45 protein-coding genes (1 of these 45 running past the window's edge) are annotated in these 57,671 nt (G+C 35.9%); 23 read left to right on the plus strand and 22 right to left on the minus strand.

The features are described 5' to 3' along the window. The first annotated feature begins 251 nt into the window (after positions 1–251). From PMI10_RS13125 to PMI10_RS13150, 6 genes are all read left to right on the plus strand, one after another. Complete coding sequence (locus PMI10_RS13125) at positions 252–1,823, plus strand: glycoside hydrolase family 43 protein (protein WP_007808666.1); 1,572 nt, start codon at positions 252–254, stop codon at positions 1,821–1,823. Between the two features lie 46 nt (positions 1,824–1,869). Next, a complete protein-coding gene (locus PMI10_RS13130) occupies positions 1,870–4,269 on the plus strand; it encodes a T9SS type A sorting domain-containing protein (RefSeq protein ID WP_007808668.1) in 2,400 nt (799 codons plus the stop codon). A gap of 140 nt (positions 4,270–4,409) precedes the next feature. Continuing rightward, on the plus strand, positions 4,410–6,782 hold the full coding sequence (locus PMI10_RS13135) for a PDZ domain-containing protein (protein ID WP_007808669.1): 2,373 nt from the start codon (positions 4,410–4,412) through the stop codon (positions 6,780–6,782). A 426-nt stretch (positions 6,783–7,208) separates the two neighbouring features. Further along, positions 7,209–8,336, plus strand: a complete 1,128-nt coding sequence (locus PMI10_RS13140) for a glycoside hydrolase family 5 protein (protein WP_007808671.1) — start codon at positions 7,209–7,211, stop codon at positions 8,334–8,336. 60 nt (positions 8,337–8,396) lie between these two features. Then, complete coding sequence (locus PMI10_RS13145; protein ID WP_007808673.1) at positions 8,397–9,917, plus strand: family 43 glycosylhydrolase; 1,521 nt, start codon at positions 8,397–8,399, stop codon at positions 9,915–9,917. Between the two features lie 18 nt (positions 9,918–9,935). After that, complete coding sequence (locus tag PMI10_RS13150; protein ID WP_007808675.1) at positions 9,936–11,624, plus strand: sodium:solute symporter family transporter; 1,689 nt, start codon at positions 9,936–9,938, stop codon at positions 11,622–11,624. A 193-nt stretch (positions 11,625–11,817) separates the two neighbouring features. On the opposite strand, the gene PMI10_RS13155 is transcribed toward PMI10_RS13150, so the two are convergent. From PMI10_RS13155 to PMI10_RS22090, 3 genes are all read right to left on the minus strand, one after another. After that, positions 11,818–15,831, minus strand: coding sequence for a hybrid sensor histidine kinase/response regulator transcription factor (locus tag PMI10_RS13155; RefSeq protein ID WP_007808677.1), 4,014 nt, complete (start codon positions 15,829–15,831; stop codon positions 11,818–11,820). A 125-nt stretch (positions 15,832–15,956) separates the two neighbouring features. Continuing rightward, a complete protein-coding gene (locus PMI10_RS13160) occupies positions 15,957–18,050 on the minus strand; it encodes a beta-galactosidase (RefSeq protein WP_007808679.1) in 2,094 nt (697 codons plus the stop codon). Positions 18,051–18,318: 268 nt separating this feature from the next. After that, positions 18,319–18,495 carry a hypothetical protein gene (locus tag PMI10_RS22090; RefSeq protein ID WP_007808681.1) on the minus strand — a complete coding sequence of 59 codons (177 nt, stop codon included), beginning with the start codon at positions 18,493–18,495 and terminating at the stop codon, positions 18,319–18,321. A gap of 1,471 nt (positions 18,496–19,966) precedes the next feature. On the opposite strand from PMI10_RS22090, the gene PMI10_RS13170 reads away from it, so the two are divergent. From PMI10_RS13170 to PMI10_RS13195, 6 genes are all read left to right on the plus strand, one after another. Continuing rightward, the gene (locus PMI10_RS13170; protein WP_157489825.1) at positions 19,967–20,734 is read left to right on the plus strand and encodes a hypothetical protein; all 768 of its coding nucleotides are present in this window, start codon (positions 19,967–19,969) and stop codon (positions 20,732–20,734) included. A gap of 11 nt (positions 20,735–20,745) precedes the next feature. After that, positions 20,746–21,543, plus strand: coding sequence for an esterase/lipase family protein (locus tag PMI10_RS13175; RefSeq protein WP_007808685.1), 798 nt, complete (start codon positions 20,746–20,748; stop codon positions 21,541–21,543). 4 nt (positions 21,544–21,547) lie between these two features. Beyond that, a complete protein-coding gene (locus PMI10_RS13180) occupies positions 21,548–22,543 on the plus strand; it encodes a hypothetical protein (protein ID WP_007808686.1) in 996 nt (331 codons plus the stop codon). Positions 22,544–22,674: 131 nt separating this feature from the next. Beyond that, positions 22,675–23,757, plus strand: coding sequence for an aminotransferase class I/II-fold pyridoxal phosphate-dependent enzyme (locus PMI10_RS13185; protein WP_007808688.1), 1,083 nt, complete (start codon positions 22,675–22,677; stop codon positions 23,755–23,757). 201 nt (positions 23,758–23,958) lie between these two features. After that, a complete protein-coding gene (locus PMI10_RS13190; protein WP_007808690.1) occupies positions 23,959–24,774 on the plus strand; it encodes a hypothetical protein in 816 nt (271 codons plus the stop codon). Between the two features lie 172 nt (positions 24,775–24,946). Continuing rightward, positions 24,947–25,555 carry a hypothetical protein gene (locus tag PMI10_RS13195; RefSeq protein WP_007808692.1) on the plus strand — a complete coding sequence of 203 codons (609 nt, stop codon included), beginning with the start codon at positions 24,947–24,949 and terminating at the stop codon, positions 25,553–25,555. 749 nt (positions 25,556–26,304) lie between these two features. Here the strand turns inward: PMI10_RS13195 and PMI10_RS13205 are convergent. Both PMI10_RS13205 and PMI10_RS13210 read right to left on the minus strand, forming a co-directional pair. Next, positions 26,305–27,426 carry a DUF4238 domain-containing protein gene (locus PMI10_RS13205; protein WP_007808693.1) on the minus strand — a complete coding sequence of 374 codons (1,122 nt, stop codon included), beginning with the start codon at positions 27,424–27,426 and terminating at the stop codon, positions 26,305–26,307. A 36-nt stretch (positions 27,427–27,462) separates the two neighbouring features. Beyond that, positions 27,463–28,359 (minus strand): helix-turn-helix domain-containing protein, encoded by an 897-nt coding sequence (locus PMI10_RS13210; protein ID WP_007808697.1) that lies wholly within the window; start codon positions 28,357–28,359, stop codon positions 27,463–27,465. A 151-nt stretch (positions 28,360–28,510) separates the two neighbouring features. Between PMI10_RS13210 and PMI10_RS13215 the strand changes: the two genes are divergently transcribed. Together PMI10_RS13215 and PMI10_RS13220 are read left to right on the plus strand one after the other, a co-directional pair. Then, entirely contained in the window at positions 28,511–29,356 is an 846-nt protein-coding gene (locus tag PMI10_RS13215; protein WP_007808699.1) for an aldo/keto reductase, read from the plus strand. 23 nt (positions 29,357–29,379) lie between these two features. Further along, on the plus strand, positions 29,380–30,528 hold the full coding sequence (locus PMI10_RS13220) for an aldo/keto reductase (protein ID WP_007808702.1): 1,149 nt from the start codon (positions 29,380–29,382) through the stop codon (positions 30,526–30,528). A gap of 10 nt (positions 30,529–30,538) precedes the next feature. Here PMI10_RS13220 and PMI10_RS13225 read toward each other — a convergent pair whose 3' ends face one another. The 4 genes from PMI10_RS13225 to PMI10_RS13240 form a co-directional block, all read right to left on the minus strand. Then, on the minus strand, positions 30,539–31,027 hold the full coding sequence (locus tag PMI10_RS13225; protein ID WP_007808704.1) for a cupin domain-containing protein: 489 nt from the start codon (positions 31,025–31,027) through the stop codon (positions 30,539–30,541). A gap of 2 nt (positions 31,028–31,029) precedes the next feature. Continuing rightward, positions 31,030–31,764: a pirin family protein gene (locus tag PMI10_RS13230; RefSeq protein WP_007808706.1), complete on the minus strand. Its 735-nt coding sequence runs from the start codon at positions 31,762–31,764 to the stop codon at positions 31,030–31,032. A 62-nt stretch (positions 31,765–31,826) separates the two neighbouring features. Further along, on the minus strand, positions 31,827–32,429 hold the full coding sequence (locus PMI10_RS13235; protein ID WP_007808708.1) for an isochorismatase family protein: 603 nt from the start codon (positions 32,427–32,429) through the stop codon (positions 31,827–31,829). A 144-nt stretch (positions 32,430–32,573) separates the two neighbouring features. Continuing rightward, positions 32,574–33,155, minus strand: a complete 582-nt coding sequence (locus tag PMI10_RS13240) for a Crp/Fnr family transcriptional regulator (RefSeq protein WP_007808710.1) — start codon at positions 33,153–33,155, stop codon at positions 32,574–32,576. 416 nt (positions 33,156–33,571) lie between these two features. Here PMI10_RS13240 and PMI10_RS13245 point away from each other — a divergent pair, with 416 nt between their 5' ends. The 3 genes from PMI10_RS13245 (at position 33,572) to PMI10_RS22225 (ending at position 35,653) form a co-directional block, all read left to right on the plus strand. Continuing rightward, positions 33,572–34,003 carry a hypothetical protein gene (locus tag PMI10_RS13245; RefSeq protein WP_007808712.1) on the plus strand — a complete coding sequence of 144 codons (432 nt, stop codon included), beginning with the start codon at positions 33,572–33,574 and terminating at the stop codon, positions 34,001–34,003. Positions 34,004–34,353: 350 nt separating this feature from the next. After that, complete coding sequence (locus tag PMI10_RS13250) at positions 34,354–35,367, plus strand: hypothetical protein (RefSeq protein ID WP_007808714.1); 1,014 nt, start codon at positions 34,354–34,356, stop codon at positions 35,365–35,367. 124 nt (positions 35,368–35,491) lie between these two features. Beyond that, the gene (locus PMI10_RS22225; RefSeq protein ID WP_193361701.1) at positions 35,492–35,653 is read left to right on the plus strand and encodes a nuclear transport factor 2 family protein; all 162 of its coding nucleotides are present in this window, start codon (positions 35,492–35,494) and stop codon (positions 35,651–35,653) included. Positions 35,654–35,787: 134 nt separating this feature from the next. Here the strand turns inward: PMI10_RS22225 and PMI10_RS13255 are convergent, their stop codons facing one another. From PMI10_RS13255 to PMI10_RS13315, 13 genes are all read right to left on the minus strand, one after another. Then, on the minus strand, positions 35,788–36,849 hold the full coding sequence (locus PMI10_RS13255; RefSeq protein ID WP_007808719.1) for a glycosyltransferase family 9 protein: 1,062 nt from the start codon (positions 36,847–36,849) through the stop codon (positions 35,788–35,790). A gap of 375 nt (positions 36,850–37,224) precedes the next feature. After that, positions 37,225–38,376 carry a hypothetical protein gene (locus PMI10_RS13260; RefSeq protein ID WP_007808720.1) on the minus strand — a complete coding sequence of 384 codons (1,152 nt, stop codon included), beginning with the start codon at positions 38,374–38,376 and terminating at the stop codon, positions 37,225–37,227. Between the two features lie 22 nt (positions 38,377–38,398). Beyond that, the gene (locus PMI10_RS13265) at positions 38,399–39,139 is read right to left on the minus strand and encodes an ABC transporter ATP-binding protein (RefSeq protein WP_007808722.1); all 741 of its coding nucleotides are present in this window, start codon (positions 39,137–39,139) and stop codon (positions 38,399–38,401) included. A 4-nt stretch (positions 39,140–39,143) separates the two neighbouring features. Beyond that, complete coding sequence (locus PMI10_RS13270) at positions 39,144–40,370, minus strand: ABC transporter permease (RefSeq protein ID WP_007808725.1); 1,227 nt, start codon at positions 40,368–40,370, stop codon at positions 39,144–39,146. Positions 40,371–40,377: 7 nt separating this feature from the next. After that, the gene (locus tag PMI10_RS13275) at positions 40,378–41,514 is read right to left on the minus strand and encodes an efflux RND transporter periplasmic adaptor subunit (protein WP_007808727.1); all 1,137 of its coding nucleotides are present in this window, start codon (positions 41,512–41,514) and stop codon (positions 40,378–40,380) included. Between the two features lies 1 nt (position 41,515). Continuing rightward, positions 41,516–42,808 carry a TolC family protein gene (locus PMI10_RS13280; protein WP_007808729.1) on the minus strand — a complete coding sequence of 431 codons (1,293 nt, stop codon included), beginning with the start codon at positions 42,806–42,808 and terminating at the stop codon, positions 41,516–41,518. A gap of 2 nt (positions 42,809–42,810) precedes the next feature. Beyond that, positions 42,811–43,188 carry a hypothetical protein gene (locus tag PMI10_RS13285; RefSeq protein ID WP_007808732.1) on the minus strand — a complete coding sequence of 126 codons (378 nt, stop codon included), beginning with the start codon at positions 43,186–43,188 and terminating at the stop codon, positions 42,811–42,813. 154 nt (positions 43,189–43,342) lie between these two features. Then, positions 43,343–44,191, minus strand: a complete 849-nt coding sequence (locus PMI10_RS13290; protein ID WP_007808734.1) for a phospholipase A — start codon at positions 44,189–44,191, stop codon at positions 43,343–43,345. Positions 44,192–44,294: 103 nt separating this feature from the next. After that, complete coding sequence (locus PMI10_RS13295) at positions 44,295–44,774, minus strand: hypothetical protein (RefSeq protein ID WP_157489827.1); 480 nt, start codon at positions 44,772–44,774, stop codon at positions 44,295–44,297. Between the two features lie 6 nt (positions 44,775–44,780). After that, entirely contained in the window at positions 44,781–45,578 is a 798-nt protein-coding gene (locus tag PMI10_RS13300) for a DUF4249 domain-containing protein (RefSeq protein ID WP_007808738.1), read from the minus strand. 2 nt (positions 45,579–45,580) lie between these two features. Beyond that, positions 45,581–47,905, minus strand: a complete 2,325-nt coding sequence (locus PMI10_RS13305) for a TonB-dependent receptor (protein WP_007808740.1) — start codon at positions 47,903–47,905, stop codon at positions 45,581–45,583. 108 nt (positions 47,906–48,013) lie between these two features. Continuing rightward, positions 48,014–48,757 (minus strand): LytR/AlgR family response regulator transcription factor, encoded by a 744-nt coding sequence (locus PMI10_RS13310; RefSeq protein ID WP_007808742.1) that lies wholly within the window; start codon positions 48,755–48,757, stop codon positions 48,014–48,016. Then, positions 48,758–49,738 carry a sensor histidine kinase gene (locus PMI10_RS13315; protein ID WP_007808744.1) on the minus strand — a complete coding sequence of 327 codons (981 nt, stop codon included), beginning with the start codon at positions 49,736–49,738 and terminating at the stop codon, positions 48,758–48,760. A 279-nt stretch (positions 49,739–50,017) separates the two neighbouring features. On the opposite strand from PMI10_RS13315, the gene PMI10_RS13320 reads away from it, so the two are divergent. From PMI10_RS13320 to PMI10_RS13345, 6 genes are all read left to right on the plus strand, one after another. Further along, entirely contained in the window at positions 50,018–50,629 is a 612-nt protein-coding gene (locus PMI10_RS13320) for a TetR/AcrR family transcriptional regulator (RefSeq protein WP_007808746.1), read from the plus strand. Between the two features lie 171 nt (positions 50,630–50,800). Beyond that, a complete protein-coding gene (locus tag PMI10_RS13325; RefSeq protein WP_007808748.1) occupies positions 50,801–52,138 on the plus strand; it encodes a TolC family protein in 1,338 nt (445 codons plus the stop codon). Positions 52,139–52,191: 53 nt separating this feature from the next. After that, on the plus strand, positions 52,192–53,247 hold the full coding sequence (locus PMI10_RS13330) for an efflux RND transporter periplasmic adaptor subunit (RefSeq protein WP_007808750.1): 1,056 nt from the start codon (positions 52,192–52,194) through the stop codon (positions 53,245–53,247). A 58-nt stretch (positions 53,248–53,305) separates the two neighbouring features. Further along, complete coding sequence (locus tag PMI10_RS13335; RefSeq protein ID WP_007808751.1) at positions 53,306–56,407, plus strand: efflux RND transporter permease subunit; 3,102 nt, start codon at positions 53,306–53,308, stop codon at positions 56,405–56,407. 175 nt (positions 56,408–56,582) lie between these two features. Continuing rightward, a complete protein-coding gene (locus PMI10_RS13340) occupies positions 56,583–57,170 on the plus strand; it encodes a hypothetical protein (RefSeq protein ID WP_007808752.1) in 588 nt (195 codons plus the stop codon). Positions 57,171–57,324: 154 nt separating this feature from the next. Continuing rightward, on the plus strand, positions 57,325–57,671 hold the 5' portion of the coding sequence (locus tag PMI10_RS13345) for a TetR/AcrR family transcriptional regulator (protein ID WP_007808753.1). The gene runs 247 nt beyond the window's last position; only the first 347 of its 594 coding nucleotides appear in the window; the start codon lies at positions 57,325–57,327; the stop codon falls past the right edge of the window.

Genomic DNA, 57,671 nt, shown 5'->3' on the forward strand with positions numbered 1-57,671 from the left:
AGTGCAGAGTGGTTTAGTAAACTCAAGATAACCGTGTAAGACGAAAAGCAAGCATAATGAAGCTATAGTTTTGTTTTGTTTTGTTTCTCCTGCAATATGCCTCGAATATCAACAAAGGATATGAAAACGGTACTAAATCGGATACATTAGGGGCCATGTTTTTATAATAGTAATAAGTAGTTTTACGATCTTATTTTTTTTGATTTCAAAAAAAATAGGCCATTGTAATTGATTTTAAATAAATTTTAAATATGAAAAAAATAATTGTTTTTATAATTTGCATTTTTGGTTTCTATCACTATTCTAATGCTCAGGGATATAAAAACCCTGTCATTTCAGGCTTTCATCCGGATCCGAGTGTGTGTAGGGTTGGTGATGATTATTATTTAGTAACCAGCAGTTTCGAATATTTTCCGGGGGTTCCGGTCTTTCATAGCAAAGACTTAATTAACTGGACAAAAATCGGACATTGTCTGACCCGTCCTTCCCAACTCAAATTAGACAAATGCCTGCCTTCTGCCGGGATCTATGCACCGACAATCCGTTATCATGAAGGTCTTTTTTATATGGTGACCACAAATGTATCCAGTGGAAATTTTTATGTGTATACAGATAACCCTGCCGGCGAATGGTCTGAACCTGTTTATGTAGATCAGGGAGGTATTGATCCTACGTTGTATTTTGAAGACGGCAAATGTTACTTTGTGTCAAACGGCAAAGGCATCACCATTTCTGAAATAGATATTAAAACAGGAAAAAAACTTACTGAAAGCAGAATCGTATGGAATGGTACAGGAGGACGTTATCCTGAATCGCCACATATTTATAAAAAAGATGGATTGTATTATTTATTGATTTCTGAAGGTGGTACCGAGTATGGACATAAAATGACGATTGCACGCAGCAAATCTCTTTATGGACCTTATGAGTCTAACCCTTCTAATCCGATTTTTACGCACATAAATGAAATTTCTCAAAACAACCTAATTCAGGGTACCGGGCATGGAGATTTTGTTCAGGCACATGATGGTTCCTGGTGGATAGTATTCCTGGGCTTTCGTCCACAAAGCTTATTGCATCACGTATTGGGACGCGAAACATTTTTAGCTCCGGTAAGATGGGATGCAAATGCCTGGCCAGTGATAAATGGCAACGGTACGGTTAACATAGATATGAATGTGCCTACTTTACCTTTAAAGCTTGTGAAGCAGCAAGCCCTCGCTACCGATTTTGATGAAGTGAAGTTAGGTGTTGATTGGAACTATCTCCGAAACCCATTCATGAAAAATTATTCTCTGATGGAAAAGAAAGGTTCATTGAGGTTGAAAGCAAGCCCGCTTTCTTTGGATGCTGCTGATTCCCCTACTTTTGTGGGACGCAGACAGGAACATATTGATTTTTCGGCTACCACTGTGCTATCTTTAAATGATGCAATGCAAGATGACGAAGCGGGAATGACAATTTATTACTCACCTCAGGCCCATTATGACATCTTTTTAAAAAAATCGGAAAAAGGCAAGCGTAAACTGCTAGTGCGTTATCATATGGGTGTGCTGAATCACACCGCATACGAGATGGAAATTCCCGGTGATAAAATTTATTTGAAGGTTAAAGGAGATAAGGACTTTTACTCGTTTTATTATTCGACGGACGGGGAGAAATTTAATTTTTTAAACAAGATAAACATATGGTATCTAAGTTCTGAAACCAATGGGGGGTTCACCGGAGTTTATATTGGATTATATGCCGCATCCCAAAATAAAAATACTAAAGGGTATGCCGATTTTGATAAATTCATATATAAACCGGGCAATTCAGATTAAACATGATTTAAATTTTTTAACCTACAAAAACATAAAAAACTCAATTATGAATAAAAAAATAATTTTTATAATATTCCTGCTGGTCAGTACTATTTCTTCATTTGCTCAGTTTGCATTCAAAAATATACCAATCGGAGGAGGAGGTTTTGTAACTGGTATTATTAGCCATAAAACAACCGGTGATATTTACTGCCGTACTGATGTTGGCGGTGCCTACCGTTGGGATGCGCCAAGCAATAAATGGGTTCAGTTGCTTAACTGGATTTCCGATGCACAAGGTGGTTATATGGGTGTGGAAGCTTTGGCTATTGATGAGCAAAACCCCAATAATATTTATATGCTGTGTGGTACTTCTTATTTCAATAATGGGGCGACTGCAATTCTGAAATCTACAGATAAAGGAAATTCTTTCTCAGTTGTCGATGTTACTTCAAAGTTCAAAGCACATGGAAATGGATATGGACGAGGAAATGGAGAACGACTTGTGGTAGATCCGAACAATAGTAATGTCCTGTTTTGTGGTACAAGAGCCAATGGTTTGTGGAAAAGTATTGACGGTGGTGTTACATGGAATCTTGCGTGGAACGGTGTAACCACTACTACGAATGAAAACGGAATTTGTTTTGTCCTTTTTGACCCATCAACAGCATCAGGTGGAACTACAAAGACAATGTATATCGGAGTTTCACGCACGGGTAGCGATAACATTTATAAAAGTACCGACGGCGGAGCAACATTCACTCCAATTTCAGCCACAACTACCTATTTTCCTCATAGGGCTGTACTTCAGGGTACGACTATGTATGTTACCTACGCTGATGATCAAGGACCGGGTACTAATAATGTAGGCAGGGTATTTAAGCTGAACACTTCTACCGGTGTCTGGACGAATGTTACACCATTAACATGGGGCAATACTTCTCTTTCTTATGGCGGTGTCGATATCGACCCTGCAAATGTCAATAGGGTGGTGATTTCAACAACAGGAGTTTATAATAATAATCAATATGGTACTGCCTGGGGAGATTTTATTTATTTCTCAACCGATGGAGGTTCGACCTGGACTATAAAGAATGGTTCTAATAGTACATTTGATAATAATGGTATAGGATATACTGCGGGTCAGGTAAACTGGGCCGAATGTGCAGTTTTTGATCCTTTTGACAGCAATAAAGTGCGTGTTGTAGGAGGAGGGGGAATCTTTACCTGTCCTGATATTATAGCTGCAAATCCTGTCTGGAAATTAGATGTCATCGGTATTGAAGAAACTGCTTTTCTGGATGGTGTAAGTATCCCGGGAGGTCCGTTTGTATGTGCAATGGGCGATATGGACGGCTTTTTACTCAATGATATAACTACATTTCCGCAACAGCTTCTTCAGCCCAGTGTAGGTACAAACCGCAGCGTTGCTTTTGCGGCAGGCAATACAAATAAACTGGTACGATCAAGTGATGCTGGTGCCCAGGTTTTTTATTCTACCAATAAGGGAGTTACATGGACGGGATGTGCTACCAGTAAAGGGCCAGGAGGAAGGTTGGCATTAAGCGCTGACGGAGGAACTATTCTTAATTGTCCAAATGACGCTAATTTTTCTCAACAACAAAAAGTTTATTATAGTACTGATAATGGGACCAACTGGACAGAATCGACTGGTGTTGCCATATGGGGAGCGATACCCGTAGCAGATCCGGTAAACAGTAATTACTTCTACATTTATAATCCGTCCGACGGAAAAATGTATGTAAGTTCTAATAAAGGTGTCAGTTTTTCAGCTTTAGGTAATCCCGGATATACCTCTGTGCCATGGTCAACAACGTTAATACGTACAGTACTTGGATATGAAGGGCATGTTTGGGTACCCCTTGCAAACAATGGTTTAAAATATTCTACCAATCACGGACAGACTTATACCACTATTCCTAATGTTACATACTGCCGTTCAATAGGTATTGGTAATGCAGCACCCAATGCAACCTACCCAACTCTTTTTATTTGGGGTACTGTTGGAGGTGTAAAAGGCCTTTTCAGATCAACAGATAAAGGTGCAAACTGGATTAGAATAAACGATGATGCACATCAATATGGAGGGATAGAAATGATTGTAGGTGATAATAATGTATTTGGAAGAGCTTATTTAGCTGTACAAGGAATAACATATACCGAAGATTTAAGTACTTTAGGTATAGAAAATAATACTGATTTGCCCAATAACCAGATGGTTTTGTACCCAAATCCATCTTCAAAAACTATAAATCTTAAAGTTGAAAACCCTAATGAAATAGTGCGTATTTCAGTTTTTGATATGTTGGGAAAATCGGTTGAAACTATTGAAAAGTCGGATATCAAAAGTGAAATGACTCTGGGTGCTGCATTAACTCCAAATATTTATATAGTAAAAGTATTTGGGACAAATTTTACAAGGTCTTTCAAAATAATTAAAAAGTAATAGAGTATAAATTTTTCATATTTATCAATCAGGACATCATGGATATGGATTTGGGATGGTGTACATCCAACAGTATTTGGTCATGAATTAATGGTTCGTGAGTGGATTAAGCAGTAGTCTTTTGGCTTTTTTAAAATCATATGGAAAATAAGATGAATAGAACTCAAAAAATAATTAGAACATTAATTTTTTTATGTTCGACAAGTTTGTTTGCCCAGACAAGTTTGTATGTTGCTCCTAATGGGAATGATGCTGGTCAGGGAACTAAAAGGAAGCCTTTTGCTTCTATAGGTAAAGCTCTGATCGAAGGGCGTAAAATTTCAGGAAATGTGGATGTATACCTGACAGGAGGAACTTATTATTTAGATCAGCCCGTTGTATTTACATCAGAGGATTCAAAAAAAGAAAGTGAAAAACTCACCATTAAAAATTTTGATAATCAGAAAGTGATAATCAGTGGAAGTAAAATTCTTAATTTAAAATGGAGAGCCTATAAAAATGGGATTTGGCAGGCAAAAGTATCACAGGATCTCATTTTTGACCAACTGTTTGTGAATGGGAAATTGCAACGAATGGCCAGATATCCAAATTATGACCCAACGGCTCAATATTATGGGGGATTTGCAGCAGATGCAGTATCAAAAGAAAGAGCCAGTCTGTGGAAATCGCCTGAAGGAGGCTATGTACACGCCCTGCATTCTTCACTGTGGGGAGACTATCATTACCTCATTACAGGGAAAGATAAAAATGGAGAACTAACTCTTGAAGGAGGCTGGCAAAACAACAGGCAAATGGGAATGCACAACAAATATCGTTTTGTTGAGAATGTTTTTGAAGAATTGGATACTGTCAACGAGTGGTTTTATGATAAGAAAACCAAAACGCTTTATTATTATCCGCCAAAGGGTTTAGATATCAAAAAGGCAAAGTTTGAAACACCGCAAATAGCCCATCTGTTTGAATTCAGGGGATCAGAAATCAAGCCAGTAAAAAACATAAGTATCGAAGGAGTAGCATTGACGCAAACTCTGCGCACCTTTATGGATAATAAAGAACCATTGTTGCGAAGCGACTGGACTATTTATAGAGGAGGTGCAGTATTTTATGATGGTGCAGTCAATTGTTCTCTTAAAAATTGTACCCTTACCAATTTTGGTGGTAATGCAGTCTTTTTTAATAATTATAATCGTAATTGTGAGGTTTCCGGATGCTTGATCTCAGAAATAGGTGCCAGTGCATTTTGTTTTGTGGGAGATCCCAATGCAGTACGTTCCCCAAGCTTTCAATATTATCAATATGTAACGTTGGATAAGATGGATCGTACTCCAGGTCCAAAGACCAACAATTACCCGGCAGAATGTAAGGTACATGATAACCTGATGTTTAATTTAGGAACAGTTGAAAAACAGTCGGCAGGGGTACAGCTGTCTATGTGCCAAAACATAACAGTGAGCCACAACACCATTTATGATATCCCAAGAGCTGGGGTAAATGTAAATGAAGGAACCTGGGGCGGTCATATCATAGAATACAACGATATTTTTAACACTGTAAAAGAAACTGGAGATCATGGTTCGTTCAATTCCTGGGGACGTGACAGATATTGGCATCCAGATAAAAAAGTGATGGATTCGATTGTTGAAAACAATTATGATTTGGCTTTGGCCGATGTGGTGAAACCAATTGTTATCCAAAATAACCGCATGCGTTGCGATCATGGCTGGGATATTGATTTGGACGATGGATCCAATAATTATATTATTCGCAATAACCTGTGCCTGAATGGAGGCATAAAACTTCGAGAAGGAGTTAATAGGATTGTTGAAAACAACATTATGGTAAATAATACTTTTCATCCGCATGTCTGGTTTAAAAACAGTAATGATGTGTTTAAATATAATATTATTTTCAAAGGATATGCACCAATTCACATTGATGTTTGGGGAAAAGAAACAGATTATAATGTTTTTCCAGATTTAGCTTCTCTGGAAGAAGCTCAGGCAAGAGGAACAGATCAACATTCTGTATATGGAGGTTTTGATTTTGTGAATCCTGAAGAAGGTGATTTTAGACTAAAAGAAGGTTCCATAGCTTTTTCAGTGGGGTTTAAAAATTTTGATATGAATAGTTTTGGCGTTGTTTCGCCGGGATTAAAAGTTTTGGCTAAAAAAGTTAACATTCCTGAAATCGATATTTTTAAAAAGAGTAATGATGATGTGGTAATAGATTTCCTGGGAGCGAAGGTTAAAAACTTAAATACTCTGGGAGAACGTTCTGCAACAGGAATGGACGATACTAGAGGGGTTCTTGTATTGGAAGTAGCAAAAACTTCTGAAGCAGCTAAGTTTTTACAGGTGAATGACGTAATTCTTACTTTTAATAATAAACAAGTAAATTCACTGAACGATTTATTAGAAGCATACAAGTCACATATTGATTTGAAAACCGAAGTGGTTATTTTTCGAAATCAGAAAGAAGAGAAGAAATGGGTTGAATTAAAGAATAAAAAATGAATCAATGCACGATTATGATACCAATTTAATCATGTTATTTGTAAAAATAACAAGCAAACTTGGTTAACGAATGAATATAAAAACATTTTATTTTCCAGCTTCTGTTGATCCACTTTAAGTAAATGAAACGAATTAAAAAACAGTAAAAATAGACCAGTTCACCATAAACTAGCGATTCCAAAGCTAAAAAAAAGGTAAATAACACATTTAAGCCTTATATGTAATACATTTTAAAGCCTTTTAAATATTTAAAAAAGTTAGTTTTACCTTCCCATAAAATGATTGTTTCAATGATAATAATAAGTTTATAAATCGATTTGAATTAAAGACAGAAACATATAGTCTAATGGGGTTTAATCAGATAAACAATCATCATCGCAAAAGGGAATATCATATTATAAAAACTAGTCAATTAAATATTTAAAAATGAGAAGATCAATCAAATCATTAATCATTGTTACCGGGCTTTTAATGTCTGCAAATGTGTGGTCTCAGTTACCAAAAGCCCAGGAAATAGCTAAAAAGATGCATGTTGGGTGGAACTTAGGAAATACACTCGAAGCAATTTGCGATGAAAATGCCTGGGGAGGAGGAAAGACATCACAAAAATTAATAGATTCTGTTAAGGCGGCTGGATTTAATACAGTACGAATTCCAGTATCCTGGTTTTGCCATTCTGATACAATTTCGAATAAAATAAATAAAAAGTGGATAGTACGCGTAAAAGAGGTAGTTGATTATTGTATTAAAGACGATCTCTATGTAATTGTTAATATGCACTGGGACAAGGGTTGGTTAGAAAACAGAATTAATGCAGCCAATCAGGAAGAGGTAAACAAAAGACAATATATTTATTGGAACCAAATAGCAAAATACTTTAAAAATTACGACGAACACCTGCTTTTTGCTGGGGCAAATGAACCTAATGCTGCTAATGCTGCACAACTCGATATCCTAATGTCTTATTATCAGACTTTTGTAGATGCTGTTCGTGCAACAGGAGGCAATAATGCTTCCAGAACAATCATTGTTCAGGGGCCGGAAACAAATATTGAGAAAACACTCGATTTAATGAACAGTTTACCTAAAGATAAAATTCAGGATCGTATGATGGTTGAAGTGCATTATTATACTCCTTTTCAATTTTGTCTGATGGAAAAAGAGGCAGCCTGGGGTAAGCAGTTTTACTATTGGGGTAAAGACAATCATTCTAAAACTGATGTGGAACACAATTCTACCTGGGGAGAAGAAGCAATGGTTGATAAACTTTTTGGCGACTTGAAAACAAAATATGCTGACAAAGGAATACCAGTAATATTAGGTGAATTTGGGGCTTATAAACGTAAACTTAGCGCTCCTTCAGACCAGGCACTTAATGAAAAATCTGTGGAATTCTTTGGTAAATATGTTGTAAAATCGGCTCTTGAAAACGGAATTATACCTTATTATTGGGATACTCCCAATAACTTATTTAATCGTGATTCAGGACAAGTATTGGATAGAGGGGTTTTAAAAGCGATGATGGAAGGAGCCAAAGAGGCAAAGAAAAAATAATATCCAGGTATGGAAAACTAATTATCTCCAACCGTATAGCACATTAATTTTAAATATATCATGTCTAAAAATAAAATAATATTAATCATATTGTTTTTTCAATTTGCTTTTTTTGCAAATGCCCAATATCAAACAACCTCTAACACAAAAGGAAAAGGATATTTTACCAATCCAATTTTTGGCGGGGATTATCCCGATCCAAGTATATTAAGAGATGGAGATGATTATTATGTAGTACATTCTTCATTTGAATATTACCCGGGATTATTGATTTGGCACTCAAAAGACTTAATAAACTGGAAGCCATTGACATATGCCCTGAATAAAAACATTGGTTCTGTTTGGGCTCCTGATTTAGTAAAATGTAATAACAAATATTACATCTATTTTCCTGCGAATTATAGCATCTATGTTGTAGTAGCCGATTCTATGGAGGGTCCGTGGAGTGATCCTGTAGATTTAAAAATAAGGAATATAGATCCGGGACATGTAGTCGATGAAAATGGAAAACGTTTTTTGTACTTCCCTAATGGAGGTTATGTACCGATGTCAGATGATGGGCTTTCTGTTGTTGGTGAAATGAAGTATGCTTATAGCGGGTGGCCAATTCCAAATGAATGGTCTATAGAGTGCTTTTGTCTGGAAGGACCCAAATTGATGAAAAGAGGAGAATATTATTATTTGACTGTTGTCGAAGGAGGGACTGCAGGACCAGCCACAGGACATATGATTATTTCGGCTCGTTCTAAATCGCCTTTAGGACCATGGGAAAATTCCCCTTTCAATCCTATTCTCAGAACAAAAGACAGCAACGAAAGATGGTTGTCTAAAGGACATGGAACACCTTTTGAAGATGCCAAAGGGAATTGGTGGATGATGTTCCATTCTTATGAGAAGGGATTTTATAATTTAGGACGTCAAATTTTGCTTCTGCCACTGGAATGGACAAAAGATGGGTGGTATAAAATACCAGAAGGAGTATCTGAAACCAAGCCTGTTAAGATGCCTGGTTTGAACAACATAACTAAAGAGAATGTTTTTGCAGATAACTTTGAAGGCAATAAACTAAATCTTCTATGGCGTTTTTATGACGAATTCGACACCGATAGATTTAAAGTAGCAGATAAAAGCGTGACGATAAAAGCTAAAGGAAACTCAATAGGGAGTTGTTCACCATTGCTTTACACACCAACTGATCATTCTTATACAGCAGAAGTAGAACTATTTATTGAAGGAAATGCAACAGGAGGGTTTACTCTTTTTTATAATAAATCAGCTTCTTCAGCTTTTCTTGCCGATCAAAATAATCTTATAGCCAACATCCATGGATGGCAGTTTCAAACCCAAAGCAATGTAATAAAAGGACATGTATTTTTGAAGATGAAAAATATAAATAATAATGTTGACCTGTATTATAGCCTAAATGGTAAGGACTGGCTCAAAATTGAAAACTCATTAGAAATATCAGGCTTTCATCACAATGCTTTTGGAGGTTTTCTAGGGGTTCGTATCGGACTTTGTTCTATGGGAGAAGGTTCAGTCAAATTTAAAAATTTCAAATACACACCAATAACTAACTAATAACTAACAACAAATAACATGAATTCATTACAATTATATGATTACCTGGTTTTTTTATTCTATTTTTTCCTTGTTGCTGGTTATGGATTTTATATCCATAATCGAAAGAAAAAAGCAAGTATTTCGGCTTCTCACGATTATTTTCTCGCAGAAGGTTCTTTAACATGGTGGGCAATTGGAACATCATTAATAGCTTCAAACATTTCTTCGGAACAGTTTATAGCTATGTCCGGAAACGGTTTCAAAATGGGATTAGCAATTGCCACATATGAATGGATGGCTGCATTGACATTAATTATCGTAGCCGTCTTTTTTATTCCTGTTTATTTAAAAAACAAGATTTATACTATGCCACAATTTTTAAGTGAGCGCTATAATGGAAATGTTGCCATGATTATGGCTGTATTTTGGTTATTGCTTTATGTAATCGTTAATTTGACTTCCATACTTTATTTAGGGGCATTGGCCATAAATGGAATTTCAGGAATCAATGTCGATTTATGTATGTATGCTTTAGCTATTTTTGCCATTATTATTGCCTTAGGAGGAATGAAAGTTATTGGATACACTGATGTTATTCAGGTTGTTTTCTTAATCTTTGGTGGTTTAGTAACTACTTATTTAGCTTTAGATAAGGTTGCTGACTTAAATGGACAACATGGGATAGTTCAGGGGTTTAACTATATGATGAATCAATCCGGGGATCATTTTCATATGATTTTCAAGAAGGATAATGCCAATTTTCCCAGTTTACCGGGATTAACGGTTTTATTGGGAGGAATGTGGATTGTAAACCTGAATTATTGGGGCTGTAACCAATACATTACTCAAAGAGCTTTGGGAGCCGATTTAAAAACAGCCCGAAGCGGAATCCTGTTTGCTGCTTTCTTAAAATTATTGATGCCAGTGATTGTGGTATTACCAGGAATTGCTGCTTTTGTTATTCACATGAAAGGTGGTTTGCAAACCGAAATGCTTGGAACTGACGGAGTGTTAAATCCAGATAGAGCTTATCCTGTATTATTGAACTTATTGCCAACGGGATTAAAAGGTTTGTCATTTGCAGCCTTAACAGCAGCTGTGGTTGCATCATTGGCAGGGAAAGTAAATAGTATCTCCACTATTTTTACACTTGATATTTTTAAGAAAAAAATTCAGCCTGAAGCCACCGAAAAGAAAATGGTGCAAGTGGGTAAAATGACAGTTGTAGTTTCTATGTTTATTGCCGTGATAATTGCCCCTTTCTTAGGTATTGACAAAAAAGGAGGTTTTGAATTTATTCAGGAATATACCGGATTTGTAAGTCCTGGAATTTTTGCCATGTTTATTTTAGGTTTCTTCTGGAAAAAAACAAGTTCTAATGCAGCCATGTTTGCTACAATTGGAGGTTTTATTTTATCAGTAATATTCAAATTCCTGCCAAATTTTATGAATTTGGAATTCCTGAGCAGTATAGGATTTGCCACATTGGTAGAACAAAAAGATATGACATTGGTTTATGAAATTCCTTTTTTAGACCGAATGGGATTTGTATTTGTAATATGTGTTTTGTTGATGATTGCAATTAGCTTATTTGATGCTAAGAGACAAGTCAATGTAAAGGGATTAGAGGTCGATACAAAAATGTTTAAAGTAAATAATGGCTTTTTAGCAGGCAGTCTTATTATAATAGGAGTGTTAGTCGCTTTGTATTCAATATTTTGGTAGAAAAATGATTTATAAGTCACTAAGAAAGCTGAAACATGATTTTAACTTTTTTAGATTTAAAGACAATACGCTTTAAAGGTTTAAAGTAATAGTCCAAAAAAGAGGGGGTGATTTTTGTATTTCAAATTAATTTTGAATAGTACAAAAAGCCCCCTTCTTCAATGGTAAATATCTATATTTTTTTAGGATTTAGTTAGAGTTTTTTATAAGCTTTTGAGTATTCAGATGGTGATAAGCCAAACTCTTCGCGAAAGTATTTTGAAAATCTTTTCGGAGAACTGAAACCTACTTCATGTGCTATTTGAGAAATCTGTAATTGACTTTTTTCAAGAAGCTGACGTCCTCGCTTTAATCGGATTGTACGAATAAATTCAGCCGGTCCTTTACCTGTAATTATTATTAATTTTTTATATAAATGTCCTCGGCTTAGACCTAAATCTTCTCCCAGGATTTCAACTGAAAATTTAAGGTCGCCTATATTATTTTCTACTATCTTTATTGCTTTTTCTATCAACTTTTCATCTAAAGATGTAATGGTAATTTCACTAGGATTAACATCGATTTTTTGACTAAATACCCTATGACTCTTTTTTGTCCATTCAATAAATTTCTGAATACGCAGCCTAAGAAGATTAAAGTGAAATGGTTTAGTAATGTAATCATCTGCACCTAATTCTAATCCTTCTATCTGATGTTCTTCTGCCGTACGTGCGGTTAATAAAATAACCGGGATATGAGACCAATGAATATTTGTTTTCACTTGTTTGCAAAGCTCAATTCCATCCATAACCGGCATCATAACATCGCTTACGATGATTGTTACATCATATTCGTTTAATTGTTCTATTGCTTCCTGTCCATTATTAGCTGTTATTACAGAATATTCATCCTCAAGGTTATCGGCCATGAAATCACAAAAATCTTTATTGTCATCTACAAATAGTAATATTGGCTTACTATGAATAATTTCTTTTCGTTCAATATTTTCTACATTATCGTAACTGGATTGTATATCTGTAAGAGTCTTCTCTGCTTTATCTGTTTCCCTAATCGGAATTTTAAAAGTAAATATGCATCCATTTGGTATATTGTCCTTTATTGTAATAGTCCCGCCATGCAGATTTACGTATTCATTTGCAATATGTAAGCCAATTCCGCTGCCGGTTTCATCTTGTCTTTGTGGAGCTTGATAAAATCGTTCAAAAACACGTGTTTTATCTTCATCATTTATCCCTGAACCTGTATCTGAAACACTTACACAAACATCACCTTCCTGTTTACTTATATGTATGTTAATATTTCCGCCATCAGGTGTAAATTTAAACGCATTAGAAAGCAGGTTGATAAGTGTTTTCTGTATTTTATCTTTATCAAACTGCATTAATAAGTTTTCTAATTCACTGCTTAAAGATAAGTTAATACTACGTTCATCTGCATAAACACTAAAAGAAGCATGAATATCTCTGATAAAATTTACAAAATTTCCTGATTTTAAATTTAATGTATCTATCCCAACATCCAATTTGCGAAAATCCAGCAACGAATTTATTAATGAAAGCAATTGATTGGCATTTTTATACATGATACTCAGCTTTTTTCTCATGTTTTCTTCCATTGTACCACTTAACAAAACCTGAAGCGGTGTAGTAATTAATGTTAATGGAGTACGCAAATCATGACTTATATTTGTAAAAAACTTCAGTTTCATCTCATTTATTTGCCATTCTTTCTCACGATCCATTTTTATTCGGTGCTCTTCTATTTTTAGCAGATTACGAACTTTTGATTTATGATTAAGATATAAGAGGATAACAAGACTTATTATTCCATAAATACTAAATGCCCAAACAGATAAATAAAAAGGAGGTGTTACACTTATAGACAGTGCTTGGGTATTATTTCTCCATATACCATCACTATTAGATGCTTTTATTAAAAGTTTGTAATCGCCGGGAGGGAGAGCAGATAATATTATTTTATTTTCCTGAATTGGAATCCATTCTGTATCAAATCCTTCAATTTTATAAATGTATTTCACCTTATCAGCATTAAGTAAATCGGCTGTTGTAAATTTTAAGGTGATGAGTTTATCATCATGTCTGAAGGTTAGCCCCGAAGTTAATTCCGTTGAATGTTCAAGTAATTTATGACCATTATAAATTGAATCGACTTCGATGTTTTGATTACCGACGCTTAATCCGGCAAAAACAATTTTTGCTATTGGTCGATTCTTTTCAACTAATTTATTAGGATTAAGAATTGTATATCCATCTATATTTCCCAGTAAAACATCTCCATTTCTTAACTTAATTATAGAATGTCTATTAAAATAATTATCCATAAAACCATCTTTAATAGAGTAATTTTTACTTGTTATGACAAGTTTGTCGTTTACATCACGTTTAACAGTTAATATGGAGAGTCCATTACTTGTTGTCACCCAAATGTTATTCCGATCATCTTCCAGAATGCCTTTGGTAGAATTATCACATAAGCCATTTGACTTGTTAAAGGAGTAAATAGTATCTTTCTTTTGATCCCATATGTCCAGGCCGTTATTATGAGCGAGCCATAAAATATCGTGTTTATCTTTATATACACTTGATATTTGAAGTTGCTTAAATTTTTGATTTCCCTTCTTATTTCCATAATACATTACATTTTTATTATTTGTAATATCAATTACAGAAAGTCCATAGCTCGTCCCGACAAAGATTTCGTCTCCTCCATCATAAAACATATCCAGTGCATATACATCTTCTTTAAAAGGGGATCGTAAAAAATCAAAATTTGTTGCTTCAGCAGGTAATAATTGAATTTTCCCCCCCAACGTTCCAATCCATATATTCCCATACCGGTCATCTACTAAGCTCCAAATATTGTTATTGCTTAATTTACTATTTTCTTTTGTATATTGAATCATTTTGCCTTTTTGATAACAGAACAAACCTTTCTTAAAGGTTCCTATCCAAATACGGCCCTTACGGTCTTCTATTACAGACATTATTGAAGTATTTGAAATTGGAAGTTTTACGATGTTTTCTGATTGCTTTTCTTTCAAAAACAATCCTTTTCCATCAGTTCCAAGCCAAAGATTTTCCCTGTTATCTTCCATTATTGCACTAATATCTGAGCATTCGGGATATTTAAAATTCATGAAATTCCTAAAACTTTCATTGTAAAATGAAAGCCCTTTTTTACTGTGGCCAATCCAAATAGTTTCATTCTTATCACGATATAAACAATTTATGTTGTCAGAAAATAACGAATTATCTTTCCATGAATCATAAACGATATTTGTCATTAAATTTCTGGTTTTGTCATAAATAAACAGTCCGTTATGGTCTGTGCCAATCCAAATCTCTCCGGGACTATTTTCAACAATACTTGTAATAGAATTACTCTCAATATTTACCTGAGATTTTAACGCCAGTGTTTTCCATTCCTGAGTTTGTTTATTCTTATACGAAATCTGATTTGAATAACCTGAGTATACCCATAATTCGTTGTCACTATCAAGAAAAATTTCGCCTGGATAATTAGCCGTATTTTTATTAATTGAATCGGGTAATTTTATTAAAGTAAAGTTACCTGTCTTACTGTTTAATTGCCAGCATTTACCAGAACGTTGAATATAATACAAAGATTCTCCATCATCGGTTATATTAATTAAAGTGGGGTCTTTTATGGGATCCTTTAGATTGAAAATGGATGTGTGTTGTTTCTTAACATTGTAGAGAAATATTTTTTTATTGTTTATAACCCATAAATTTCGCTTTTTGTCAACATAAATCTTATAATTTTGGTCAGTCTGTATGTGTAATTTTTTTAAAAATAATTTTATGTCTGAAATAAAACAATCCTTATCTCTCCAATATACCATATAAGTATATCCGAGGTCTACCCAAATATTTCCCAGACCATCTTCCTGTAATCCATAAATATCGTTTGATACCAATGTATTAGGCTTTCCTGGATTCGTTGTGTAAACTTTGAATCCATATCCGTCGTATCTGTTTAAACCCCCTTCAGTTCCAATCCAAAGAAATCCGTAATTGTCTCTTAATATTGCCCTTACATTGGTGCTCGGAAGCCCTTCATTCGTATTCAAATGATGAAATATATAATTTGATTGCGCAATAATATTTTGGAATGAAGTAATCCAAATAAATCCAAGAATATATAACTGTATTTTATATTTTTTCATCTTATAATAAGTTTATAATATGTATGAAAGAGACATTTTAGCTTCGCAACGTTCCTAATTTATATTAAAAATAATCTTTCGTTATTCAACTTTTATTTTAACCACAAAAAAACTTTTTTATCATTCTAATCCAATTCTTGCCACACTGTTACTCCTCCGGGTTGTACTGTTTTACTACCTATTAATATCTTTGCTTTAGCAGATATGTTTTTTAGTTCGTAATTATCAGAAGAATAGTTTACTGCTACCCAAAAACCATCATGCCATTTTACATACACGCCTTCAGGATAATTTTCGGTTGTTATATTCGCCTGATCATATACTTTTCTTAAGACATCTTTCTCAAGTTGGGTATCGTCTGTATCAACACCAATATAAGTGACCGTTCCTTTTTCTATTTTATTAGTAACAACTGCAGCTTTCCCCGCATAAAATTGATTGGTATAGGTTGCTAATACATTTTCGGACTTGTTAGCAGTAATCAAATCTGCCCAATTGTTCCAATTATAATCTTTATTAAAACCCTTTATAGTTCCTTTAGCGTAAGGCAATAAATGATCAAAGTCATCAATACTGGCATCAATTAAAGGATAAATAGATTGTCCCCAGCCTCCAACAAATAAATGGCCATTTCGATCTTTAACCCCTGTGCGCACAGTTAATATCAAATTTCCACCTTTTTTTACATAATTAGCCCATTTCGTAATAAGTTTGTTGTCAACCAATTCAAAAGCAGGGGCAATGACAACAGCATATTGGTCTAAGTCATCATTCTCATAAGCTATATTTACAGGAGCCCCAAAGGATTTTACTATTTCTAAATATTTTTGAAAAAATTGCAAGGTATTCCACTGACTTGTTTGTCCCTGACGCCCCATACTCCATAAATTATCATAATTCCATAATAAAGCAGTTTTACGCGCTTTGATTTCTTTTGGAACTTTTGCATTAGGTTTGTAAGCATCGCGCAATAATTTCATTTCGCTAATAGTTTGTTTATAATCCTTTCCCCCTTGAGATAAGGTAACTCCATCTAATTTGGTAATGCCACTGTGGTATTGTTCTGCACCATAATTAATTTGTCTGTACCGATACGAGCAGGCAAATGACATATCTTCTGCAAAACAATGAAATAGCCACATACGTACCGCTCCAGGCTGCAATAATGGATTTACATTTCCCCAATTTACAAATCCTGGCTGAAGTTCCATAATTCCGGAAATTTTAGTATCAGGTTTGAAAAAATTCAAAGCAAATGAAAGTTCTTTAGGATCTCCCAGTCGAAATCCTTTATCCCCTATATTTGCATTTCCTTTATTTAAGTAACTGGTAAAAGAATCAAAATCTAATTCTTTCGTTCTTCTGGGATCGGCAAAAGGTGTTGTGGCGGTATAGTTAGTAGTAATAAATTGATTATTAGAAATTAAAGGCCTAAGAATATTAGCCTGATAATCTAAAAATTCTGCCTGTGTATCGGCAGTATACCTTTTAAAATCCAATAAAGCATGCGGATTTGTTCCCCACCATCCTACATGATTTGCATTGTGAATTTTAATTTGACTGAAATTGCTATAAGTTTGACTCCAAAATTGGGCTCCCCAAGCATTATTAAGAGCACTTATGGTTTTGTATTTATTTTCTAACCATTTTTTAAAGGCTTCTTGAGAAGAAGGGCTATAATCTTCCTTTGCTTCGGGTTCATTGTCTAATTGCCACCCTATTACGTTAGGGTTTTTACCATAACGCTCGCCTAATTTTGTAATTATTTTTTTAGAAAAACTTCTCCAAACCGGATTACTTAATGATTGTTGTGCTCTGGTTCCATGTTCTGCACGAAGGTAATCAGACCCCATTGCATAAATTTCCGGATATTTAATTCCCATCCACACAGGTGAAATAGCCGTGGGAGTACCTAAAATAACTTTCAATTTATACTTAGCTGCCAGGGTAATTACCTCATCCAGCCATTCGAATTTATAAACGCCTTCCTGAGGTTCCATATCTATCCACGCGAATTCAGCGATGTGGATAAATTCAAAACCAATCTTTGAAATATTGCTGATATCCCGTTCCCAGTCGTTTTTATTCCAATGCTCCGGATAATAATAAATCCCCATAGACATTAGGTTTTCCTTCGGAAAGAAACGATGAGAATCCTGGGCTTTAACAACTATTGTCAATAAGACAAACAAAAGTGATATATAAATTTTATTTTTCATATGTTTTTTTACTGAAACCATTCTGAAAAGTTAATACTTCAGGATGATTAATTTTTAATCATGGATGCTTACTTTATTTTATACAAAAAGACTCTTCCTTGTTTTTTAAACGATCAGGAATCTATTATTTTCGTAATAACTCTTTTTAATTTAAAAGGTTCTGATCATTGAATTAATACCATATTTACTTGGTGTTTTTTACATTTATTAAGGCATCTAACCGATTATTTTGCTTTATGGTTTTGCGGTTATTTTAATGTAATTGTAGCTACCTATCATAATTCACAACTTGCCCCTGAGCATCATATACAAAAGCTTTACGGTTTTCTTTACTTACAGCTATAATAACAAACTTACGGTTTTTTAACATTCCTTTATATTCTCCTTTATGCTCGCCAATATAGCACAAGATGCGAACACCAATCCAGTAATTAAGTTTAAACATATTTTATTTCTTTTCATAGGTGATATTTTTTTTATTGGGTCATATGTAATTCGCATAGCTGCTATTGGTATTGCGACTAATTTTCTTTTACGATCCTTTCATATAATTTATTTCAAAACTCTAAGTATCATTTAGCTTGTTTTATATCAATATTGATTATGGCAAAAAACAGGACTAATAATTTTTTTCTTAATTTAAGAATATGTGGAAACAGTAAAAAGAAGGGCATAATTCCTAAATATAAATGCTTTCATTTTTTTTTACTAAAATATTATAAGTTTAAAAATGAGTTCTTTATTGATTAACAGCATTATTCCTTTTTGCCATAATCTGTTTCAATAAGAAATAGAATACTGCGGTGTAAAAGTATCAATTAAGAAAAAATTAAAGTGGCTGGAAATGTATTCAATATTGGACTTGAATGTGTTATTTTTAAATATATATCTAAAATAGTGCTCAAATATTATAAATCTAGCCATTGAACAAGAGTAGTAACGGCCCTTTCAGGACTCAATAAATTATTAAATTTTTGAACTAGTATTTCATTCTGGATTTTTTTGTATGCTGAATTCAGTTGAGATTTATCAAAAAGTATCTTTCTCAATTATCTCAATTTTTGAATCAGATTTTCTTGGCAGGATCTGAAATAGATACATTGTGGATAAACAATAAAATTGTTGCTTACCTATAAATTGGGTGACTTTTAATGATAGTAAGCAGATTTAAGAGGATTCAAGTGTCGTTTTTTATCCTAAAATGACCTCAAATCTAATTTTTTAGATTTGAGGTACAATTATGATATAAAGGTTTGGTTTTAAGTAATATATATAGGATTTTTCACTTTTAATTCAACGTAAAAATAATTAAATATGTTAATTATTTACCGATACAGAAATTAACATGCCAGGTTTTACTGGGTTTAAGGATGGCGAGGTACAAATAAAGTACCTAATAAAACCAAATAACAACAAATAAATTTTATCCATCATTTCAATTGAAATACGATATAAATTTAAATTGTAATGCAATTTTTAAAAGAACACATTAACCCAGTGGTTGAAACAAATGTATAAAATATTATTTGATATAAAAATTTGATTTACTATGTTTTAGGGACCTCTATGATAATATAAAAGCTTTAGATTTCCCTTAAGGTTTTAAGTTATTATACTAAAAATATATTTTGTTTTTTCTGGAAGTATCATTTTGCAGTCATAACTAAAGACAAATTGCAGTATACTCTTGTTTTTGCCTGATCTAATTGAAAAACAGGTATTTGTACTGTGCCAGTTGTTTGTTTTATTTTATAAATTCACAACATCATTTTACGTCATATGTTATGATAGTCGTAAAAAGTTGCCAATATAATTTAAAGCAAGAAACTATGAGAATTACAGCTTTACTTATTTGTTTTTTTATGCACCTTGCGTGCTTATCCCAGACATCCTCTGAATTATTTGATAAAACCAAAATGGAATATAGAGGATCAAAAGCTGACCAGGCAAAATTGTTGTTGCGGACAGTTAAGATATGGGGAAAAATAGAAAAGAAAGAGCCTCATATAGATCAGGCCTTTCTTAATCTTTTGGAAAATAAACCGGAATTGAATAAAGAAAAACTAAAGGAATATCTTCAAAAGAATTCGATTGTTGACAATGAAATCTGCGGTGCTGTGGATCGCGATATTTCAAGTATTTTGCTGGATGGAAGAAAGGTTTATGCGAAATATTTTGTGATTCATGATATGAGCACACCGGCATATGCAAATAGCTTTCCCACAAATATTAATGACAGCAGCTGGTCAAGGAATAATCTAAATTCATGGAACTGGTCAAAAGGAAAGGAACCCGCACATGCAATTATAACAAGAACGGGATTGTCTAAGACACTTAACGACTTTGAAAAAGGATGGCGTGCAACAAAGTTTGAAATTAACAAGGGAATTTCATGCAGGGGATTGTTTGTGCATATAGAATTGTTGCAGCCTAGGGTTTATCCGCCTGGAACTGCGGTCAGTGCTCCGGTTGCTCCCGTGCCGGGATTTACAGATTTGCAGTATAAAAGGTTAGCGTTATTGTATGTTTGTGCAGGAGTAAGGAAAGGGGAATGGCTGGTACCGGCTTTTCACGTCAATATTGATGAGGGACAAAAAGATGGTCATGATGATCCGCAGAATTTTGAGCTGTCAAAATTTACTAATGAAGTTATAAGTCTTGTCAAACATATCAAAACATTATAAAGCAGATAATCATGGCAATTAATCATACTACATCTATTGAGATAAAATATGGTGTTAACACCCAAGGTTATTTTAGCTATGAAGAACCTGAAATTCTTATAGTCTTTGTCCATGGCTTTGGTGGTAATTCTTTAGGGACATGGAATAATTTTTCCTCCATTTTGCTTTTTGATGATCAGTTTAAAAAATCGGATATTATCTTCTATGGTTATGATACTTTTAATGGGCAGGCAGGCGACCATGCAGCAGAATTGTATCATTTTTTAAAACGATCCATTTTACCTCTTAAGGATGGTATTTTGCCAATACTTCAAAATCTTCCTGAAAGGGATTATAAAAGAATAGTTCTGGTCGCTCATTCTTTGGGTGCAGTACTGGTGAGGCAGGCACAACTCCTGGCCTACATTGATGGTGACAGCTGGGTCCAGAAGTCTGAAATTGCATTGTATGCACCAGCTCATCATGGGGCAGAGATAATCTCACTTGCGATGCAGGCTTTGCCAGGATTATCTGGTTTGTTTGGCTTATTTGCAAAATTTAGATTTCCGATCTTAAATGATTTAGATTCAAAAGATGATGGTATTTTAAAAGCTATTAAACTTCAAACTGAAGAATTACAGAAGAAAGAATCCGGCAATTTTACGAAGGCTAAATTAGTAGTGTATTCCAAGGGAGACAAAGTGGTGAAAAATTATAATTATCTGCTTGATCATCCTGCGGAAGTTATCCCTAAAACCACGCACATTTCTGTTTGTAAACCAAATGATATTTTCATAAAGCCTGTTGAACTGCTAAAACAGATTATCTAGAAAAATGGAACCTAAAGAAAGAAATTTATTGTCAGTAAAAGCGGAATTTCACGATAAGGGAAAAGCTGCACGCGGCTATAATAATATTATGAATCTTATCAATAATAGAAAGGAAGATGATCTTGGATATCTTCTTCGATTTCATGATCCAATTGGCGTTTATGGTCAGGAATTAATTGAAAGATTTGAAATTGATGCGCTTATTGAATATTATAATTTATTACTCGTTGCAATATTTGCGGGATATGTTCCTGGGAGATTTGATAAAGAGTCGGCAAAAGAAATATTGGCCACTATTAAGCATCCTTCAGTTATTCCATACTACAGCGAGTATTATGAGTATAAAATGACATCATACACCGTTCGTTTTGTAGAACAGAATAGATTTTTTGAGCAAGAAGGGAATCCAGTAACCATTTCAGCTTTTAATGAGTTTATCTCGCTTAATCGGTTTTTAAAACGGGATGAAGATATTAAGAGATTTTTAGGAATGCTGGATTATGTTTGGTATTCTGATGACTCGCTAAATGATGTAATTGAAATTTTGTCATCACAAGAAAAATTGAATGCAGCCTTTGCTTCAAAAGTTAAAACCGAAGCTGAAAGCGCAGTTTTTGGCTTTTTTAAGTACACCTCATTTTTAAGTGATTTCAGACAACTGCTTATGCGAACTGAAAAGTATCCTTTGCTTCAGTCATCATTCTGGATGTTTCATGGTTATTATTTTGACAGAATGAATATAAATATGCGAACAATTTTTGATAAAATTTTTACAAATCTTACAAATTCCTTATATAAGCCTGAAATTTTTTACAATGTAGCTAAAGAGGCCTATAACACAAAAAAACCGAAAAACATACAAATCTTTACCATGGAAGATTATGCGGCCAGGTCTATAAGCTGGTCATACATTGATATAGCTTTTGTATTAGATAAAAAATGGGCCAAACCTCTTCAGATGTATTTCGAACATACTCTGCCAGCTGAACCTTTAATATAAATATAAAGAAATGACTGAAGCATCTAATATCGTAGGTTCTATGCTAATCCTTTCTTAAAGATTTTAAATGCGATTCCAATACAATATTTGTTTTGTGTTCTTAGTTATTTAAAAACAGAAAAACAAAAATCATGGACTTAAAACTTAATTATCCAACTATTGCCGAAGAAGAAACTGCTTTAAATAAATTTATTAGTGAAAGAAAAACTTCTTTTAAAGAATGTCTTTACTTTCCAAACTACCAAGGAAAAATAGATAATATAAAAATTGTAAGCAAGTATCTTCAAATTGAAGCCTATACTGACTCAAATATTTTAGATATTATTATATGCAATAGTGCAAATCATTCATTAAGTTGTCTTTTAGAGACTTTAAAACAAGACTATCAAAGTATAATAATTGAGCCATTCACATATCCTGCATTTAAAACAATTGCCCTGAATAATGGATTCCAATTATTCCCAAGTGATTTCGATAACGAGGGACTAACCATAGAAGGGCTTAAGAGAACATATATTAAAACAAAGTCTAAATTAATATATTTACAACCAACAATCCATAACCCTACTTGTGCTGTGATGCCTTTGACCAGAAGAAAAGAGATAGCAGAATTTGCACGAAAAAATAATATTTTTATTATTGAAGATGATGCTTATAGATTTTTGCACCCAGATCCGCCTTTGAGATTTTTGGATTTGATACCTGAAAATACATTTCATATTTTTAGTCTTTCAAAACCATTTAATCCTTTTATAAAGACATCCTATTTAATAGCTCCAGCTATTTTTAAAAATGATATTACAGAAAGTGTAAGACTTAATTCAAGCGGACACTCTTCACTGTTAAGTGATATGGCAGCCTACATTTTGGAAAATAACATATTGAATGATATAATTTTTCAAAAGCAAAACTTAGCGATTCAATTTCAAAAGAGACTTGTGCCTTTAATAAACAATTTATCATTTCAGACATTTAGCACAAGTTTTCATATTTGGGTAAAATTACCTGAAAGAATAACAAGTGACAGACTTGTAAATAAACTCCTTGAGAATGATATAATTGTTTCTAATGGTAAAGACTTCCTGACCGTTAATCAAAAGGAAGGAGAGAATTATATTAGAATTTCTCTGGGTGCAGAACAGAACGTTGATAAGTTAGAGAAGGCGTTAATTGAAATTGTAAGCATAATCGAAGAGAAAAAGCACAACTGTTAACATCACTTTAGATAAAATATGTCTGCAAGAATGCTGTACTGTTTTAATCCTTGTAAATAGTTTGTGCGATTTTTTTTGCCACAAAACTTGAGATTATATATAGGTTGTTGTTGATTTGTTAAAAATAGCTATATTTTTAAACGATTAATTATCTTTACTTTAAAGGTTAAATGGCAGACAAAGGATTAATTTCTATATCATATGGAAACATTTGCTCAGAGATATAAATCGTTACAATTATCCAGTTTGAATTTAATCAAGAGTTATACATGTATGCTCTTGACCGAACCCTCTAAATATAAAGTTTATGGAACAGGAGTATTCATTCAAATTCAAGACCATTATTTTCTTATTTCTGCTGCTCATGTTTTTGATAAGTACGGAGAGTTTTTTATTCCTTTATCAAAAGACTATGAAATAATTAAGCCCGGAGGAACAGTCTACAATCATAATGCAACAAATAGGGATAAAGATATAATTGATATTGGTGTTCTGAAACTAGATAATCAATGTGTTCCTCATCTTTTGCGCAGTTATAATTTTTTGCAGGCTGACGATTTAGCTATCAATCATATATTTCAATGTGAAGAATATTATACATTTTTGGGTTATCCTTCCACAACATCAAAAATTTTATATAAGACCGATATTTTCGATTCTACCACTTTTTTTCATTTTACTACTCCTGAAAGGAACGAGAATTATTCAACGTTTAATAGAAATCCAGCTGTTAATGTTGTTACATCATATAATAAAAAACTTTCGTTTTTGCATAAAAAAAATATGTTTGGAACAGGTCCGGATTTACACGGTATTAGTGGCTGCGGTCTATGGTTTACAGATCCTTTAGATTTATCTACGGGAATTATAAAACCTAAATTAACAGCAATAATGACAGATTGGCCAATTAAAAATAGAGCTATAACTATTGGAACTCGTATTGATGTTATTACTGAAATAATAAGGAAGTATCTTGGTATCGATTTTCCTGAATCGAAAATTTTAAGAGCCAAGTAAATTGTAAATCATATCTACTATAGATTTAAATCCCACTTTTTAAGATAATATAACATAGTAAATTGAGGATTGAATAATTTTTTTAACTGCGCAAAAACACTGCGTACTACAGGGATATCTTTGATCAATAATTAATTAAAACAAAATTTTTGTAAACTACATTTTAAAAATTATGATAAGACGAGACGATTTTATACGTTTAAAATATGAAGTTGAAGAAGCGATAAACGAAGCATTCGATTATGCTAAGAACCATGAAAAAAATAAAAATGATTACATTTTGTTCTTATCTCGTTCTTATTATGATAAGGAGGTTTCTACAAATGGTTTTTCTCCTTGGCAATTTGACCGTTCTTCAGATGAATTGTTTGATAGACACAGGGTAGATTTTTTGCTTACTTACCTTAACCAACAATACAATTTTCAAACAGAAAATTCAGCCGATTCAAAATTTTCTTTGACGATAGAATTTATGATATATTGTCAGATTTGGGAGTCAAAACATAATTTATATAATTTGAAAAAGCTTGCTGATTTATGTGATTCAAAAGATTACAGCTGGAATATAGACGATGGTAAAAATTCTAAGTCAAAATTTATTAATATCAATATCCTTAATAGTTTTCAAAAGCATAATTTGAAATTATGCACTTTAATGAAAAAAGCTTATAATTCCCAATTAAGGAATGCTTTTTCACATTCTCTTTTTAATTTCGGGATAAATGGGCATAATTTGTATTTAGAAAATTATGATGGTAGAAATGCTAATATGAGTTTTTAAGTTATGATGATTGGACAATTCGTTTTTTGACTTCTACACTTATTCAAAATTGTTATCATAACAAGTTTTCTGATGAAATTGAATTATTAGAAGATGGAAAAGAATATGAAGTGATTATGGAATATAATGGAGAACAAGAAATTGGGATTATGTCATATGATAGAGAACGACGAAGATTTAATGGACGCATAAAATAATCTGCTGATGAACTTATTTCATTGTTATATGTTTTGGACTATCATAATTTGAATAACGAATATCCAGCTAAAATAAAAATTGATTGTATCGGATTTCTATTAATTAGTACAGATTTTTATACAGACTTTGTCAGCAGGTATAATCATTTATTAACCATTTTAAATGGGGTGACAAATGCTTATAAACATTCATTTCTTAATTCACAGGTACACACTTATCATGGAGCAGACTATCCTATAGCATATGCATGTTCTTTAAAACGGAATAATACTACAAATGAACCAAAATTTTACACTGTGGGTATAAATGATTTTATAATTAATTATTGTTCGTTTCTTCGAGAAATAAAAGATTTGATACAAACTTTTGAACTCGAAGATTAGCTATTAAAAAACAGACTCAAAATTTCTTCTGATTCCGAAGGAAGAATGCTGTAATCCTTTTGTATTTCAAAAAGTATTTGATCAAAAAAGGTAAAATTATCTTAACTTTTTTCCAAGTTTTTTGTTTGTATATCTAGACTTAATACTACAGTTTCAGATTTTTAGTTACTATGATTTTTCAGTAATTGGCTCGATTGTATATACTTTATAAGTGTAACCCTTGAATTTGACATTTTTTCTGTACTGATCCGTAATTGATTGCAGTTTGACTGTGGAAGATTTTGAGATAAAATTTAATTTCTGCAACGACAGCTTTATATTTAGGTCTGAAACTCCCATTTCGATCATCTGTGCGGTAAAGTTATCAGGCTCTTTAGGAACTTTCAGTTTATGTACACTGATAAAATCGTCATTAGCTTTTAGATACTTTCTTGATCTTTCATATAAAGTACGGATATAATGCTCAGAAGCCGTGTGACTGAAATTAACAGTAGTTTCAGAATTTAGAAACTGTAGAAGATTAAGCTGGTCAACACTGTTTTTATCATCAATGGTTACGACCTGCTGTTTTTTAGTTCCCAATTTATAGATATTGGCATCATATACTGCAAGCAGGTACCAATCATTCAGCGGTAGAAAAAACTGCATTCCTTTTAATCCAAAATCTCTCTGACTGCATATTCTCCAGTTTCTTTTTTCTAAAAATTGATTGTAGAGGACAAGCGGATTATCTGAAATAATAAAAGGATTTGAAGTCGTATTTTTAATGAGTTTGTATTTCAGATCCAAAAGATCCGGCACCAGTTGATCGGCTGATTTTAGTGAAAGTAGTTTTCCTTGATCAGTCTGCTGCTCGTGAAATCTAGGTGCCAAATCGGAAGGAACGTTGCCTTCGCTAATCTTGGACTTGGTAGCGTAGAGCTTTTGCTCTAAACGAGTTAGGATTTTGAAGTGGATTGGATTTCGAAGGTCCAAAACAACCAGAAAATGCATCATTTTAAAATGATCCGGACTTTGGATAATAGGAAGTTTTTCTTTTTCCCACATTTCTTTGAAGACCGGGGCTGCATTTGCTTCGAGCTGTGAAAGCCAGTTTTCCAAATCTCCATCTTGGCCATATAAATGATCACTGCTTAGCTGTGAGGAAATCGGCACCTGGCTTTTGAAAAGATTCAGCTCTGTATTGAACATACCAATGGTTTTTCCATTGTTCAGAAAAGAGAAGAAACGCTGGAAAAACTGCGGTACAAAGTGATGATTTTTTGGAATCTGTTTTTTCTGCTTGATCATTTTACATTCTGCTTATAAGCATATTCTTTAAAATTTCTAATTCATAATCCGATATTCATTAGGAGTACTGCCCACATGCTGTTTGAAAAATCGCGTAAAATGCTGCGGATATTTAAAACCTAATTCGTAAGCTACCTCATTAATGGTTTTTGAAGAATCAAATATTTTGTTTTTGGCAGTATCAATGATTTTATTCTGAATATATTCCTGGGCAGATTTCCCAGTTTCTTTTTTGATTAAATCACCAAAATAATTGGGAGATAAATTAAGTTCGCCTGCATAATACGCTACAGATGGAAGCCCTATGATATTAGGTTTATCAGAAGAAAAATAGCTGTTTAATAGCTCTTCAAATTTCTCAACTATTCCTTTGTTGGTTGTATCTCTGGTAATAAACTGGCGGTCGTAGAATCTTTCGCAGTAATTTAAAAATAATTCAATATTTGAAGCAATAAGTTTTTTACTGTGTTTGTCAATAGACAGCTGTAATTCAGTTTCTATTTTCGCAAAACAGTCAAAGACAAGCTGTTTTTCTTTCTCTGACAAGTGTAAAGCCTCACTTGTATTATAGCTGAAAAAGTTATATTCACTAATACTTTTAGCAAGCGTGGTGCCTCGAATTAAATCTGGATGAAAAACCAGTCCATGTCCCGCGGGCTGGTAATAATCTACTTTGTTTTCTACATCAATGGCCTGACCTGGAGAAATAAAGACTAAAGTTCCTTCCTGATAATCATAATAATTACGGCCGTATTTCAAATCCCCGCATTTTACATCCTTCAGGAATATACAGTAAAGTTCAAAGTTCATCCTTGAGCCTGTTCTTGGTTTAGCTTTATTAAAATCAATTATACTAACTAAAGGATGTAATGTTTCATGATTATTAAAATCATTGTATTGATTTATAGTCTCGAAGTTAAATACTTGTTCCATGTCTTCTCGTTGTTACACAAATTTAACTATTTAAGTACAGTTTTTACAGCAGCATACTCGTAATCAGTAATCTTGGTAGGAGATTCCGTAATCCGTATACCAAAATCGATGTTTTTAGTTCGGAAATTTGTAATTATAAAATCTTATTGCAATGCATAATATAAAATTAAATAACGGAGTTGAGATGCCCATTTTAGGGTTTGGTGTTTTTCAGATGCAGGATCAGGGAGAATGCGAACAGGCTGTGGCAGATGCTATTGAAACAGGTTACAGATTAATTGATACGGCAGCATCATACATGAATGAACGGGCTGTTGGAAACGGAATTAAACGAAGCGGTATCGTAAGGGAAGAGCTTTTTATTACAACGAAACTCTGGGTAAGCGATGCAGGTTATGAAAATACTTTAAAAGCTTTCCAGAAATCTTTAGACCTGCTGCAATTGGATTATCTGGATTTATATCTGATACATCAGCCGTATGGCGATATCTACGGATCATGGCGTGCCATGCAGGAGTTATATCAAGCTGGAAAAGTAAAAGCTGTTGGAGTTTCTAATTTTCATCCCGACAGGGTTATGGACTTAGTATCTAATACGGGTTTTACCCCGGCAGTGAACCAGATAGAAACACACCCTTTTCATCAGCAGAATGAAGCGCAGAAATTTTTAGAGCAAAACAATATTCAAATTGAATCATGGGGCCCGTTTGCAGAGGGAAAGAACGATGTTTTTACGAATGAACTTCTAACAGCAATTGCTTCCAAGTATAATAAATCTACAGCGCAGGTTATCCTGAGATGGCTGACTCAAAGAGGAGTAGTGGCGATTCCGAAATCAGTTCGTAAAGAAAGGATGGCAGAAAACTTCAACATTTTTGATTTTGAATTAACAGCTGAAGATATGGCTTCTATCAAAACTTTAGATACTACTGCAAGCCTGTTTTTTGATCACAGAGATCCCAATATGGTAAAATGGCTGAGTGAGCGAAAATTATAAATAATTAGAGAAAAAAATTAAAAATGGATAGAAGATCAATATTAAAAACAGCGGGTTTGGCATTGGCAGGCAGTGCATTGCTTCCTTTTGCTTCTTTTGCAGAATCCGGCGCACAGGATACAACTTCACAAGAAAATAATCAAGTTCCATTAACTATTCCTGGAACGCGAAAACTGGGCAAACTGGAAGTTTCCAGCATTGGCATCGGTGTACAGAATATGAGCCGTAATTATCAGACCACAATTCCTTCCAGACCTGAAATGCACCGAATTATCCGATCAGCTTATGATAACGGCGTTACATTTTTTGATGCTGCAGAAGCTTACGGACCTTTGGAGGTAGAGAAAATTTTAGGAGAAGGGGTTCAGTCTTTTCGTGATAAGATTACAATTGCCACAAAATTCGGCTGGAATATTGATCAGGAGACAGGAAAACGCTTACCCGGTCTGAACAGCAAGCCTGAACATATTAAAATAGTGGTAGAAGGAATGCTGAAACGCCTGCGAACAGACAGAATTGATTTATTATATCAGCACCGTGTTGATCCTCAGGTTCCAATTGAGGATGTAGTCGGGGTAATACAAGATCTCATAAAGGAAGGGAAATTACTGCATTACGGGCTTTGTGAGCCGGGGCATCAAACTGTAAGACGCGCGCACGCCATTCATCCTGTCACAGCCATTCAAAATGAATATTCATTATTATGGCGCGGACCTGAAAAAGTTATTCTGCCGTTATGCGAAGAGATGGGAATCGGATTTGTGCCATGGAGCCCGCTTGGTGTTGGTTTTCTAACAGGGGCTATTGACAGTAACACACGATTTGCCCCTGGTGATATCCGAGGTATTGAGTCCAGGTTTTCGCCTGAAAACCTGCCATCTAATATGGCTTTGGCTGTACTTATCCAAAAATGGAGCGTAGCGAAAAAAGCTGCACCGGCTCAAATTTCACTGGCATGGCTGCTGGCACAAAAACCTTGGATTGTACCAATTCCGGGAACAACGCAGATGGCTCATATGCTGGAGAATACCGGTGCATCTCAAGTAAAATTTACAACAAATGAATGGCAGGAATTTAATACAGCCTTAAATGTCATCAAAATTGCGGGCGAACGATTACCTGCCGGAGTATTGGCTTTCTCTGATGTAGAAGCTCCGGAAAGAAAGGAATAATCCTGAACTGCTACCCTAAGTAATCAGGTGCATAGGTTCTTTGGCCGTATTTAATATCTATTTCTTTTAAAAATTCTCTGCGCTTCTCTGTTAATTCAGGAATAGGCAGGAACTCGCCGGCCTTTACAGGAGTACCAATTTCCTGAAATAAGTTTTCCAGTCCTGCGGGCACAACTGTGCAGAGCAGACGTGCATAATTTTTTGAAGTATTTTTAAAACAGTGCACCGCTCCGCCAAAAGGAATATTTATAAAACCGTCCTGGGTTACAATTTGTTTTCCGGTTTCAGTTTTAAATTCGAGTTCTCCTTCCAGTACATGGAACATTTCCTGTGTTTCAGGGTGCGCATGCGGAGGTGGTCCTCCGCCTGGAGGTACTATCATTTCAATAACGGCGTAACTGCCTCCAGTCCGTTCACCTGAGATTATGATTCTGTAATTACCTCCGGCAACTGCCAGTCTGTCTCCTTCATTTTTACTGATAATGGTGATAGTTTTCATAATTACATTTGATTTCCGCTGTACATGCCGCCTTTGTAAATCTCCCCCTGCTCATCTGTGAAGAATAAAACAAGTTCTGAATCTTCTGAAGCCTTTATTGAAATAGCTTCATCTTTAAATACAATACATTCTTTTTTCTTAATGTCAATACTACTGTTTACCTCTGCTGATCCCTGAAAAACATATAAGAGGGCAGTAAGGTTTTCAGCTGGCAGTTCTGGAATTTCAGAAGTGCTTCCTTTAAGAAGTTTCATATCGTAAATCCAGGTATGGCTGCTGAATTGAAATTCTGTTTCAGGATTTGGAGATCCGATAAGACGCCAGCTGTTTTCACTGTGCAGGCTTTCTAATTCCAAGAAAACCACTTGAGGATTCAAGTCTTTTTTTTCTGGGCGAATGAAAATTTGAAGCCCTTCCATTGTTTCCTGCTGTCCCATTATTTTTTCTTCATGAAAAAAAGATCTGCCGGCTTTCATGAGCATGAGAGTTTTTCCTCCGATTACTTTTACAAAACCTTCTGAGTCACTGTGTTCTGCTTCACCTGTTCTGAAATAAGAAAGTATTTCATCATTAATGTGAGGATGCATTTTAATTACAGTATTGCTGTTAATTTCCGGGTGGTCTATTCTTCCAATACTTCCAATTCCGGTGTCTGTACCAGAAATTGCTGAACCTGGATACAATACCTTTATCGGTCCGTGCCCTATAAATTGGGAACTGTTTATTTTCTGTATCATAAATTATATTTTTAAAGAAGCCGGATATAAATATCCAGCTTCGACTATAAGTTTTTTATTAATTAAGAAAACTGTCCTACTTTAGACATTACTTCTTCAAATAAAATTGGAAGTACTTTCTGTCCGTCTTCTGTTGCCCAGTTGTGTACCATTTCAGAAATGATCTGATTGATTGTTGTAGTTCTGACACCCTGGCTTTCCCAAGTGTGCTGTGCGATATCATCAGCAATTTGCGAAGGAGATCCTCCAGCATCAAGCACTACCTGAACATTAAACCCTTCTTCCTGCATTGAAATTGACGGCCATACAATACATACATCATTGGTAAGGCCTGCCATAATTACGTTTTTTCTTCCGCCGGCTGCTTTTAAAACGGCATTTTTAAAATTCACGTCATCCCATGCATTTGTAATTCCTTCTCTTTTTACTCGGTCTGAATATTGCTGAGGAAGCAGATCTTGCAGATCTTGAATCAAGGGACCCTGTGCATGATCTTCCTGGCTGCTTGTAAGAACAACTGGAATGTTTAGTGCTGTTGCGAATTTAGCCAAAGCTCTTGTTCTGCTAACGATCATTTCATGAGGTCTGTTAGCTGCAAAATTAAGTGTGCCTGTTTGATGATCAATTAATAACATAACGGTATCATCTTTTGTAAACTGTTTCATTTTTCTAATGTTTTAAAAGTTATTATAAATTTTAAAATCTTTGTTACTGATTTATAGGGCAAATTTATTGCAGCTATAAAGCAGGAAACGTTGACATTTGTCAATAAAGAACATTAGAAGAATTGATCGGAGGGATACTAATTTTTACTTTTGAAATAATTTACTTCGCACCCTGCTCAAGGTTTCTTTGGTGATGCCTAAGTAAGAAGCAATAATATGCTGGGGAAAGCGCTGTAAGAAATCAGGATAGCTTTTAAGCAGCTGCTCATATCTTTCCATAGCAGGAAGTACTATAGAATTATTTAATCTTTTTTGAGAGGCGATGAAACTGCTTTGGTTCATATTCCAGAACATTTCCTTAATTGCCGGTATTTCAAGCAGACGCTCCAAATCATCAGCTCCCAGCGTTAGTAATTCAGTATCTTCCCAAGCGTCAATATTATAAACAGAAGGTGTTTTCATTAGATAGCTTTCTCGATCGACCATCCACCAGTTTTCCAGTGCCAGTTGAATGATATGCTCATTTCCGGCATTATCAATACTGTACTGTCTCATTGCACCTTTTATTATAAAACCGGTAAACTGGCATATGTTCCCCTGTTTCAGGAAAAGCTCCTTCTTTTTTAATTTCTTAGGTTGAAGAGATGCTTTAATTAAAGCTTCATCATCTGCGGTGAGAGAAGATTTACTGTATCTTTTAATATAGCTGAAAAGCTGTTCGTACATGTGTTAAATATTTTTAATAAAAGTACAAAATATTTGTATTTTTCGGATAGTTGTCTAAGGATTTGAAATCAGTTTAAGTACCAGTGTCTAAATTTAAAGACATCTTTATCTATATAATTTCTATTTGAACAAGACTCAAATTACCGCTTCCTCGTACAAGTTATGGTATACAGCTCAAATATGGCAGTACATGGACTGCTAAACTCTCAGAACCATATGAAGGTCCTGAATCGGCGGCATCCTTAACCTGTCTCAAATAAAAACCATCATCGTTATATTTTGAAGTTTAAATCAGGATACTTATTAATAAAAGAAATGTACTTTCATGTGTAGTAAGTTGTTGTTTCAATAGTATGAATAATCCATAATTGAAAACCGCCCTGGGTAAAAGCAGTTGAACGCTAAATTTAAAAATAATGAAAGAGTTTGATTTAGATACATTCGAAAAAAAAATATTAGATAAAGGCTTCACTGGTTATTTCCAAACAGCAGCTGCTTATCCGGGAAAGTTAAAAGAAAGCATTAGTGAATATCTGGATGCCTGCAGCAATGGGAGAGAAATACCCAATACAAACGGACTTTTTATATTATCAACCTACCTGCAATGGTCAGGTGATGATAAAGAAAGGATTGAATGCAATCTGTGGGTAAAACACGAAAATGACACTTTCGATGTACAAAAAATGGAAATTGAAAAAAAAGACCGATACGGGCAGCTTTTGAAAAAATCGGAACTAAAAAATCTTTCAGCAGATTCAGTTCCGACATTAAGGGAAGCTATACTTGAAGTCAGCGGATCACCTAAACAAAACCTTTCATCCCGAAAAAAAAGGGGATTTAGAATTTAACATTGTCATAGATATTAAATTTTAATGAAACGAAAACAATACCAAAAAAGATCTTCAATTTATTTTTTTTCAATTACCTCCCGGCTTTTTTATTACTATTATTTTTAAAAATTTAAGCGGCAGTTAAGGCATGTTTTCTTTTAAGGCCATTGTGATGCATTGAGGTAATAATTGTTATTGCTTAATATTTTAACATTATTTTTGTGGTAAGCTTATTTTAAATGGGTTATAATGAGTTATTTGTATTATAATTTGATAAAATAGCATCTATTTTATCTTACTAAAAACTAAATATTTGTATCGAAGTTTTTTAAGGCCTTAAACTCTTCACTTAACTTAAAAACTATCTTATGAAAAAACCACATTTTATTAAACAGAGTTTTAAAACAGTTAATGTTTTATTTTTAGCTTTAAGTATTTCATTATTGGCAGGCTGCGAACAATCTGAAACAGATCAGACAGATCCGACAGCAAAAGCTGAAATAACAGAAACGCCGGCAGCATTAAATTCAGGCTTAACTTCAAAAACGGGTTCTACTTTTGGAGATATAGGAAATGGAGTTAATTTACAGCCTTCTTATTACAATGGAGGAAATTGCGATTTGGGCTGGAATTTAATGAAGCAGAATACTAAGATCAAAACTGTTCGTATTGAAGTAGAGCCGGGTCAGGAAACCAATGCCAAAAGATGGATATCTGAGGCAAAATCAAACGGTTTTACTGTAATTGTTTCTTATCACAAATCGAGCGTGCTGGGTTCGGACAGTACAAGTGAATTAAATGCAGCAGCTACCTGGTGGAAAAACTATTACAGTTATTTGGGAGGAAATTTTATTATTAACCTGACAAACGAATGGGGAAGCCATAACATTACGCCTTCAGCATTTGCAGCCGCTTATAATACGGCTATTACAGAAGTTCGAAAAGTGTACAGCGGAACTATTATTATCGATATTCCAGGCTGGGGGCAGGAAACCGCTACAGCAGCCTGTGCTGTCAAAGGATGTTCTACGGGACAGACAAAAATAAATGACACCAAAATTATTCTTTCTGCACATATTTATCCAGGCGCATATAATCAGGCAAAAGGTAGATATATGAATACTTCTGATATTGATGACTTGGCTTCGTCAGGCAGACAATGCATGATTGGAGAATTTGGTAACAGCGGCGGTTCCGGGGCAGATTGGTCAGGGATTGTGGATTATGCTAAAAATAAAGGCTGGACAATTTTAGGCTGGGCGTGGAATGGAGATGGAGGCTCTATGAACATGATTACACCTCAATTCCAGTCTTATACAAGCGGAAGTGCTAAAACATATTACAAGAGTTCTTATTTCGATATTGTGTATAACAAATTGTAGATAAGGTTTTTATGCCGCAGATTGCAGACCAGCTTTCAGCCCTGGTCAAGGCGCTGCAGTATTTAGCATCTCAAGGTATTGTTATGAAATATGAGGAAATTCACAAAGTTTTAGGGAGGGCAATTTGGTACTGACTGTCAGTGAAGGTTCATTTGGGGGACAGCATACTTCTTTCTATAACTTATTCAGGGTGGAGAATGGAAAAATAGCAGAATACTGGGATGTTATTGAAACTATTGCCCCAAAAGAATCATGGAAAAATAATAACGGAAAATTTAATTTTTAAGATAACGAATAAATTTTTCAGACAAATTTTGACAGTCATCCTTGTGATGACTGTTTTTGTCTTTAACAGCCAAAAACATCAGGCATCTAAAATACTGCTTATAAAGCTGCTGCAGACAAAAGTAATAATACCACTTATTTTTTTTGTAAGCGATGACGAAGTATCGTGTCTAATATTTCTATAATGTCCTCGATATCATTATCATATGTTTCAATTGCAATACTATTGCCATTATAAGGGCCATATTTAAGAGGGTCTGTAACATTGAATAAGCCGATAACAGGTACCTTTGCTGCACTTGCTAAATGCATAATCCCGCTATCGGCTCCTATAAAAATTGATGTATTAGCAATTACCGATCCAATCTCCCTGATATTCCGGCTGTAAAATGTCAAAGCTTTAAATCCTATCTTTGAAACATTCTCAAAAGGCAGAATCTCAACAATAGTATAATCGAAAAAATTAAGACGCACTTTTTCATAAAATTCTTCCCACCACTGTGCTGAATGGCATTTGTCTCCCGTTGCATAGGTAAACAAACTGATTACTTTTTTCCCTTCAGGGACAATTTTACGCAGAATTCTCAGCCCGTTAGATAATTCCGAAAGATCTAACTTTAGGTCTAAATAAGGAACTTTATCAGTCAGGTCCAAAATGTTTTCCTGTGTTATAGCAAATCTAAAATCATATACAGGGGCTTTGGCCATATGCTTACAATCAAAATATAGTAAGGCTAGGGACTCACTTAAGGAATCCCCAAAAAACTTAAATCTCGCATGTGCGAATTTGACTGATAATCTCCCGGAAGAAGATTTCTTATCCACATTAATAGCCAGATCATAATTTTTCTGCCTGATCAGCAGCCAGGACTTCAGATAGCGAAAAGGCTGTGTGAAAGGTTTTTTAGGAAGCTGGATAATGTTATCTATATTATTGTAATTTCTAAGTATTTCCGGTGCCAGATTTCCTTTTACAAACAGGTCAATCTTACATCTGGGATATGTTGCAGTAACTTCCTGCAGAAGAGGAGTGATTAACAAAAGATTGCCAAGCCTTTGGTTGGGCCTGCAGATTAATATCCTTCTGATATTTTTGGCAGGACCATTTATTATATTGCTGTCTGTGCGGCCGATATCTTGAGTTAAGGCCTGCATTACAGATCTTCGGACTGTATTTATTATGCTTTTAATTTCCATCTTTTATATGATTGTAAAAAGTTATTTATTTAATATTTTTTATTGTCAGTTAAAAGGTAAATTGTTTTAGATTATTAGGCATTATTAAATCGACGCAAGCCGAAAAGTTATAGACTAAGGATACAGATAAGCTCTGTTTACATGTTTGATTAATAGTTGAATAAGATGCTGCTTCGAAAATATTCGATTACACTTTTCTAATATTTAATGATAAATAATATTAGGGTTCTGCCGCCGCTATAAATAATTTTGTTTAAGTTTTAGATTACTTAATAGACTTCCAAGGGGTGCTATCCTATATAATAACCAGATAACTATTTAGCCGTATTAATCCCCCAAAGATGCGGCAGAACCTAATGTTGTTTATTAAAAAAATCAATTCTTTTTTTTACCCGATTTACCAAAGGAATTTGGGTTGATTGTTGCCGAAACCCCTAAATTTATTCCCATAGTAAATGTATTTATGCTGTTGTCAGATTTATTGATGAAGTAACGAAGCGGTACAGAACTGTTTACTTTTAGTAAAGGAGTAATTCGATATTCCAGTCCCGCATCCAGAACAGGAGTATAATAGCTGTTTTCGTTTGTTTTTGCCGATACCCCCGTTGATTTTATTTTTATCCGGATATTGGTCATGGAATACATCCCAAAGCCAAGGGAGGTAAACAATCGTAAAGGTTTATCAGGGTTGTCATAGTATCGGAACATCAATTCCCCTCCAAACAAAACAAATGAATAAATGTTTCCTTTTTGATTGGATTGAACCTGCTCCATAATAGCACTTTGATCGGGTTTTTTAGATCCCATATTTAAATTGAGCAGCACCGCAGTTTGTGACCCAATTGATTTTTTAAAACTCAGCCCGTAAGTTCCAACTACATCACTGGTACTGTTTAGTTTTGGACCAAAAAAGATTAAAGGCGAATAAAAGAAGGCGACATCAAAATTTCGTCTGTAATTTGACATTTTTTCAGCTTGAATCTCTTCATTGGAATAAACCTTGGGATTTTTATAAGTTTTACTCAGCAACGCGGCATTGAGTTCGGTTTTTAATATCTCTAAGCTGCTTGGGCTTTTATTGATAATATTAAACGAATAGCTGCTGTTTTTAATAAAAAACGGACCAGCCGGATCTATTTCCTGAGATGGATTTACAAAAAAGAAAACAGATTCATTAATATTACGAACATAGGATACGGTGTAAATAACTACATTATAGCAATTTAAAGAATTCCGGTTTTCCTTGTCTAATATGTTAATATATAAGAAGTTGTAATCATTGAAAAGCCCTGAATTTAGGTACTGGTTACTTTCACTATATGTTTTTAAGTCTTCTCCCTTTGCATCTATAACCAGTACTCCTTTTGGCAGCGGCGCATTTTCTTTAAACAAATATTGACTGTAACAATTTGCTCCAGGGGAATTGTACTCGTATATTTTTTGTGAAAATACCAGATGACCTGAGAGTAAAAACAGAATCATAACGACTTTTCTTTCAGATAGGAGTATAGTTATTAAATTAGGCATATGTACTATGAATTAATATGGGTTAAGCATTTAAATCTGGTTTTCTTTGGACGTTTTCCTGATCGAATAAAAGTTTTCGATGATTGGTTATCTGTCCGTCTTCGAGTTCAATTGTCCGGTCACTTGCTTTGGCAAAATCATTGTCATGGGTAACTGCAATTATGGTCTGATGAATTTCATGCGAGAGCTGTTTGAAAATATCATATACATTTTGTGTATTCCTGCTGTCGAGATTACCCGTCGGTTCATCACACATGATTATTGCCGGATCATTTATTAGTGCCCTGGCTATCGATACTCTCTGCTGCTGGCCCCCGCTGAGTTTAGAGGCCTGTTTTAATGCTAAGTCTTTTAATCCTAAAATTTCCAGTTTCTGGTATGCCCTTTCTTCAATTTCCTTATAGCTGTACGCACCTAATTTTAAAGCTGGGATCATGATGTTTTTAAGACATGTAAATTCAGGCAGCAGGTAATGGAACTGAAATACAAATCCGATGTGCCTGTTTCTGATTGCGGCGAGTTCATCGGGTTTTTTCCCAGTAATTTTATTTCCCAGAATATGCAGCTCACCATCGTAATCGGTATCCATTGTACTGAGACAGTAGAGAAGGGTGGACTTTCCTGAACCACTTTTCCCTACTAAGGTCAAAAACTCGCCTTTATAGGCGTGAATGCTTATATCATTTAATACTTTGAATTTGGAAGGTTCGTAAAAGTATTTGCTTAAATTGTTTGTGCTGAGCACCAGTTCTTTGTTATCCATTACTTTATTTTCTAAAAATTGATACTGGGTCTACATTGGCTGCTTTTTTTGCCGGGAAATAACCGGCGCAGATTGTGATAATTAATCCAAGGAGAAAACTCTGGGCAAAAAGCTTTGCTTCAAAGTAAATTGGGAAAGTTGAATTTGTTCCGCTGAGCTGAATATGCGATAAAACATAGATTAAAGCCCCTCCAAAACATAATCCCAAAAAGTTGCCTATTATACCCATTATGACGGCTTCTGTTATAAAAATCCGAATAACATCTTTTCCCTTAAAACCCAAAGCTTTTAAGATGGCAATGTCATTTATTTTCTGGGTTATTGTAGCACTCAGGATATTGTATATCCCGAATGCCGCAACAAGAAGAATGGAAAGGGAAATAGAAGTCATAAGTGTTTTTCTGGTCACATCGCTGCTTAATATGTCAGCATTGCTGGTTTTCCAGTCTTCGACCGTATAAGAGGTCAGTGCCTGTAATTTTTGAGCGTACTGGGTTGAGTTATCCGAATTGACTGTATTGGCATAAATAGTGGTGACGTAAGAAGATCCTTCTTTTAAAAACTGCTGGGCAGTACTGATATTCATAAATGATTTTGAATCGTCAGTCAGACTGTTTCCCATGCTGAAAATCCCAACAACTTTAAGGACTTTACTCACGCCATAGGAAGAGGTTACTGTAATGTTATCATCCATATTTAAACTGAATTTTTCAGCTATGCCTTTGCCTATAATGATCCCGTTTAAATTCTGTTTTAAATTTTTTACATCCCCAGCCAGCATATAGGCACTGGTATTGTACATCTGGGCATATTCAACCATATTGACGCCGTCACTTGTGCCTTTGAGCTGGGTTTTGCCTTTGTTGTAAAAAACAGAGACATCCACAACTTCAATTGCATTTGTGATATAGGGTTCTTTCCTGACAGAATTGAGCAGGGACTGGGGATTGATTATCGTTTTGGATAAGGTTGTTACCTGCGGATTTACAATAACATTTAAAGTGGATTTATCGCGGCTCAGGACGCTGCTTGTTTCATCTTTTTTATAAATTTTAATATGCGCATTGTTTTTGAATATTTCCGCTGTCCCGTATTTGTTAAATCCTGCACCAAGTGAATTCATAAAAAGATAAATAGCCACCCCTATAGTTACTCCCAGAGCAGCTACTAAAGTCTGCTTTTTTCGGGTAAGAATATGGGTGAGGGCAATATCGTAATTGATGTTTTTCATAACGCGTTTATTTTAATTGAGAGCCTGCTTCTGAAGTCTTGATGTTGTTCTCGGGAAGGTTCTCGGTGATTAAAGTGGTGTTCTGGTCAATACCTGATATAACCTGAACCCAGTCATTGCTGATGAAATTTGTGATTACTTTCGTTTTTTCTTTTTGTCCCTTAATTTGGACGTAGTTGGAAAAGTCAAGGTAGTTTCTTGGGATCAGCAGGGCATTTTTCTGAACCCCTATAATAATATTCGCCTGAAGCTGGGTATTGACAATATTAAAGCCAATATTATCTTCAAAATAAATCTTACAGATAAAAGACTGAGTAGCATCATCAAAGGAAGAATAAATCTCAGAGACCACACCTCTGTAGTTTTTATTTTTATTGATGTTGAGTTGGACAACAGCGTGCTGTCCGATTTTTATTTTAGAAATATTGGTCTCATCAATATTTACTTTTGCATAAATTATATCAGCATCACCAATAGTGGCAATAACATCCCCTTTTTTTACAAAGTCGCCCTGCTGTTTTAATTTTTTATACACCCTTCCAGGGACGATAGCCTTGATTTCGTTTTTACTTAAAATAATTTTATTTATTTCCTTGGCAGCTTTGTTTGTAATGAGCTGCTGCTGGGCTTCCTGTTTTAATTTTTTGTAATTCTCGACTGCCGTTTGATAATTACTTTTGGAAGTATTGTAGGTATAGCGTACATTTTCATAATCTACTTTAGCAATGCTGTTTCTCTCTGAGAGTGATTTGTAGCGGCGTTCCTGCAGGGAGTCTAACTCCAATTTTTGTTTCGCAAGAGTAATAGCGCTCTGGGCCTGCACCAGTGCCGGAGCATTTGAGGACATATTGAACTGCGAAATCCTGAACAAATCACTTGCACTCTGCGTATTGAAATCGCTTTCCCTGTTGTCCAGCTCTGCCAGTATCTGCCCCTTGTAAATTAAATCTCCCTGTTCAAAATTTATACTTAATAGATAACCGTCTGACTGGGCGGTTAAATCATAGGTGCCTTTAGCTTCGAGGATACCGGATGCAAACACGGATTCGGTAACATCTTTTCTAATAGGTTTGGTTTCGGCTGTTTTTTTCCCGCAGGATGCTGCCAGCAGGGATAAAATAATAATGATTAAAGACTTTTTCATATTATCTGATTTTATTATTGATGTCAATTTTTGCAAGGGTTAAGTCAACATTTATCCGTGATGAGATAAGGCTGTATTCTGCGTTTACCATTGAATTATAACTGTTTAAAGTGTTTTCCAGGGACTGCAGCCCCTCAGCGTACAGATTCTTGTTTTTTACATAGGTATCTTTTCTCAGGGCAAAAACCTCTTTATTGGACAGAAACTGGGATTTATTTTTACTGTATTCATTTTCCAGTTTTTTAACTTCCAAGGCAGATTTGATTTCAGCCTGCTGAGAAGAGTTTTTTGCCAGTTCATATTCATATTTCGCATTGTACTTTTTAGAGGTCATAGTATAATCAGGAAACGGCATAGAGAGTTTCAGTCCCATATAACTGCTTTTATACCAGGTTCCTTCAAAGAGTTTAAAAGTATCATTGTACTGCTGGGAAGAAGAATTGGTTATAAATGACAAGCTTGGCAGTATGGATCTTTTTATCTGTTTCAAGGACCTCAGGGCATATTTTTCCTGCAGCATTGAATTCTCGACATTGAGTTTGTTTTCTTCTACTGTGGGTACAAAAAGTTCTGAAAAATCTTCTTTTTTGTTCTCTATTATAATTTCTTTTTCTTCAGGAATGTCGCAGAGTATTTTCAGGCTCAAATAATTTTGTTCAATAAGGTATTGAATCTGATTTGTGTTTTCCTGTGCATTTAGAAAAGCAGATTTAGAATCATTTACATCCTGCTGTTTCACCTGTCCCTGAAGGTATTTATTTGAGGCGATCTGATAGAGTGTATCTGCTACAGCCTGATTTTGCACTGCACTCACTTTCTGCGCCTGCAGTGAAACAATATTGTAATAATTGGCGGCAATGTTTTCCTGAAGCTCTTTTAATGTTATCATTGAATTTGAGCTGGTCAGGTCAATATTAATTTTAGCCAGTTTGAGTCTTTCCCAGCCCTCAAAGTTGATCAGTTTGATGTCTAAAGTCTGATCAATAGAAGTATTATACTGCTGTCCAAGCTTAATTTCATTATATTTTCCCGGATTGTTTTCATCGGGAAATAATGTTACTCCCAGTTTGGTGTTATTTTTAAAAGTTAAAGTCTGGGTGCCTGTGGGATCCAATATGCTTATAACAGCGGCGAGTTTTGCTTTTTTAGCCTTTGTAAGCTTAATAGTATTGCTCTGCAGTGTTAAACTGTTTTTAGAAGCATATACTAAAAGTCCCTCCAGGTCCGTAAATTTTTCCTGTGCATGCGTATGGGACACTATAAGCAGTATTACAATTAAAATGATTTTTTTCATGACTACTTCGTTTTTGAAAAATAAACCACTCTGGTTATCAGGAATTTTTTAGCAATCACTTTTATCCTGCTGTTGTTTTCAAAACTTACCGTTACACTAAGGGTAATGTCTTTGTCGGCCGGGATAAGGGTTCCTGAGAAGTTCTTTTCTTTCGGATTGTATATAATTTTCTTAAAGACAATTTTTCCGTAATTTTTATCGGTTTTGTCATTTAGTTTTCCGTAATATGCGCCGTCAGCGGCTAAATAAAATTCTACAGAAATACCCGGTTCACCTTCACCTTTCCAGTTTCCAATTAAGGTATTAGGATCATAGGCAGCAGTTTGAAAACTCATAAGGGCTACAGCACCAAGGCTGATAATAATTTTTTTTGCGTTCATAATTTGAAATTTTATACTGCAAAAATGTTCATCTGTAATCAGGTATGAAATTGTATTGGATGTGAACTGGACAAATAATGTTTAAAGTGGACAGAACCTCGTTTTTAGCTGCTATACAGCCTTAAAATGAAGTATCTAGCTGAGGATTTTGTTTTTAGAAGAAATTCATGAAATTGGGTTTAATTATAATCCCCACTCTGATCATACTCACTTTTTTATCGTACTGCAGAAGATTCTCCCCATAGCCATGAAATCCCTGCAGCATCAGATATAAGTTGGAAGATTCCTTGGGCTTCATGATCAACTGGGTTTCTACAGAGCCTTTCCATGACCAGGAAGCGCCGGTCTTAAGATTGATTTTGGCATAGAGCCTCTGGGGTTTGAAAATATAGGTTAATCCCAGATCACTGTATCCAATGTACTTTAAAAGATCGGGATTGTCTGATTTAGAACCGAAAGGAAGAACAATTTTAGCCTCCAGAAGTACTCTGCGGCTGATTTCCTCACTCCAGTTCAGCGACACAAAATTCCAGCTTCTGGAAGAAATACTGTCTTTACCATTGGATTCATGTTCTACCATTAAGGAATAGTACCCCAGTTTTCCTTTTTTATTCATAAATGGCCTTATCATTCCTATACCCGGATTAAAGTTAATATCCCTAAAGGGGAATGATACTTTGTAAATGTCCCAAAAAGCTTTTTGAGTATAGGTCAGAAAGCCGTATACGTTGTCAAATACAGGATTTTTAGATAATCTGTATTTAATGCTGATTTGAAACTTGGCATCGGAATTATCCGAAGAAGGCAGTTCCCTGAGGGTGGTGCCGGTGGAGAAATAATTGTCTTTATAAGTACTGAAGGCGGGCTGGCTTAGAAATATTTCAGTTGCCGTTAATTTGTTTGCTGCTTCTAACTTGATTATGGAGTCGTTCTGTGCTTTCACATTGAATATAATAAAACAGAACAGAATTATTAGGCTGATTTTTGTCTTTGGATAATCCATGGCGGGTAGTATTATTTGACAGTCATTTTTGATGCTGTGGTATCTTTTTGAATTTAATTTTTGAATTGTGGGAGGGACGCTCTTATAATTTAAAGCCTCCTTTTTACTGCAGTTTTCTCATTTTAAATTTTATCCCGGCGCAAGTGATAATCAGGTCATATGACTTAGTTTTTGGATTAAGTACAAAGTTGTAGCTGTTTTGTACTTGTGAATTCTCAAAAAATAAGGTCTCGCTGCCGGGAAGAATTATTTTGTTCCAATCATTATTTACTATAGAGAGCCGGTTGTTTTTTAGTGAAATAACAATCCGCTGTGAGGGGTCTGTGTCAAGTACAAATATCCCTGCATAACGCTGCAGTATTGTATCCTGAAGCCTGATTATTTTTTGTTTGCCATAAGCGGTATCGTCCAGGGAATTTTGATTAAAACCTTCGCTGTAATAATAGGCAGCATATTCATAGGAACACAGATTATAGACCCATGTAAATCCAAATAAGGCAAAAGAGACAGTTATGAATTTAAAGAAAGCCATAATGCTCCACCTTTTCATTAAACTACTGCTGTAAATTCTACTATCACTCATGCTGTTTTATTGAATGACCATGCTTTTGGAAGCAGTGGTATGGGCAGAAAAATAACCTAATGCCCCGTTGTTTATATTACTTGGCGGATCGGCCGGCGTTACACTTCCGCCCGGACCGCCGCTGCCTGAGATTTGAATCAGGGCGCTGTAGTAGGTATAGATATTTTGATCGATACACTGCATTTCTACATTTATAATATCGCCCGGTACAATTTCGTCATCGTCGTCCAGTGAAGGCATTATGCTTCTTTGATTTACCATACCATTATTGATATTATCCGAAAATACCTGCAGGGTTTTATCTGTTTTGCCGTCAATGGTCAAAATGAACAGATAACGATTTCCCAGGAAAGAGGGATCGGTATAGACAGGCAGAATATTATAAGTGGTTTCACCTGCTATTGAAACCGAATCCTGAATCAGCCCGTCAAGGGAAACAGGGGAGGGCATTGTGCTTTGTGCAGTGTAATTTATTCCGTCAATCAGCACATTGAGTGTATAGGTACTGCCCGGACTCGAAACCAGATTGTTTGTCTTGTATCGCCCATCTTCTTCATATTCCAAGGTTTCGCTCTGGCCGGTATTGTCACTAATGGTCACTACAGCATCGGTAATAGCAGGGTATTGGTTATTTTCGGTAAAAGCCACCGATCTGGTAATGCGGACATAGTAAGGTCCCTGCTGGTCTGTGATATTTCCTTCAATAACAATGGTACCGCTTTTGTCATCGAGCTGCAGATCTATTTCTTTTTCACAGCTGGTAAAAAGCAATGCAGAGAATAGTATAAATAGTATATTTTTCATTTTTAAAATTTGAAATTATAAGTTACATTAGGAACCCATCGAAAGAGTGATGTCTGCATGGCGCGCGTTGTGCCGGGTTTATCAGGATTGTCTTCAAAGGTTATGGTGTATGCATTCTCACGTCCATATACATTGTAGAGACCAAAAGTCCATGAGCCGTGGAAGCGCTTTTTTTTATTTGGTTCGTAAGTGGCGCTCAGGTCCATTCTGTGATAATCCGGCATCCTGTCCGCATTACGGTCACTATATTGAAAAACAGTCTGCCCGTTAAGTTCGTATTTTCCGGTAGGAAAGGTTACGGCATTCCCGGTGCTGTAAACAAACAGCCCTGACAAAGACCATTTAGGATTAAGGCTATAGGTAGCTACCACTGAGAGGTCATGGGTTTTATCCAGACGTGCATTATACCATTGATCATTATTAATACCATCTATCTTTCGCTCTGTTTTTGAAAGAGTGTAAGATACCCAGCCTGATAATCGGCCGCTTTTCTTTTTTGCAATAAGTTCGATACCGTAAGCTCTCCCTTTACCAAAAAGCAGTTCGCTTTCTACATCTTTTCCAGTATCAAAGGTGATTTCGGCACCATTTTTATAATCGATCTGATTCTGCATATCCTTATAATACACCTCAGTATTTATCTCGTAATTGTTATCAGAAAAGTTTCTGCTGTACCCTACACTGAACTGATCGGCAATTTCAGGCTTTACTGTATAGCTGCTTCCTATCCACTGATCTGAGGGGCTGCCTGAACTGCTGTTGCTTAATAAATGCAGGTTTTGTGTATTTCGGGAATATCCGGCCTTGACACTGCTGATCTCATCAATACGATAGTTGGCTGTGATACGCGGTTCCAGATTAAGGTATGTTTTACCCAGCGTACCTTTCTCAAGAACCCTGCTGTCGGTAAGTTCACCGTTTTGATAAATGTTATAAGTATCCCCGCCTATAACGGTAAAAGCAGAAAACCTTAATCCGTAATTGACTGTCAGCTGTTCTGAAGCTTTGAAGTCGTCATTAATATACAGGGCATTTTCCCATGAGTACCTTGTTTTTTTAGGGTAGCTGTCCACGCTTGTACCGGAAGCCTTGCTGGGCGTTATACCGTGATAAATAGACTGAAGGCCAAATCGAACGGAATGTCTGCTGCTGGCAAACCAGGAAAAATCCTGTTTGAGGTTATAGTCTGTAATTTGAGAATTTAGTCCTAAATTATTGCCTGCGCTTTCAAAATTTAGTTTATAATCGTAATTACTGTATATCAGTGAAGTGTTTGAAAACAGCTGGCTGCTGACAATACTGTTCCAGCGCAGAGTAGCTGTGGTATTCCCCCAATCTGTGCCAAATGTGCTGCCAAGACCAAGGACATCGCGTCCAAAGTAACCAGAGAGATAAATTCGGTTGCTGTTATTGATCTGATAGTTGGCTTTGATGTTAAGGTCGTAGAAATAGAGCTTGCTGTCCTTGAAATCTTCATTTCCTTTAAGGAATAAATCAGCATAGGTCCTTCTGCCCGATATTATAAAAGAGGACTTGTCTTTCTGGATAGGACCTTCCACGCTGAGCCTGCTGCTGATAAGCCCGATGCCTCCTGTAACGTTGTAATCCTGATTGTTTCCATCTTTCATCTTTATGTCCATAACAGAGGAAAGACGCCCGCCGTACTGCGAGGGGCTGTTGCCTTTTATGATGGAGGCATCCTTTAAAGCATCACTATTGAAGGTACTGAAGAATCCAAGAAGGTGGGAAGCATTATAAACGGGGGCCTCGTCGAGTAAAATTAGATTTTGGTCAGTGGCTCCGCCCCTGACGCTGAAACCGCTGCTGCCTTCACCGCTGCTTTTAATCCCGGGGAGCAGCTGGATGGTTTTCATGACATCTTTTTCTCCGAAGAGAACCGGTAATTTTTCTATTTTTTTTATATTGAGCGTTTCAATGCCCATCTGGGCTTCTGAGAGGTTTTTGTCTTTTTTAACCCGGGATACTATTACCTCGTCAAGTGTGTTTGTTTCGGGGGTCTGCTCAAGTGACCATTCAATTTTGGTGTTTTTATCAAGCAGGATGGCTTGCTGCTGCTGGTCAAACCCAATATAACTGCAGATAATGGTGTAAGTGCCTTCGGGAAGGGAGAGGGAATAAAAACCATATTCGTTGGTCATTACCCCAAGGGCAGGGTTTTCGGCTACCCGTATAGCGGCACCAATAATGAGTTCACCATTTTTTTTATCTTTAATGGAGCCGCTTATGGTGTATTTCTGGGCCATGGTTCTGCCGGCGCAGAAGAGCAGTGTAACTAATGCAAAATGCCTTATTAAAAATGTTTTCATTTATACTGTGTTTTACAGCAAAAATGAAAAAGCACAGCTAAATTTTAAGGATATTTTAAATGAAGTGGACAGAAAGGCATATAAAGTGGACAAAAAAATTAAAAAGAATCAATTTTGGGATAGCCACTCCAGAAAGTCTGTAACCTTTTCTTTTCCTACGAGTATTTTTTCGGGAAAATCAATGTTTAAAGTCAGTATTATTTTGCGGTGAAAATACTGTGAAGCTGAATTGACAGCTTTGCGGTTAATTAGAAACTGCCGGTTAGCCCTGTAGAAAAATGGGGCAAATTTCTGCTCCAGAACATCTAGTTTTGGGCCAAGGACCCAGGTTTTTTTATCAAAGGTATAGGCAATTACTGCATTGTCCTGAATGTAGAACAACGCTATGTTATTTCCTGATATGGGAATGATTTTGTCACCCTGGTAGATAATTACAGATGGCATTGTCTGTGTTTTGAAGGTGCTTATTATTTTAGTAAAGTCAACAGAGGCTTTGGGCTGTAATAATTTGAATTTCTGCAGGGCTTTTGCAACGGCTTCATTGGAGAAAGGTTTTATAATATAATCGATGCCCATCGAATCAAAAGCTTCGAGGGTATACTGGTTAAATGCTGTGCAGAATATAACGGGAACCTTATTGTCGACTTCTTTGAATATATCAAAACTTAATCCGTCACCGAGTTTGATATCGGAAAAGATCAGGTCAATATCGGGCGATTTAGAAAGGTATTCGATGCCTTCTTCCACCGATGGTATTACGGCCTTAATAAGCGCTTCAGGCATAATGGACAAGATCGTTCTTGAGAGATCTTCTGCCAGGGGTTTCTCATCTTCAATTATTATAATTTTCATCTATTGTATGGTTGGAATTATGACTGTGAAATTATCCTCTGTCTGATTTATTATTATTTCTTTATCAGTAATAAGCAGGTACCGGTTATTGAGATTTGAGAGTCCGGTATGGTTTTGTTCGACATGTTTTGCAGGGATTTTTATATTAGTTACAATTAAATTACCCTCAAGATATTTGATTGAAAAATGCAATGGTTTTTTCTTTGTAAAATGATTGTGCTTGAAAATATTCTCAACGAGTGTCTGTAAAGCAAATATGGGGATTTTATGATGGAAAACTGACGGAGGGATATCAATGTCAGATGAGAAAGCATCTTCAAAGCGTACTTTCTGAAGGGCGATATAATCCCTCACAAATTCAAGTTCTTTTTCCAGGATTACTACATCTTCTTTTTGGGAATGAATAGAATACTGAAGAAAATGAGATAAACGTATGGTATATTCAACTGCTTTTTTTTCATTTGTTGAGATCAGTGATTTTAAAACCCCCAGCGCGTTAAACAAAAAATGGGGCTGAAGCTGCTGTGTTAAAACCAATTTCTGAGCCTCACTGTTTTGAAGCCTGAGTTCCTGAACTTCTTTTTCGGCTGCGTTTCTTTTAAAATCAGCCACTATAGTCTGGCATAAAATCAAAATAACGGCATTGGGGAGCAGCGAAATAAAAATTCCATATACAATGTGCTGATTTTCTAAAGAATAGCGGGAAATATCCTCAAAAGGCAGTATCGCCTGAGAGAGTAATCTAGTAAAAAGAATGACCGTATGTGCAATTAAAAACTTCCAAATAACATGCAGATGTGGAAAGTTTAATGCCAAATAAATATGGGAAGCCCATAGTATAAGTGTTGCAGCGCTAATAATAGTAAACAAGAGAATCGAGAAACTTAAACTAAGATTATCTACAAAATAGGCAGGACTTGCCGCATATAAAGCAATTATTGGTGATATAAGGCATGCATTGAGCCAGAGTTTCTTTTTCATGGATTTTATTATCAAATTTGACAAATTTATACTTTTCTCTTAAATATAGCAGCTGTTTAGGATAAGATTAACCTTCAGGTTTATTTTATGTTTTATAACCATATTTAAATTTTAATTGTTTGTATTTTAGTGTTTTATATGTTTTTTGTTGTTTTTGAGTAAAAAATAATTGAACGTTTTGAAATCGATATAGATTTAAAATTTTCATAAATTTAGATCTATAGTTTGCAAAGTTAAAATAATATTCGACATTTGTGTCGAACAAAAAAGTCGAATACTATGTTATATGATGAATCTGCTTCAGATACCAAGACGCTGATTAAAATTGCTGCAAAAAAGATATTTGTAAAGAGAGGTTTTGCAGGGACACGGTTAAAGGAAATTGCAGATGAGGCCAAAATCGGGCGTACTGCCCTGCATTACTATTTTCACAGTAAGGAGAACCTGTTTGCGGAGGTATTAAAAGATTTCTTTTCAGCGATAGGTTCCAGGGTTACGAATTACGGTGATCTGGACAGGCCGGTTATGGATATCATGAAACAGTTTGTAGGGGGATATATTGAAAGTGCAATACAAACACCCGAAATAGATTTATTTATGCTCAATGAATTTAATGAAAACCCTGAACTTATGCTCATGGCAAGAGACAGTGAGGATAAAGACCTTCCAAGTTATCTGATGAGTGCCATTCAAAAAGCCTGTGTTAATGGAGAGCTTAAAGGAAATCCGGAGCAGATATTTATTTCGTTAATGTCTATGTGCATGTTCCCATTTGCTGGTATGGCAGCCATTAAAACCTTTATGAAGCTCTCCGATGAAGCCTACATTAACCTAATGAATGAGCGCAAAGAGTATCTGCTTAAGTTTGTCGAAACGGCATTTCTGCCATAATATTTTTTTGCTCTGCATTCGACAAAAATGTCGAACAAAAAAGTCGAATACAACACTTGGCCTGTGAGAAAGGGTAAAATTTTTTTATACATAATTCGACAAAAATGTCGAACAAAAATATCGAACAAAAATGTCGAACCTATAAACCCAATAAATAAAGATTAAAATAGTATGAAACACAAGATTTACATCTTCTACTGGACTATCCTATCTACGATAGTGATAAGCGGAAGCCTGCAAGCCCAGGAGACTTATACCCTTGAGCAGTGTACAGCCACAGCACTTAGAGAGAGCCTTCAATTAAAGGCAGATGCCCTGGACCTGGATAAAACAAATGCTTCCATTAAACAGGCGTACAGCGCACTGCTTCCCAGTATTAATATTAACGGAAGTTATCAATATTCCCCTAAGGTACAGACCTCGGTGCTGCCGGGAGAAACATTCGGGGGACAGGCCGGGACTTATTCCGCCTCCCAGCTGGGTGTAGCCCAGAACACATCGGCTACTGCGGAGCTTTCCCAAACCCTTTTTAATGCTTCGGCGGTCATAGCCTTAAAGGCAGCAAAACTTCTTGTGGCCGGCAATCAGCTTCAGATTAAAAGCAGCCAGGAAGATTTGGTGTACAATGTGGCAGCGACCTATTACAGTATTCAGTCGCTTTTAAAACAGGAGGAATTAACGGGGCTAAGCCTGCAGAACACAGAAGCATTATTGAAAAGCAGTATAGATCAGCTGGCGGCTGGGCTTGCCACAGAGACAGATGTGGACAGGCTTACTGTGACCCGTGATAATACCAAAGCGAACCTTGCCGGACTTCAAAACAGCAAGGAAAAATATTACAATCTGCTGAAAGTTTTGATGAACATGCCGCTGGATAGAGTAGTGAGCGTCTATCCTTTCAAGGATGAAGAACTGATTTCAGCATCATTGAATGACTTTGATGCGACGCAGAAAACCAATTACCTGCAGCTGGTGCAGAACAGAAAAGTTTCCGAACTGGAGTATAAAAATATTAAAGCAGGCTATCTGCCTACGCTGTCGTTTTTTGCCAATTATGGTGTAAACGGCTATTATAATAATTTCAGCCCTTTTAAAAACATAAACGACAAATTCTATCCAAGCTCTACTTTGGGCGTGAAATTAAAAGTACCTGTTTTTGACGGCTTCAGCATTAAATACCAGGCTAAACAAAAAGAGATAGAAATAAGCAAATTAGAGGTACAGACCAAACAGACACTGCAGCAAAATGAGAAGGATGCCGCTAATGCACTGGCAGATTTAAACAGTAATCTTATTACGTATCAAAATCAGAAAAGAAATTTTGTCCTGGCCCAAAAAGTAATGAAGGATATCAATGTACAATATCAAAGCGGGCTTGTAAAAGTAAGTGATGTAATTAACACAACCAGTGACCAGCAGACGGCACAAAACAATTATGTAACGGCGCTTATCAATATTAAGCAGGCTGAACTGGATCTTAAAAAAGCAAAAGGAAAGCTCCTGCCTTGACAGTGACATAAAGTAGAAATTTTAAACTCAGAAGCATTAAAATAAATATAAAAATGAACAGATCAACCAAATTAATTATAACAGTAGTAATTACAGGAGGCATTATTGCCGCAGTGGTTTTCAAGCTTATTAATAATAAAAAAGAAGTAGTTTCAAAAGTATACCACCCCGATGTGAATACGGCTGTAATTGTTCAAGCCGATACAGTAAAATCCGGCCGTTTTGACCTTACAAACTCTTTTACGGGGTCTTTTAGTCCAAATAGGGAAGTGATTCTCGGCTCGGAGATATCAGGAAAAGTGGTTAAAGTAAATGTAGAAGAAGGCTCTCACATACAGGCAGGGCAGGTCATTGCGCAGCTGGATAATGACATTATCCGTGCCCAGCTGCAGTCTGCCCAGGCCAGTTATGATAAAGCTTCCAATGTCCTGAGACGTTATCAGCAGGCAGTTTCAGGGGTTACCCAGCTTCAGATTGACAATGCCAAAACAGATGTTTTGACCTCTAAGGCCGAGATCGACCAGATGAAAAAGCAATTGAACCAGCATACCATAAGGGCGCCCTTCAGCGGTATTATTACCACTCGTAATTTTGACCTGGGCGCTATTGTATCGCCAAGTATGGAGATGGCTGCTTTAATTGACATCAGTTCTGTAAAACTTGAAATTAATGTTCCCGAAAAGAGTATTTCCCAATTCAGATCAGGGCAGAGTATTTCTATCAGCACCGATGTGCATCCGGGAATCTCTTTTCAGGGAAAGGTTGACCTGATTGCCTCAAAGGCAGATGCTTCGCATAATTTTATGATCAGAATCCTTGTCCCTAATTCCAAGTCTTTATTAAGATCGGGCATGTATGGCACTGTTTCACTGCAGAGCACAGTCTCAGACCAGGCCCTTACGATTCCAAGATCAGCCTTAATCGGATCATCCATAAAGCCGCAGGTATATGTCATAGAGAACGGGGCTGCAAGAATCCGTAACATTCAGACAGGCGGGGGAAATGAAACCCGTATAGAGGTCAGGGCTGGATTAGATAAAGGTATGCAGGTCGTATCAGGCGGGCTGGTAAATTTAAATGACGGAACTAAAGTATCCATTGCAAAATAAGTTTAATTGTACAGGCCGGATGCACCGGTAAGTATCAAAAGTTAAAAAAAATAACAATATGACATTAACCGAAATATCAATCAAAAGACCGTCGCTGATTATTGTAATCTTTACAGTTCTTCTTTTAGGCGGGGTATTCTGCTATACCAAGCTTAGTTATGAGCTTATGCCCGATATGAGCCAGCCTACACTAGTCGTTACGACCCAGTATCCGGGAGCCGCACCGGTGAATGTCGAACAGACTGTAACCAAAGAAATAGAGGATGTCCTGAGCGGGGTTGACGGGATTAAATCAATATCATCCCAGTCGATGGAAGGAAACTCCATTATTACAGCTGAGTTTAATGTAGGAACAGATATAGACAGCAAAGAACAGGAAGTCCAGAGAAAAATTAATAATATTTTAAGCGAACTTCCCGATGATGTAAAAACGCCGGGTATCTCCAAGGTTACCCCGAGTGATTCTCCCATTATGCAGCTTACCGCCACTTCGAGTCTGACCAATGCGGCGTTTTATGATGTGATGAAAAATGAGATCAAACCCCAGCTTCAGCAGATTGGGGGTGTAGGGGAGATTACTTTAATCGGGGGCCAGGAAAGGGAAATCCAGGTAAATGTCATTAAGGACAAACTGGATTATTATGGTCTTTCGATATTATCCATTACACAGGCGATCAATAATGCCAATGTTGAGTTTCCTGCCGGTAAAGTTAAATCTGAAGGCAGTATTGGACAAATGACAGTACGACTTGCAGGAAAGTTTACCTCAGTTGATCAGCTAAAAGAGGTTATTGTTGCACTTCCAGCAGCCGGAAGCCCTGTAAAATTAAGTGATGTGGCTACGGTTTCCGATGTCACAAAAGACCCGAGTTCGGTGTTCCGTTATAACGGGCAGAATGGAATTGGAATATTGATCAAAAAACAGGGTGATGCCAATGCTGTGGATATCAGTGAACAGGTAAAGCAGAAGATCGGCACGATAGAGAAAAGATATTCGAAAAATGGCATTAAGTTTATTATTGCTGATGATTCGGCAGATTACACGCTTGATTCTGCTGATGGTGTGGTGCATGATCTTATAGTCGCAGTGTTCCTTGTTGCAGCCATTATGCTTCTGTTCCTGCACAGTCTCAGGGATTCACTTATTGTACTGGTTGCCATTCCGACCTCATTAATATCCACTTTTATAGCCATGTACCTTTTTGGGTTTACATTAAATCTAATGAGCCTTCTGGCATTGTCACTGGTCATTGGAATTCTGGTTGACGATAGTATTGTAGTACTGGAGAATATTCACCGGCATCTGCATATGGGCAAAGATAAACGCACGGCAGCCCTGGACGGGCGAAATGAAATCGGTTTTTCGGCCCTGGCCATCACAACAGTAGACGTTGTGGTATTTGGTCCGCTTTGTCTGATACAGAATACTATAGGGGATATACTTCGTCAATACTCACTTACTATTGTGGTAGCCACATTGATGAGTTTGTTTGTATGTTATACACTCACTCCCTGGCTGGCATCACGTTTTGGGAAGATTACTATTTTAAACCATGACAATTTTTTCCACAAACCCCTGGTATGGTTTGAAAAAATAATTGAAGCCCTGACCCATTGGTATGTCGGCGCCCTTAAATGGACGCTGCAGCATAAGTTGATTATGAGCGGTTTTATACTGGGGCTTTTTCTAAGCATCACTGCAGTTCTAAAACTGGGTGTTATCGGAAATGAATTTGTTACCCAGAGTGACAAAGGGCAGTTCAGGCTTGCTTTGGAGTTTGATAAAAACCTGACAGTAAAACAAAATAACCTGCGCAGTCTTGAGATTGAAAATTACCTGCGCAGGCAGGCTGATGTAACCACAGTTTTTAGTAACGTTGCGGGAAGTAGCACATCTTCTGTCGTTGCGGGAGTAGGGTCAGATTATAAAACAGAGCTCACAGTAACGGTGATTGATAAAAGCCTGCGCACAAGCAGCACCGAGCAGTTGATGCTCAAAAAAAGCCAGGAAATAGCACAGCATTTCCCGGGAGTGAAGGTCAGCCCAAGCATGGTCAGCATGATTAACGGAGGAGATCCGATTCAGATTGTTTTAAATGGGGAAAACAAGGAGGAATTAATGGATGCTGCCAATGAACTTAAATCACGTATTGCCGTAATGCCCGGGGCGATAAGTGCCAGTTTGAGCGTGGAGGCAGGAAATCCTGAGGTTGAGGTAAAAATTGACCGTGACAAGATGGGGCAGCTGGGCCTCACGATCAACAGCGTGGGGGCTACACTGCAGAATGCCTATGCAGGGAATGACGAGGCAAAATATCGTGTAGGGAATAATGAATATGACATCAGGGTAAAATTTGATGATTTCAATAAACATGACGTGGAGGATGTCAGAAATATTTCCTTTATTAATGATTCAGGGAAACTCATATCCCTGTCACAGTTTGCAACAATTTCCCAAACCAGCGGACCTAGTGTATTGGAACGCAAAGACAGGCGTTCTTCTGTTACGGTAAAAAGTAATATTCTTGGAATCACATCGGGAGAGCTGGTAGACCGTATCAATAAATCCCTGCTTGAGAAACCTCTTCCCGAGGGTATCGATATACGATGGACCGGAGATGCCGAGCGGCAGGCAGATTCTTTCAGCTCACTCGCTTCGGCTATTATAGCGGCTTTACTGCTGATGTATCTGGTAATGGTGGCACTTTACAATAACTTTATATACCCATTTGTAGTGTTCTTTTCCATACCAGTAGCTTTCCTTGGGGTATTTCTAATCCTGGCACTGACCAAATCCTCTATGAGTATTTTTACGATTTTAGGTATGATTATGCTTTTGGGGCTAGTAGCCAAAAATGCCATTTTGATTGTCGATTTTGCCAATCACCGTAAAGAACATGGTGACAGTACCTGGACGGCACTGGTAGAAGCCGGCAGAACCAGACTTCGTCCAATACTTATGACCACACTTGCCATGATTATCGGAATGCTTCCTATTGCAACAAGCACCGCTGCGGGAAGCGAATGGAAAAATGGATTGGCATGGGTTATTATAGGCGGACTGACAACGAGTTTATGCCTTACCGTTTTTATTGTGCCAATGGCCTACTATTGTGTGGACCGGGTTCGTGATAAATGGGCAGGAAGATTTTCTTCCTAAAACAAAAATGTATCAGCGCAGAATCAAATTTACTTTTTTGATAATTAAGTACCGTTAACGATTGTATTGGCCATGTGAATTTGAAAGTAAGTACTGGTATGTTTTATTTCGGAAGGATGGAAGTCCTTCCGAATTTTTACTTATGAATGTTTTTTAATTAATAATCGATGAAATAATGGAAGAGCCGCAAGCAGATGACAATCATCAGGAGTTGTTGTATCAGACTAAAAAGGAGCCCCGGAAGATGCTGCATACCTATATGCGCAACCAGAATAAATCGTATATCAATTCATTCAATATGATTGACCGCAAGGCTGCTATTATGATCAGAATGAACACAACGGTTATCTCTGTTGTCATGTTTTTTTTCAAGCATATTGTGATTGTTCCTTATGGTAAATTCATTGGGATTTCTCTGGTTATTAGTTCAATAATTTCCCTGGCATTTGCCATGGAAGCTTCCCGTCCTATGGTCTTTGATTATATCCTGGGATTTAAAAAGAAAATGAAAAACCAGTACCAGAGACTTGAAGAAGATGTTTTTGCCATCGGAATGACACCTGAAGTTTCTTTAGAGCAGTATGAGCAGGCATACAATAAGCTGATTAGAAGCCAGGAGCTTCAAGTAGGAGCACAAGTGAGGACTATGTATCTTTTTGAAAAAAAAATAAAAAAATCATTCATTACAATGGAACTCTCCTATACACTTTTCATTGTTGGATTTTTTATTGCAGTGACAGCATTTGTGATTGGGAATTTTTAAAAACGGAATTTAGATTATTTGGCTTCTGCCCGAAAACCTAAGTTCTTTTTAAAAAATAAAATTTCATCATTACTTTGATTTTTTTGTTTATCGCAGCCATTAGGCCAGGCCATTTTAACATTAATATAACTGAAGTCAGTTAAGAGCGATTAGTATGAGAAAAAAAATAATCAGTAAGGCCTGCGAGCTGTTCATAAGACTAGGATTCAATAGCGTTACCATGGATGACCTGGCCAGCGAATTATGCATATCCAAAAAAACACTATATAAATTTTTCAGCAATAAAGAAGTGCTTGTGCAGGAAGCTACTTATATTTTAGAAAAGCAGTTCTATGACAAAATCAATCAGGTTATGAGTCTTAATTATAATTCTGTAGAAGAGCATTTCGAAATACGCAGATTGTTTAAAGGACTCGTCAAGACTGTAGGAGCCCTGCCCTTGTATCAGCTAAAGAAGAAATATCCTGATATATACAAGTATGTTATATCGAGCGAGCATAA

It is taken from the genome of Flavobacterium sp. CF136 (assembly GCF_000282055.1).
Classification (GTDB): domain Bacteria; phylum Bacteroidota; class Bacteroidia; order Flavobacteriales; family Flavobacteriaceae; genus Flavobacterium.

Bases quoted from the DNA above. Each gene is read 5' to 3' on its own strand.
- PMI10_RS13265 (WP_007808722.1), bottom strand. From the start codon at position 39,139: ATGGATAACAAAGAACTGGTGCTCAGCACAAACAATTTAAGCAAATAC.
- PMI10_RS13225 (WP_007808704.1), bottom strand. From the start codon at position 31,027: ATGAAAACTATCACCATTATCAGTAAAAATGAAGGAGACAGACTGGCA.
- PMI10_RS13280 (WP_007808729.1), bottom strand. From the start codon at position 42,808: ATGAAAAAAATCATTTTAATTGTAATACTGCTTATAGTGTCCCATACG.
- PMI10_RS13330 (WP_007808750.1), top strand. From the start codon at position 52,192: ATGAACAGATCAACCAAATTAATTATAACAGTAGTAATTACAGGAGGC.
- PMI10_RS13125 (WP_007808666.1), top strand. From the start codon at position 252: ATGAAAAAAATAATTGTTTTTATAATTTGCATTTTTGGTTTCTATCAC.
- PMI10_RS13185 (WP_007808688.1), top strand. From the start codon at position 22,675: ATGGACTTAAAACTTAATTATCCAACTATTGCCGAAGAAGAAACTGCT.
- PMI10_RS13145 (WP_007808673.1), top strand. From the start codon at position 8,397: ATGTCTAAAAATAAAATAATATTAATCATATTGTTTTTTCAATTTGCT.
- PMI10_RS13175 (WP_007808685.1), top strand. From the start codon at position 20,746: ATGGCAATTAATCATACTACATCTATTGAGATAAAATATGGTGTTAAC.
- PMI10_RS13245 (WP_007808712.1), top strand. From the start codon at position 33,572: ATGAAAGAGTTTGATTTAGATACATTCGAAAAAAAAATATTAGATAAA.
- PMI10_RS13180 (WP_007808686.1), top strand. From the start codon at position 21,548: ATGGAACCTAAAGAAAGAAATTTATTGTCAGTAAAAGCGGAATTTCAC.
- PMI10_RS13275 (WP_007808727.1), bottom strand. From the start codon at position 41,514: ATGAAAAAGTCTTTAATCATTATTATTTTATCCCTGCTGGCAGCATCC.
- PMI10_RS13290 (WP_007808734.1), bottom strand. From the start codon at position 44,191: ATGGATTATCCAAAGACAAAAATCAGCCTAATAATTCTGTTCTGTTTT.
- PMI10_RS13335 (WP_007808751.1), top strand. From the start codon at position 53,306: ATGACATTAACCGAAATATCAATCAAAAGACCGTCGCTGATTATTGTA.
- PMI10_RS13295 (WP_157489827.1), bottom strand. From the start codon at position 44,774: ATGAGTGATAGTAGAATTTACAGCAGTAGTTTAATGAAAAGGTGGAGC.
- PMI10_RS13220 (WP_007808702.1), top strand. From the start codon at position 29,380: ATGGATAGAAGATCAATATTAAAAACAGCGGGTTTGGCATTGGCAGGC.
- PMI10_RS13215 (WP_007808699.1), top strand. From the start codon at position 28,511: ATGCATAATATAAAATTAAATAACGGAGTTGAGATGCCCATTTTAGGG.
- PMI10_RS13300 (WP_007808738.1), bottom strand. From the start codon at position 45,578: ATGAAAAATATACTATTTATACTATTCTCTGCATTGCTTTTTACCAGC.
- PMI10_RS13310 (WP_007808742.1), bottom strand. From the start codon at position 48,757: ATGAAAATTATAATAATTGAAGATGAGAAACCCCTGGCAGAAGATCTC.
- PMI10_RS13170 (WP_157489825.1), top strand. From the start codon at position 19,967: ATGGAATATAGAGGATCAAAAGCTGACCAGGCAAAATTGTTGTTGCGG.
- PMI10_RS13205 (WP_007808693.1), bottom strand. From the start codon at position 27,426: ATGATCAAGCAGAAAAAACAGATTCCAAAAAATCATCACTTTGTACCG.
- PMI10_RS13130 (WP_007808668.1), top strand. From the start codon at position 1,870: ATGAATAAAAAAATAATTTTTATAATATTCCTGCTGGTCAGTACTATT.
- PMI10_RS22090 (WP_007808681.1), bottom strand. From the start codon at position 18,495: ATGTTTAAACTTAATTACTGGATTGGTGTTCGCATCTTGTGCTATATT.
- PMI10_RS13230 (WP_007808706.1), bottom strand. From the start codon at position 31,764: ATGATACAGAAAATAAACAGTTCCCAATTTATAGGGCACGGACCGATA.
- PMI10_RS13160 (WP_007808679.1), bottom strand. From the start codon at position 18,050: ATGAAAAATAAAATTTATATATCACTTTTGTTTGTCTTATTGACAATA.
- PMI10_RS13155 (WP_007808677.1), bottom strand. From the start codon at position 15,831: ATGAAAAAATATAAAATACAGTTATATATTCTTGGATTTATTTGGATT.
- PMI10_RS13235 (WP_007808708.1), bottom strand. From the start codon at position 32,429: ATGAAACAGTTTACAAAAGATGATACCGTTATGTTATTAATTGATCAT.
- PMI10_RS13190 (WP_007808690.1), top strand. From the start codon at position 23,959: ATGGAAACATTTGCTCAGAGATATAAATCGTTACAATTATCCAGTTTG.
- PMI10_RS13150 (WP_007808675.1), top strand. From the start codon at position 9,936: ATGAATTCATTACAATTATATGATTACCTGGTTTTTTTATTCTATTTT.
- PMI10_RS13195 (WP_007808692.1), top strand. From the start codon at position 24,947: ATGATAAGACGAGACGATTTTATACGTTTAAAATATGAAGTTGAAGAA.
- PMI10_RS13315 (WP_007808744.1), bottom strand. From the start codon at position 49,738: ATGAAAAAGAAACTCTGGCTCAATGCATGCCTTATATCACCAATAATT.
- PMI10_RS13270 (WP_007808725.1), bottom strand. From the start codon at position 40,370: ATGAAAAACATCAATTACGATATTGCCCTCACCCATATTCTTACCCGA.
- PMI10_RS13255 (WP_007808719.1), bottom strand. From the start codon at position 36,849: ATGGAAATTAAAAGCATAATAAATACAGTCCGAAGATCTGTAATGCAG.
- PMI10_RS13250 (WP_007808714.1), top strand. From the start codon at position 34,354: ATGAAAAAACCACATTTTATTAAACAGAGTTTTAAAACAGTTAATGTT.
- PMI10_RS13305 (WP_007808740.1), bottom strand. From the start codon at position 47,905: ATGAAAACATTTTTAATAAGGCATTTTGCATTAGTTACACTGCTCTTC.
- PMI10_RS13285 (WP_007808732.1), bottom strand. From the start codon at position 43,188: ATGAACGCAAAAAAAATTATTATCAGCCTTGGTGCTGTAGCCCTTATG.
- PMI10_RS13240 (WP_007808710.1), bottom strand. From the start codon at position 33,155: ATGTACGAACAGCTTTTCAGCTATATTAAAAGATACAGTAAATCTTCT.
- PMI10_RS13325 (WP_007808748.1), top strand. From the start codon at position 50,801: ATGAAACACAAGATTTACATCTTCTACTGGACTATCCTATCTACGATA.
- PMI10_RS13140 (WP_007808671.1), top strand. From the start codon at position 7,209: ATGAGAAGATCAATCAAATCATTAATCATTGTTACCGGGCTTTTAATG.
- PMI10_RS13210 (WP_007808697.1), bottom strand. From the start codon at position 28,359: ATGGAACAAGTATTTAACTTCGAGACTATAAATCAATACAATGATTTT.
- PMI10_RS13260 (WP_007808720.1), bottom strand. From the start codon at position 38,376: ATGCCTAATTTAATAACTATACTCCTATCTGAAAGAAAAGTCGTTATG.
- PMI10_RS13340 (WP_007808752.1), top strand. From the start codon at position 56,583: ATGGAAGAGCCGCAAGCAGATGACAATCATCAGGAGTTGTTGTATCAG.
- PMI10_RS13320 (WP_007808746.1), top strand. From the start codon at position 50,018: ATGTTATATGATGAATCTGCTTCAGATACCAAGACGCTGATTAAAATT.
- PMI10_RS13135 (WP_007808669.1), top strand. From the start codon at position 4,410: ATGGAAAATAAGATGAATAGAACTCAAAAAATAATTAGAACATTAATT.